The sequence below is a fragment of the Paenibacillus terrae genome (assembly GCF_000943545.1).
Lineage (GTDB): Bacteria > Bacillota > Bacilli > Paenibacillales > Paenibacillaceae > Paenibacillus > Paenibacillus terrae_A.
Genome location: NZ_JTHP01000035.1, coordinates 1 through 57,671, shown reverse-complemented (window position 1 = coordinate 57,671; position 57,671 = coordinate 1). Strand labels below are relative to the sequence as shown.

Below are 57,671 nucleotides of genomic sequence, written 5' to 3'. Positions count from 1 at the left end.
CATAAGGAGATGAACAACATGGCAAAAGACGTTATGTGTGAAGTGAACTCATGTACACACTGGGCTCAAGAAAATAAATGTAGCGCAAGCTCCATTTATATCGTAAGCAACAGACCTACAGACACTCACAAGTCCGAAGAAACGGACTGCAAAACCTTTGAAGCAAAATAAGGTTGGTTATTTCTGTAAAGCATTAGTTTACCCTAAAGGAGCCCCTAGCCGGGTTCCTTTTCTTTTTATATTTTAGCAAGAATGATAATTATTATCAAGTCCTTTTTAACAACTTGGAATAAAATAATAACACAGAAGACAAAAAAAAGAAGCGTCGCTCTGAACGATTCGCTTCTTGTGCTTGACTCTTTGTAATTGTTCCTGCTTGGTTGGCTTCATTCGCACATGCTGCGATATCTCGCCATAATGACCATTTGTTTTGCGGCTCTGTGCAGAGCAGTAGTTTCCGGCGCGCTTCGCCTTGCTTAGCGCTTTTTGTGTTTGAGTACGTGCCATATGACTTTCACTCTCCTTGATTGGACTCCATTCATCATAGCATCTGGAATCCCCATCGTGAAGGGTACAAGTGTATGAGCTCACTGATTTCATTAAATGTCGGAAAACGGATTGTCGCCACTTGAGGCTGCTAAAACAAAAACAACGATTAAGAAAATGATGATCAGCGCATAAATCAGTGTCCCGATAATGCTGCATACCAATCCGGCAATAGCCATCCCCCTGCCTTGTTCGCCATGACGGTTAATTTCCTTCAGGGAAAGACTGGACAAAATGATACCAACGATTCCGATAATGAACCCCAGATAGGGAATGACGACAGCTAGAATACCGAGCACCATCGAAGCAACAGCTTTACTGTTTGTAGGCGGAAGCTGTGGGGGCGGATTAAATGGGGCGTTAAAACCATTCGTCTCCTGAAAAGGATCGGACGATTGGGGGTCTTTGTATAAATTACTCATTTGTCTGATTCAACTCCAATATGTAAAATAACAATATATACGTTCTAGGGTACCACAATCTTACAAATCAGGACAGTACTTATTTTAAAAAATGATGTTTATCTTTTAAAGTCGTATGCAACTATTCATTAAAATCCACAATACGTTTTACCGCAATACGCCTTTACTTTATTCAGCATTTTGCATCATTCGATTCCCAACGCTTAAAAGTACAATATATTGCTGATTTGAAATCTCTCTTGGGATTTATGCAAAATGCTCTATTATAAAAAAGAGCAAGGATGCGCTAACATCCTCACTCTTTGGCAGCAGCCGCTTTGAAGAGCGGTCAGCAGTAGGTTCAATCGGGGAAATAGATCGTTTACCTTTCGACGGGGCGATCTATTTCTTTTTGTTTTGGTTCAATGCAATAACAAGCGTGACGATTAATCCGATTAACGTAACTAGCAACGTACCGAACATCATCATCAATGTCAGAGCATCCTTAACCTCCACAGGCCTCACCTCCTTCTCAGGAGACTAGCCGACCGCCCACTAAGCCATTCTGTTGTTGAAATCAAAAGCCCGATGCTATACCTCTCTCTTCATCCTCTGCACGTTCAATGGCTTGAATTAGAGTCATCGAAGGTGTCTCACGCTTATACTGAATTGCCTTTGCATATGTACCTCCAGCCGCTTCCCATTCCCAAAACGTAATGATATCCAATAGCTCAAGGAAATATATAGATAGGGCGTTCACAGGATTTTCAATATACAGTTTCATAAAAAGTTCGTCTGAAAGCTGATCGTGTTCAAGATATTCATCCTTCATCATATGCAAGACAAGGACCATGCTTTTTCCATTCACATCTACAATCCGGTTACAGAATGTATTACGCCGTTCTACTGTATTTAATATAATTTGCATTTCATTGCGAATACGCCAAGCATCGGGAGAAATATTGAGCATGTTAATGAGATCATTAGCAGTGAGATCAGGGTTATATGGGGCTGGCTCAATAATACGTGTCCAGGTGTTATAGTTTCCGTTTTCAAATACTTGAATTGCGTCTGACACATGTATGCCGATCGTCTGCCATTTACGATTGAGGGCATCGGTAATATGATAATAGTGCAGTTCTGCTTCTTCGTCGCCTTCTTCTTGCTCCCAGACCATTCCCATCCGAACAATGTTTTTAATGGTTTGCTCATTGGCTTTGATTTTATTAGTCATAAAAGTATCATCCTCTCTTTTTCGAGTTTCATAAAATGGTATTTTTTTATAACTTCTGAGGTTATGTATTTATAATAAATCACAGGTTATATATTGTCAATGTATTTTATAACTCCAATAGTTATAAAATACATAAATTATTGTCGGCAATAGAGTTATCAATTATAATGAGAGCAAGAAGTGAACGGGGGAATGGTTGATGTTCGAATTCAGGCTAGCCCAAGCCCTAGAGCAGGTAGATTTGAATATGAATAAACTGGCAGTATTAGCAGATGTACGCCCAAACACCATAAATGATTTGGTCAATGGAAAAGCAAAGCGTATTGAATTAGAGACATTAGACAAGATACTATACGCATTAAATCAGGCTTCTATAATGAAAAATGCAGGTAAATACTTTCTTGTTCAGGACATATTACAATTCACTACAGAAAATAAGGAATTTGCAACACTTCAAGAAGAACCATTAATGTCGGACGATGTTTTTTTGAAAGTAAGAGATATATTCATGAATGACTCTGTTGGTACGAATATCAGTGGATTTGAAAATCCAAGCATACTAGAATTTCTTCTTGTGTATGAAGATCATTTTAAAGCAGGAATTTATAGTCTTCCAAATGACAATGAATACGAAAGTCGTATTAGCACTGCTTTTCTAAATATCGAACCTATATTAAAAACATATGGTTTGATCGAGTACTCAAAGGTGAAGGGATCAGAGACATATGTATATCGCCCGAGTGAAAAAGGAAAATACTTTCTAAAACTCTTAAAGCAAAATAATATTAATACGAAAGAAAGAAGACCTTAGCAATTTTGGTCTTCTTTTTATTTTTAACATACCTTTAACTTTACAAAGATGCTAATTCTGAAAAACCGTAGCTAAAGTGCCCTTCCTCAGTCAACACAGAAGTTATATTTAAAGATGAGTCAAATGCCAGAGAGGTGGAGAAAAATCAATCAAATTGTACATAGAAAACGGAGTAGGCGGAATGATGCTGTACAAGCGAAGCGGTGGCGATGGGAAGCACCATCCGTCTGCGGAGTGGCACGATAGGTAACTTTTAACTTCAGTTTGTATTATAGAGACTCACCTCACGTACATGAGCACTTTTCGAGGTGATCGGGCATATAGTATTTTACCTATTACTGATAAAATTCGCTCCATGAGAGCATCCTGCCAAGGAGGTCGGAGCTATGGTATATCGTGCAACATCCCGCAGAAGGGGTTCGCCTCACAAACGCTTAAATGCTGACATGCTCAGGAAAATATCCGCTGCTATGCTGCCATTTTACAAGGCCATTGCCACCCGTCGTTCTTTCGCCGTCCAATGGTCACGTGCTGTAGTGCATGGCAATTTGGATCGGATGAAGGCCCTCCTCTGCTCGGTAGCGCCATTTGCTGCCAAGCAAGGACTGGGCACGAACGGTATCGGCTATTTTATCTCCTTTTTGGCCCATCCACCAATGCTGTATTATACGAACGGAACGACGATTCCACCCGGTACGGTGCAGTTTACATTTGAGCCGAGGGTTCACCGCGCCATCGCCAGAGCCGTTTTTCCGCTGTATCTCGAATTGGCACGCAATCGATGCTTTGCTTCTGCTTTAGCCAAAGCCATCAACCAGAAAGACCAGCGTGCGGTTACTCTGATGATCCGCAGCTTGATTCCATCCACTGCACTGAAATCCGTACAAATCGAGGATCATGGCTTTGCTTTGCTTTTTAAGTATCCTTACAGTAAATATCCATACCGAAATCTGCTCATTCAGGAGTTTTCTTAAAAAGGTCGCTACAGTCGTTACAGACGTTTTTGCTTGAGTTGATCGATCAGCTCTTTACCCAATTGTATAGCCATGTCCGTCAACATTCGGATTTCGTCCTTCGTTACATGGTCCATATGCGCCCCGCAGCAAATTGCAAAGTTACCCGCAAACTCTTTTCGCAAACAAACGGCAATTTCTTCGGTAATATAAAATTCCTTGTGGGCTTGCAATTGAACGGTTTGGATCGGCTCCAGTCTGGCGCCTGCTGTAATCGTTCCCAGATGGGGCTGATCGCCGCCGGAAATAAGTACGACTATGTCCTCTCCCATAAAATAGGCATCCAGCACAAGGCGGATACGCCCGCTTTCTTTTTGCAAATGAATCATACGATTCTCTCCCACCTTAAAAAAATAATATTGTGAATAGATTCACTTTATATGTTTCTATTCATTCTATCTCTTCCAGACCTGTTCCACAATTCAAAAATGACCCACAGCAGACCTCCGTAAATGGTGGCTTGCTGTGGGTCTTCTGTTGTTATTTTAAAAGAAACATTCCATGCACCTTATTAACGGATCGTGATGGTATGCGCAGCTTTTCCGCTTGCGCCATTATTATCTGTCACCGTCAACTCCACGGTATACGTTCCGGCTGTGGTAAATTTATGCTTTACCTTGGAACCGGACGCTGTATCGCCATCGCCGAAGTTCCAGCTATAGCTGACGATTTCGCCGTCTACATCACGTGAAGCTTTTCCGTTAAACTGAACGTTCTTGTTCTTCTTGGCTGAATCATTCGCCTGAATGATCGCAACTGGTTTCTCGTTAGAGGTCGGTGGATTCGGATCAGGGTCCTGTCCTCCACCCTTCGTTACATACAATCTTCCCGGTGCTTCCGTCTCCACTTCATTTCCTGCTGCATCCCTTACCCGGATCACGATGACTCCGCCTTCCAGGCTCAGAGAAGAGGAAGTGAAGTAAGTTCCTTCATAATGACCTGACGAAGTTTCGTTTAACGGAATTTCGTTTCGGGCCAAGGTGGTCAGATTGAAAGGCAATTCCACACGGAAGGATGCCTCCAATCCGGACGCACTGTCGAAGGATACCCGCACCGGCTGCCCTGGTGTGATACGCACATCCTCAGCAGGACGGATATTTTCCAGCTTCGGCAGAGCTGTATCGACATACACTGAACGGGTAACCGTAGTTACGTTCTCGGCAAGATCCTTGGCCGTTACCGTAATTTGATTTTCCCCTTCATTGATAAGCAGACGCTTGTTAAAGCTGCCGTCACTTCCAAATTCGGCTGGTTCACCGTTAATCGTCAAGTCGGTGAGGAACTCGTCGTACACCGTACCGGTTACACTGACGACACCCGCATTTGTACGGGCTCCTTCATCTGGCGAAGTCAAGATCAGACCCGGTTTAGTCTGGTCAAGTATGACGACCACAGGTTCGGAACGATCTGTTACTTTGCCGTATACCGCTGCCTGAACACTCAGTGGATTGGCACCCGGCTGAAGATCGACCGCCAGACTGAACTGGCGATCCTTCACCTTGGTTGTGCCAGCCAGTTCATTACCGTTAAAGAGCTGGATGTCCGCCCCGTCTGCCGGGGAAGTACCTGTAACTGTGATTGTCTCTTCCTTCGTATACGTTGCCTTGGTCGGTGTTGTAATCGTTGGCGCATTAACCGGATATCTGACGATCGCCCGGATCATGTAATTGCCCTCATCCTCCGGTGATTGGCTCCATGCGCCGCTTACACCTTGCCAGCTACGAAGCGCATTGGGTCCACTCTCGTCTGTAGCAAGACCCGGAGCTTGCGTGCCTGCGCTTGGCTGCGTATAGACGATATAGAAGTCGCCTTGAACCGTTACGGGTTCAGGGAATTGTACGGTCGTCCACTGTGTTTCATCCCGAACGGCTGTGCCGTCAAATGGACCAGCCAGCAGACGTCCCGGTGCGCCTGCCGCACCAGAGGCATCATAGACGGAGTATTTGAACGCCGTTCCTCCCGGATTCGGGAAGGCTGAATTCCAGAACAGAAGCGACGCTCCTGTCACTTGAGCCACCTCTGATTCAGGTGTCATTCTGACTGCCCAGGAGTTGCCTGCCGCGTTAAAGGCTCTGGCATTTTCTCCGGTACCGTCATCGTAAGCGATGCCCCCCTGGAAGCCGATAAATGGCTTCAATGTGACATTCGCTTCCACACTGCCGTTCGGAGGTGCTGTGACCGTGACACTGTCGCTGTAATAATTTTCTGCTGCAATGGATAATGTATATGTCCCTTCCAGCACATCCAGCGTAAATTCTCCAGCCTCATTGGTTTCTACCGGAGCAATGCGTGCATCCTCCAGCACAAGCACTTTCGCTTTTCGGATCGGTTCACCGGATTGCTTATCGGTAATGACTCCGTGAATCGTGCCATGAGGTACCGCTTGGAGACTAAAGTTCGCTCTCACCACTTTATTATTTTCAATGGTGACCTGTTTCGTTTGTGGTACATACCCATAGGCTTCAGCCTTCAGCGTATAATCGCCTGCTACGTGAATGAAGCTGTATTTACCTGTGGTCGGATCGGTTTTCACCGAACGTCCGGTTTCCAGTACGGTAACTGTGGCGCTGGCAGGAAGACTTTCGAGACCGACACGTCCACTGTCCACCGTTGTTTCCTTCGGCTTCACTTTTTCCTGGAATTCACTCTTTTCGGTGCTTGTAATTTTGTACAGCGGGAATTGTTCTTCCGCTTTTTCCAGTTTGATATTCGACTCAGGTACTACATCCTTGGTCACTGTCGAAGCTGGAATGCCCAGCACACGGAAATCGTCAATGTACCAACCGTTTTTGTTCACACTGTTATCCGATTTCAAGCGGAAGCGAATTTGAATCTCATTGCCGGTATAGCTATCCAGATTGTAGTAAACTGGAGTCCATTTTTTCCCATTGGTGTTATGAGAGAATTTGCCCAGCTCGGTCCAGGTGTCGCCATTATTTTTGGACACTTCCACATAACCGAAGTCATAGCCGGACTCAATTTCAAACCAGTGGTTGAAGGTAAGTGTTGCGTTCCGCACACCATTCAAATTCATTTTTGGAGAAACCAGCGAAAAGTCAGCTCCGCTCTCATAGTTACTATCGAGATCGGTTGCCCATACGTTTGGTCTGGATACTGCACTTTCTGGTCCCACTTCTTTGGGGATGCCACGTTCCCATTCATCCTTGGTACCAGAATGAGTCCAGCCGTTATCCGAGTTGCCGTCAAATGAATCGCTATACAGCGTATCCGGCACTTCTACTCTCAGTGAAGCCTCATTCGACTTAGCTCCCTCGTTACCACTGTAATCCTCGGCCGCCACTGCATAATGATAGGTCGAGCCGCTGACCGTGATCGTATCGGTGAAGGTCAGTCCAGAGGTTGTACCCAACGAAGTATAATTTTTGCCCGATTGGGTGGAGCGATACACCTTATACTGCTTCACGTCTTCATCGGATGAAGCATTCCAGGCCAGCGAGACGTTGCCGACTGTATCCGCTTCGGCAGTCAGATTACTTGGCGCGGCAGGTGCAACGGTATCCGGCTCCTGAATCGACAGATCGTCGATATACCAGCCATCTTTTACAACCGTATTATCACTTGTAAAGTTGAACAGAAGGTATACCTTCTGACCTGCAAATGCTCGCAGATCGAGATATTGTGTTTTCCAGCCATTGCTGGTGCCTGTAAATGATAATACCTGCTCAAATGCATTCTGATTATTTTGGGTTGCCACATACACTTTGCCGAAATCAGAATTGTTTTCAAGATCGTACCAATGCTTGAAGCTAAGCAACGCCCCTTTGGGACTATTGGTCAGATCAATCGGAGGAGCGAGGAAATAACTGTTGGAATTGGTCTGGTATTGGCCTTCGAGATTGGTCGCCAGGACCTTCGTTCCCGAGTGTGCACTACCAGGGCCGCTTACCGGGGTTCCCCATTTCCAGACACTACCCTGTCCACCGACATTGATACCGGCAATATCCTTTTCAAAATCCTGTGTGTAGCCAGGTTTGACGCCTTTGGAGACATTAACCTTGTACACTTCGGTTTCAAAACCATTATTGCCGTAATCATTCACGCGAATATAGTATTCCAGACCGGCGCTATCCACCAAGAAAGTCGGGATGGACGCTTGATATGTACCGTCTTTGCTGTCGCCGGAGGTCCGTTCCAGCGGAATATATACATAGTTTGACGTACCCGCTGTTTTGGCAAAGGCCTCAACCGCTGTCACCCCGACATTATCCGTTACATGAGCAGTCAGAGGTATATCAATGCCCTCGAATGCCACAGCAGACGGTGTATGCTCCAGAACAGGTGCTTCCAGATCATCTCCACCTGTTACGACTTTACCAGATACGGAGCCCAAGCCCTGGACGACAGAGCCGACTGCATCCAATGCATTAATGACACCATGTCCGTAGCCATTGTTCGGAGAGGTCGGATATGTGCTATCCGTGCGTGGTGTAGCTGTATTTTCCAGAATTTCTTCCAGTTGATCCACGGTAAGCGAATGATTCGCTTGCAGCAACAGAGCCGCAAGTCCCGCTACATGAGGGCCCGCCATGGAAGTTCCGTTATATCCGCCTTTATAAGCACCGCCAGCAACGGATGATCGAATATTTACACCCGGTGCAGAAACCTCGGGCTTCACTTCGCCATATGGCGACGGTCCCAGCAGTGAGAAGCTGGCCAGTTTGTCATTAAGATCGGTTGCTCCAGTGGCAAAGGATTCCGGGTAGTTAGCCGGATTCGCTACCGATCCAGGACCGCCCGGATTCGAAAGAGATGTATTACCTGCGGAGAACTCGGGGAATATCTGTGCATCCCGCCATGCTTGAACCACAGGTCGGAACCATTCATCGAGGCCGGGTCCGCCGCCCCACGAATTGTTCACCACGTCCGGTGCAAGCTCGGGATGAAGATTGCCTTGGGCATCCCTTGGCGCAAGCAGCCATTGGCCGCCGTCGAGTATAATTGCATCCGTCGTTTCCGGATTAAAAATCCGAACCGCAATCCACTTCGCGCCAGGCGCAACGCCGACCCGGTTCGTTCCATTTTCCTCGGAGCCGACCATCGTTCCCATCGTATGCGTACCGTGGGAATCCGCTTCCTGATCGACCGGAAGGGTCGCATGACTATGCGGATCGTACCAGCTCAGCTCGGGATTCACGACATTGCCTGCCGCGTCCAGACCGCGCCATTTACGATGCAGGGCCGGATGAGTATAGTCTACGCCTGTATCGAGATTGGCCACGACGATTCCGGTTCCGTCGATTCCTTGTTCCCATACTTGGGGTGCATTAATATGTGATATATTCCATTCCACGGTAGATGGGTCTACAGCGTTCTTACCTGCATTGCCTGGCTTCGCCGATGCTTTACTATCGTCCTTTTCCAGCTCTACCGCTTTCTCTGCCGTTGCAGATTTTGCCGTGTCTGCTGTCGCTGTTTCAGCAGTTTTGGCGGCTGTTCCCTCTGCCTGCTTGTCAACTGTCACCTTTTGTAGATAACGTGTTTCGTTCGGCAAAATTTTGTCTACCTCTGGCAGCTGTGAAATATGGTCCAGCACCTCCTTGGTGCTTGTGACTGCCAGGGCATTGACAATAAAGTAGCTTTTATATTCCTTCACTCCGCCGCTCTCTGATTGTTTATCCAAATAATTTTCAAGCCCGTATTGGGTTCTTGAAGCGGTTTCACGCAGAGAGCTGATCACATTGCTGCGGACAGCCATTTTGGCGGCAGAGGGTGTTATTTTCTCAAGCGAGGCCTTTTGGAGAGCATTTTTGGAAACCTTGTTCGTGTCTACCTGTTCTTTTAATTTGACCAGATAGGTTACATAGTTGTTCTCCTCAAACTGTTTGGTCAGTTTAGGGGATACCTTCGCGGTCGTTACCTTGTGCGCAGCTGATTTCAACTCCAGCTTGGAGCCATCCGGTGTGTTATTCGCCAAAGCGGGTTGAACAAAAGAAAAGGCCATAAGCAAAGATAGTCCGATAGATAGTGGTTTCTTAAATCGTTTAGGTTTAATCAATTACTTCTCCACTCCTTTTACTGGGTTTAATATTTCTGGTATAACCTGTACGAGAGTACGACCTCATGCCTTCTTGCCTTCACATCAAATCTACGGGCTGCACAACATGATATGGTTGGCAACCACCTCCTTCATAGAATATAGAGGTCATCATTTTGCATCATTCGATCCCCAACGCTCGAAAGTACAATTTGAAATCGCTCTTGGGATTGTTGCAAATGCTCAGGTATAAAACGATTTGAATTTTCTTAGGTGAGTTTATTTCATAGGTGAATGTATTTCATAGGTGAGTTTGCGAATCCAAAAATAGAAAGCGATGAAATTCAGCAGATACCAAGGAGAACAAGCAGGAGAATGTCGAAGAGAGAACATGCTATAACACGACATGTTATATCGTTACATTTTATATTAAAAATTGATATAAAAACATATATTATGGATAGTATAAAGTTATCAAAACAGATATACAAGTGATTTTTTTGCAATTTCCTTGAAATTTATAATTTTTGTATTTTCTATGTACGAAAACCCCTTTGTAACGGCTGCGTTAATGTTGCATTACACGGTTAGCAGGTGTATGCAAATCTCTGGACGAGCCGCTTCAAGGGATTTCCGAAGTCTTTCTAAAACACGATCAGACCATTCTAGTTAAGTACCGAATTGACCGCAGCCAACGCGTCGATCAGGCCATATCCATAGCCGTTATTCGGTGAAGTTTTATATTGGCTGTCTGTCAGCGGCGTCGCTGTTTTCGAAATAACATCCTCCAGTTGATCCACTGTCAAGGATGGCTTGGCCTGGAGCAGCAATGCCGCTAATCCGGCCGTATGCGGGCCTGCCATGGATGTACCGTTCCAGCCACCCTCATAAACTCCGCCAGGAACAGAGGAACGGATGTTTACGCCAGGGGCCGATATCTCAGGCTTCACTTCTCCATATGGCGAAGGACCACGCAGCGAGAAGCTGGCCAGCTTATTGTTAACATCAGTCGCTCCTGTGGCATAGGCTTCCGGCAGGTTCGCCGGATTCGCTACCGATCCAGGACCGCCCGGATTTGATAGTGTCGTGTTGCCTGCGGAGAACTCAGGGAAAATCTGAGCCGCTCTCCACGCTTTGGTGACAGGACGATACCATTCATCCAGCCCAGGTCCGCCACCCCATGAGTTATTCACCACATCCGGTGCAAGCTCAGGATGCTTCTTACCATTTTTGTCTACTGGAGCCAGCAACCATTGGCCTCCGTCCAGCAGGATGGAGTCTGTCGTTGACGGGTTGAATACCCGTACGGCAATCCATTTGGCACCGGGAGCAACCCCGATTTCATTCGTACCGTTACTGTCCGAGCCAACACTCGTCCCCATCGTATGTGTACCATGTCCATTTGAATCTGTTGGCAGTGATGCTCCGTTAACCGCATCATACCAGCTCAGCTCTGGATTCACGACTTGACCGGAAGCATTCAAGCCGCGCCATTTTCTTTTCAGCGCCGGATGAGTGTACTCTACGCCTGTATCGAGATTGGCAACGACAACCCCTTTGCCGTCAATGCCTTTGGCCCAAACCTGTGGTGCTTTGATTTTGGAAATATTCCATTCGGCTCGGCTCGGCGTTACAGCATCCTTATATACGGATTCCTCCACGGATTTTTGTGCATTCTCTTCCGTTACAGCCGTGTCTACAGCAGCTTGTTCGGCTGTCGCTTCCTCGACTGCTGGCTGGGCATCCTTATCTATTTCAACCTTTTGCAGCTCCCGCGTTTCATCCGGTAAAATTTTGTCTACCTCAGGAAGTGTGGCCAGATTGTCCAGTACCTCCTTGGTACTCGTTACCGCAAGTGCGTTCACAATAAAGTAGCTCTTGTACTTTTTGACACCTCCGTTATTGACTTCCTTCTTTAAGTATTCTTCCACAGGCTGTTGAGATTTTTCAGCAGTTTCAATGAGAGAGTTCACAACCGTTGTACGTACAGAAAGCTTAGCGGCAGCCGGAGAAATCTGGTCTGCGGAAGCCTTTTGGAAAGCATGCTTGGCAACCGACTCTGTATCAACCTGATCTTTTAATTTGACAAGATAGGTGACGTACTCGCTGTCACTGAATTGCTGGTTCAGTTTGGCTGAAACCTTGGCGGAAATGGTCGAAGCTCCTGCCGCGGTGGTTGTGCTCGCATCTCCGTACACCGGAGAAATCAGAGAAAAAGCAAGAATAGCAGTAAAACTAGCCGATAGCGTCTTTTTGATATTTTTCGACTTAATCAATACTTTCCATCTCCCTTTACTTGGTTTTGTGGTTCTCAAGAACAACCTGCCGACAGCCGCGTGAAAAGCTCACAAAATAGCCTTTGGCCCTCACCTCCTTCAAAAATATAGATTCTAGCATGGAATCCATAGGTCATGATTCTGTGGTGAACAACCAAGGGTGCAGGACCGAGAGAAACAGTACACTGTTGGGACAAAGGCATCGCTGGCACTTGTACAGCACCCATCTACCTACTATGTCCGTCCCCATGTAAATTTTCAAAATTCAGCTTATATCGCTTTGGAAAAAGTAAGAGAAAAACGTGAAGAAAAAAGTAGGGTAGGAAGCCAGAAGTTATCGAGGAGTTTAATATCTGTGCATTAAAAGCCAAATTAAAACAAAAGAATGATACAAATGGTATCTTTTGAATCTAGTATAATGTCATAAAAACAGATATACAAGCATTTTTTTGAATTTTTTCCCTTTTTCTTCGAAAACAAAAAACCTCTTCCGTTTTTACGAGCAGGTGCTATTCTTGATAGTGCCCTGCTAATCGTAAAAATAAAAGAGATTTTTCGGCAGTCGTTCTGCACTCCAATAGAAGAGTTCAGAGAGAGCTATCTGCCGCTATTTACAGGCATGGGAACCGGAACCGCTCCATCCGAAATGGATGGTTTTGATAGTGCTTGCGATCTGCCACATAGGGCGGTACATTCCCGAAAAGCCATCTGCCTGCACCCGCGACATGTATCCCGATCCACCAGTGCTATGGCTGCCGTGAGGGCTTCTCCTGTATGCTCGAAAAAATGCTCGTGTCCGATCATGTCGTAGCATCCGGTTTTGTGAAGTAATGTCTGCGGCTGCGGCTGTAGGCCAGAAACAAGCACCGTTCCACCGGATTTACGATATTTCTGAATCAATGCGGTAAAGTTAGACTCTCCTGTTATATCCATAAAGGGAACCTTACCCATACGCAACAATAAAATCCCTTGCTTATGACCAGCCTGACCTCCCATCCCCGAATTTTCCAATGCCGAAGCGGCACCAAAAAATAGAGGGCCTTCCACACTATAAATCGCCACCTGTGGGCAATCATGCTGCTCTGTAACCATATGGGCACCGACTTTTTCATGCTTAACGGAAGGATCGGGTAGTACCTTATCCACTGAAAGTGCACTGCTCATACGCTTGACGAACAGCACAACGGCCAGAATCAGACCTACTTCAACAGCCGTGGTCAGCGTCGTAAATACTGTCAGTAAAAAGGTGACAACCAGTACGATAGAGTCCGCTGTCCGCGTCTTGAGAATGTGTGCAAAATGTTTGCGCTCGCTCATATTCCAGGCGACCACCATCAACACCGGAGCCATACTCGCCAACGGAATATTGGATGCATACGGAGCAAAAACCACCAGAATAAGCAGCACAACCAAGCCGTGTACAATACCCGACATGGGAGACACGGCACCACTGCGGATATTTGTGGCTGTGCGCGCAATCGCCCCCGTCGCAGGAATGCCGCCAAATAGCGGTGTAAGCAAGTTGGCAATACCCTGTCCAACCAGCTCACGATTGCTGTTATGCCGGGCTCCCGTCATGCCGTCCGCAACCACCGCCGAAAGCAGGGATTCGATAGCTCCCAGCATTGCGATGACAAGTGCGGGCGGCAGCAGCTTCACAATTAGGTCCCAGGTCACGCCTGGAACATGCAGCTCAGGCAGAGATGCCGGAATTGCGCCGTATGCGGAGCCGATCGTTGCCACCTGACCTGGAAAAAGCCAGACTGCCACCAGCGTGGATAAGAGCAGGCCCACGAGTGAACCGGGTACCTTGGGCCATTTTTTAGGCACCAGAATGAGGGCGGCAAGACAGATACCCGCCGTCAGAATACTGTACACATTCAGTGAAGGCAGGCGATGGATCAGCTCTGCCATAGAAGGCAGAAACGTTTCATGCCGCTCTACTCCGCGCAAGCCGAGAAAGTTAGCAATCTGACCGCTGAAAATCGTCACGGCAATGCCCGCCGTAAAGCCAATCGTTACTGGCTTGGGGATGAACTTAATTAACGCGCCTAGCCTCAGCACGCCCATTAAGATGAGCATAATCCCCGCCATAAAACCGGCTATGAGCAAATTCTCATAACCGTACTGCATGACAATAGCCAGCAAAATCGGAATAAAAGCGCCCGTAGGTCCGCCAATCTGAAATTTGGACCCTCCTAACAGTGAAACCAAAACTCCTGCCACAATGGTCGTGTACAGCCCGTATTCCGGCTTTACTCCTGATGCAATGGCAAACGCCATACCCAGCGGAATGGCCACAATTGCCACGATACTTCCGGAAATCAGGTCCTTTCGCAAAGCTCCTGCGTTATATCCCTCGAACCTTCCCATCCACTTCATCCTCTGTAACCCTTCTTTTCTGTAGTAGCATTACTTCTCGTTCCGTATACCCTCCAGCAACGAGATCGCTTCGACCAGATGATTGTCAAAAATTTGCCGCGCCACCGCAAGCAGTTCCGTCAAGAGCGGGTCCCGCAACGAGTAAACGACCGTCGTGCCTTCCTTGATGCTGCTCACCAAATTTTTGGCGCGCAACACGGCCAACTGCTGCGATACGGCAGAGCCTTCGGAACCGAGCGCAGTCTGTAGCTCATTTACGTTCCGCTCCCCTTCACTCAACACCTCCAGAATGCGGATGCGCAGAGGGTGAGCCAATGCTTTGAAAAAGTCGGCCTTAAACTTCTGGAGATCCCCTTCCATGCTTGCTCCGTCCCCCTCACAAAAATTGTCCTGTAAACCATCAACAATCTCTGAATATTTGAATATTTAGACAATAACAGGTTTGGGTCATTTGAACTATGATCTAGCTCACACTTCACTATGATTAAAGTCACATCTTTCCATTCTCCCTGTTTTCAGGGTTGACAGCTTCCACAGGTTTCCATTAACATAGCAATTAACTTTAGGAAAAGGGGGCCGACAGACATGACTGAGCTTTACATGATGGTGACAGACAGGCAGCATGACAAAACCATATATATGAATTTTCGTCTCATCGGCCCCGTTCGGGCGACATGATGGGTGACATCGCGCTGTCTGACGGCGTGATTAACCAGGCTTTTTTCTGTATTTAATGCTATTGGAAGAACAGGTTATTTTACGTATTAATGATGTATAGATCATGACGTGTAATGACACTTTCGGTGCAGGAAGCCGTAGACGACAAGTCTGCGGCTTTTTTTATTTTCTTTTTTAAAGCTTAATTTGTAAGTAATTTTAGATTTCAGGATTTTGCAAAATCCTTATTTACATGAAGAAGGGAACTATCCAACCATATGAATATACAACACACAACAGACTCGTTCTTAGAAAAGGGACCTTACAGCCATCTTATGAAGCTTCCGGCTGGCGATTTGACCGTATATGCTTCTCAGCAGCTTTTCTCCTCGCTGGATTACAAGGTGTTCGAGATGGCTAATAACAATTTACAAATTCCCGGTATCCGCTATATGGGCTATACTCCGGATGTGCATGTAGGCGTCGGAACCTGCATCGGCACGACAGCGGTATGGGGAATGGAGGACGGCTATGTATCTCCCTCCATCGTCGGCAGCGATATCGGCTGCGGCATGCGCGTACACCTGACGAATTTGCACAAGGATGCCTTGAAGGAAACCAAGCTGCGCCGCAAGCTGGTCAAGACCATTGATAAATATTTGCCGATGGAAGCCCACCAGCGCGGACATTATTCAGATATCCGGCTGGAGCATATTGTACGTAAGGGTCTGCATGGATTACCTAATAAATATATTCCGGACAGCTACACGCCTAAAAAATCCACCTCACTCACCCATGTAGAACACAGTAAGTTCTCATTTGATGAAGAGGTACTCAATCTTGTCGAAGATCGCACGTGGCACCGGGCTCACCGACAGCTCGGCACGCTGGGTGGAGGCAATCATTTCGTTGAAATTCAGGCGATTGAGATTGCCGAGCACAACCGTGAAATAGCCGAAGCCTGGGGGATGTTCGACGGTCAGGTTGCCGTTATGGTCCACTCCGGATCACGTGCCTGGGGTGGAGCGGTCAGCCAAACCAGCTCGTCTGCCATTGCCAAAGCAATGGGTCGCCTTGGGCTTGGAACCTCTGATCCAAGGTTGGTATTTGCCCCCCTGGAGCATCCCGAAGCTGCACATTACATCAATATGATGTACTCGGCGCTGAACTATGCGGTGGTGAACCGACATTTGATCGCTTTTTCCGTGCGTGAAGCCTTCCGTGATGTCTTTGGTACAAAGTGCGAGTTGCGCACCTTGTACGATCTGATGCACAATTATGGTTGGGAGGAATCCCACCCGGATCACGGTAACGTGTTTGTGCATCGTAAAGGGGCTACCCGCGCCCTTCCAGCCGAACATCCCGACAATCCAAAACCTTACCGGGAAACAGGACATCCGGCCTTGATTCCCGGCTCTATGGGGATGTCCTCCTATATTATGGTCGGTCTGCCGGGCGGGCAGGATAACTTCCACTCCATTTGCCATGGAGCGGGCCGTATCCGTTCACGCTCTGCGACCAAACGGCTCGTAAGTGTGGACGATTTTGCCGGAGCACTTGGTGTAGGGACAGACGACGAGATTGTGGTCAATCAGTCATCGCTGGAAAGCATTCTCGACGAATCTCCCCAAGCCTACAAAAATGTAGATGATATTATTGAAAGTGTCACCGGGGCAGGACTCGCAGCCGTTGTAGCCAAATGTAAGCCGCTAGCCGCCCTGAAAGGAGCCAAATAATTTGAGTATAGATACACCGGCTATTTATAAATTTGATGAACATACGGATGGGCGCATTACGGGCTATGCCGCTTATGCCCGTCTGATCGACGGCATCAGTGAAGCCCTATATAATCGCTATGGCGTAAAATATGAGCTGTATGCCAGCGACGATCCCAATATTGAGTATTGGGACTTGCTGGAGGAGGACATTCGTTCAGGCAGCCCGGATCTGGAGCATGTGGCACGGGTCTTTGATCGCCTGGAGGAACGCACCATCCAATATGACGATGACGGGCCGACTCCAGAGTACGGCGTGCACCTGTCGATGCGTAATAATGTATTCGCCTATCCCAAGTGGGGCATCGCGCTGGCGCGGGTTCCCTTTTTTCGTGAGAATGGCGTATACAATGAAGATTACGTATTTGCGACAGGCGATCAGGAACTGCAAGGCTTCCTCGCGGGGGTACGTGGGCGTGAACGCAAGCAGAACATGAAGCGGGTCACCGTCTTTACGGACACAAGCCGCGGATTATCCCGGCAGGCGGAGCCGATTACCCGTGCCATTACGCGGGATGACGTTATTTTGAAAGCGGAAATCAAGCGCGATATTTTCCGTTCACTCGATCAGTTTTTTGAAGCAGATCGTACCTTCTATCAGACTTATAATATTCCATACAAACGCGGTATTCTGCTGTATGGCCATCCGGGCAACGGGAAAACGACGCTTGTTAAATCTATTGCGAGCAGCGTACCGGGCCCGGCCGCCTACTGGCAAATTACGGAGTATACAACCAGTGAATCGGTCAAAGAGGTGTTCGAAGCGGCTACCCGTCTGGCTCCTATGGTACTGGTCATTGAGGATATTGATTCCATGCCGCAGGAGGTTCGTTCCTTTTTCCTGAATACGCTGGATGGCGCTACTTCCAAGGAGGGTATCTTCCTGATCGGAACGACCAACTATCCCGAAAAAATTGACCCGGGTCTGATGAACCGGGCAGGTCGTTTCGATCGCGCCTATGAAATCAGTTTGCCTGACGAAGCGCTGCGATTAGCGTATCTCAAGCTGCGCAACTTCCTTGTTTTTGCAGGAGAGACAGGTACACAGAATGCGGCAGCGATGACTGACGGCTTCTCCCTGGCTCAGCTCGGCGAGCTGTATGTCAGCACTGCTCTGGAATGGCATGAGAGTGGAAAAACAGATATTGAGTTGATTATTAAAGGTATGCGAGGCGAGCTGGATAAGAGCCGTAAGCAGGACTGGTTAAAAAATGTGGCCGAAGGACGCGTTGGATTCTTCTGACTTATCCATTCATTGCCTTATCAAGACATTAATGTTACGATAATAATCAATAAAGTATCGAAAGGGTGACCTTAAGCTAATGATCTACTAATCCTATTCCACCAAAGAAAAAATCGTAATCTTACGAATTTTCTGGATAGGATTAGTGTAGGCTTTTGGGATTAACGATAAGAGCAGTGCTTCTTTGACAGGAGCAGTGTATCTTCTTGTTTTCGTACGTCTGCCTCCTATCCAGAAACCAATGGATAAGGAGGTTTTTTGTATTAAAAAAATACTCGCAATTATGATGATTAATATATTCATTGTTATGATAGGCGTTGGTTTAATTACTCCTATCCTGCCGAAACTCATCATCGAATTTGGAGCCAGTGGGCAGTCGATAGGGTTATTAGTAGCAGCTTATGGTATGACACAGTTCCTGCTATCTCCAATGACTGGACAACTGTCTGATCGGTATGGAAGAAAAGCATTCATCATCGTAGGTGTCATTGTTTTTGCTGTAGCTAAATTGATCTTTGCTATTGGAGATGAGCTATGGATGCTCTATACCTCAAGACTTCTGGAAGGAGTGGCAGCAGCCTTGATTGTTCCGCCAATGATGGCATATGTAGCTGATATTACAACAACCGAAGAACGCGCCAAAGGAAATAGTCTGCTTGCCGCAGCCATGTCATTCGGATTTGTCATTGGACCTGGACTTGGTGGTTTTCTTGCAGGGTATGGAACGAGGGTGCCGTTGTATACAGCGACGGGTGCCGCTATTGTTGCAGTTATTTTTCCAATGATTTGTTTACCTGAAAGTTTATCGAAAGAACAAATGAAAGCAGCGCGGGCAAGGGTGATTCAGAGGGAATCTATTTTCAAACAATATGTGAGATCGTTGAAATCAAAATATGCGATGCTCTTTGTACTTGTTCTGGTGATGACCTTTGGACTCGCTAATTTTGAATCTGTTCTTGGATTATATGTAACGAATCGCTTCCAATTCTCACCGGAACATATTTCAATCATACTGACCGTAGGTGCTGTGATCGGAGTCAGTATGCAGGCATTATTGGTTGCTAAAGTCATCCATATATTTGGTGAAAAAAGGGTGATCAAAGGATCGCTTCTTTTTACTTCATTTGCGTATATTTTATTTCTATTTGCTAAAGATTTTTGGAGTATCCTCCTTGTAACCTCCGGTATTTTCTTTGCCACTGCAATGCTTCGTCCAGCCCTTAATACACAATTATCGAAGATGGCAGGGAGTGAACAAGGTTATGTTGCTGGTATGAATAATGCCTATATGAGTATTGGGAATATCCTGGGTCCCACTCTAGCTGGATTTTTATTTGATGCAAATATATTCGCTCCATTCATAGCAGGCTGTTGTATTCTCTGGATTACTTTTTTGATTACGTTAAAATTGAAATAAAAGAGGATAACTGATGAATAAAAGGCAGCTACTAGGGCGTGTCTTCAAAGTGTTTAAGTAGGAATATATTGGTTAAAACCATTAAATGAGCACACGATATGAAATTCAAGATCAACAATGGCGGCAGATTCAAGATCTTTTTCCACCTGAACGAAAACCACAAGGAGGACGTCCTGCAGTGGACAATCGAATCATGTTGAATGCCATGTATGGGTGGCCCGTTCAGGCGCCCCTTGGCGTGATTTGCCCGATTTCTTTCCCAATTGGAAATCTGTCTACACCCGCTTTCGACGCTGGCAGAAAGCAGGGATTTGGGATGAAGTGTTAAAACACGTTTCGCTGGATTCCGATGAGGAAAGCGTGATGATTGATGCCACGATTGTGCGAGTTCATCAGCATGGATCGGGCGCAAAAGGGGGCAAAGCATCGAGTTTATCTTCAATATCTGCGCAAAATAACCATCAATATCGGCGTTTAATCGCTAGCCAACAGTTGAAGAAGTTCAAACTTATAGCCTCCGTATTAGCGAATGTTACATGACCAAATACAATAAGCTTTATTTTTAGGCACGTTCTCATACCATTAAGTTTAGGCAATATCTAATCGGGATTAGACGCATGTTCGTGTCCCTCGACACCACGGTTCAGCAAATTCCAAAATTGTTCAACCATGACTGATGCCGGATATGGCATCGAACGGGTAATCCACCATTCCAATACTCCCACTGCCGCTGAAATTAAAAATTGCACCGTAATGTCCCTGTTCATTTCCTGATCAAGGTTGATCGAATCCAGATGCTCGCTCAGACTTTGCCGGAACATTGTCTCCATTTGGTTCCGAAAAACCCTACTTCCCTTGCTCGTCAGCATTATGGAATAGAAAGAAGCATGTTGCTCCAAATATTCAAACGTGCGCAGTAGTGCGATTTTGGAAGGGAGATGAAACAAGTCATTTTCAGACATACAATTGCGTAGTAACTCGTTAATTTGAGCTTCCATGCATTGATCGCGCAGATCGTACTTGTCAGCGAAATGCAAATACACCGTTCCGCGATTGACATTCGCTTCCTCCGCAATTTGATTGATCGTTATGCTCTCGAATTCCTTTTCTGACATCAGCCTCATAAAAGCATCAATAATTGCTTGCCTCGATTTTTGAATACGCCTGTCCATATCCTTCCCCCCTTTATACCATCCAAAAAAAATGATCACTTCGAAGCCCTCTGTTGAAAAATCAACAACCGAGCTTGTTTTAACCATTGAACACCATTTATTGCTCTGATACATTCACTATATAAAATTTATGTTGATAATTCAACATATGTTCAATTATAGAGGAGGTATAATCATAAAATCTATTTTTTACAATATTTGAAATAATTTAATTTACATTAAATCAGGAGGGTTTAAAAATTGAAACTTACAGGAAACACGATTTTTATTACAGGCGGCGGTTCGGGAATTGGACGTGCGTTAGCAGAAGCTCTCCACAATCTTGGAAACAAAGTTATTATCTCTGGTCGACGTAAAGAGCGTCTGGAGGAGACGATCAAAGCGAATCTCGGCATGTCCGCAGTGGAATTGAATGTACAAGATCCTGCCAGCATAGAGGCGGCCGCCAAACAGTTAATCGAAGAATACCCGGATTTAAATGTCTTGATTAACAACGCCGGCATCATACAGTCCGATGACGCGGCGGGCGTGATTGATGAGGATGTTTTGGTTTCGACTGTCACCACAAACTTGCTAGGTCCAATTCGGTTGACTTCTGCATTCATTGAGCATTTGAAGTCCAAAGAAGAAGCGGTTGTCATCAACACGACTTCGATACTTGGATTTGTACCGTTAGCGACAACTGCTGTATACTCCGCGACGAAGGCAGCACTTCATACCTATACGCTGTCCCAAAGGTACATGCTTAAAGACACATCGGTAAAAGTAATAGAAATTGTGCCACCATGGGTTCAAAGCAACAACGATGAACCGCGTGCGATGCCACTTGCGTCATTCATTGATGCAACGATAAAGGTACTTGGCACGGATACAGACGAAGTTCTGGTGGAAGAAGCGAAAATGTTTCGAAATAACTCTGGGCCGAACGAAGGTGTTTTTGTGACCCAGCTTAACGATATGATGAATTCTGAACCTCCAAAGATTCATTGATCCACCTGTAATTAAATTTTCCAAAATTTAGTCGAACATGAATTAGACACTTAGGTCTGTCTAATTCATGTTCATTTTATTGTAACTTGCTCGTGGAGTAAGAAAAAGCGCCAAGCGGTCACGCCCAAGAGCTTAGCGAATATTTTCGTTAGTTTGAAGACACGCCCTAGTACGGGACTTTTTTTTCAGTACCCGGCTGTAGCTGCCTTTTCTTTATTCTGTTTCCCCGCTCAACCGATTTAAAAACTGAATAGCTCGTGAACTGGTGGGCTGCTCCAGAACCTCATGTGGCGTCCCCTGTTCAACGATCACACCCTGATCCATCAAAATCACATGGTCCGCCACCTCAGCGGCAAACTTCATTTCATGGGTGACAATGACCATGGTCATGCCTTCGGCAGCCAGTTGCTTCATGACCTTGAGCACCTCGCCTACCAACTCGGGATCAAGAGCGGAGGTCGGCTCATCGAATAACAGCACCTCAGGCTCCACCGCCATTGCCCGGGCAATACCGACACGTTGCTGCTGTCCGCCCGACAACTGATGGGGATAGGATTCCGCTTTGTCCGCCAGTCCCACCTTTTTAAGCAGCTCCAATGCGCGTTTGCGTGCCTCGTCCTTGTTTTTCTTTTGAACGGTGACTTGGCCCTCCATTACGTTTTGAACTGCCGTCATATGCGGGAACAGGTTGTAGGATTGAAACACCATACCCGTTCGCTTGCGCAGCGCCAAGATGCTTTCCTGCCGCAGCTTCGTTCCTTTGGCAAAATTCAGTGCAATATCCCCCACCTGAATCTCACCCTGATCGGGAACCTCCAGCAAATTCAGACAGCGCAAAAGCGTTGTTTTACCAGAGCCGGACGGGCCGATGATCACCAGCACCTTCCCTTTATCCAACGTCACATTAACACCCTTCAGCACTTCCAGCGAGCCGAACGATTTGTGTATATTCCGAGTTTGGATCACCGGTACAATCTCCTTTATCTGACGGAAAAACGGCTCAGCCGCTTCTCCAGGTAATTTTGCAGCACGGTCAATACGGTGCTAAACAGCAGATAAATAACCCCCGCCTCGGTATACACCAATAACGGCTCATACGTGGTGGCTACAATCTGGTTAGCTGTTCTGAACATTTCCACATAGGTGATCGTCGCAGCCAGCGAAGTATCCTTTACCAAACTGATGAAAGAATTCGCTAACGGCGGTACGGACACACGGGCTGCTTGCGGAAGCACGATACGCCGCAGCACTTGCCAGCGTGTCATCCCCAAGGAATATCCCGCCTCCCACTGTCCTTCCTGAATGGATATGATAGCCGCACGCATAATTTCGGAGCCATAAGCCCCCACGCTGAGCGTAAAGCCGATCACTGAAGCAATGAAAGGGTCCAGCGTAATGCCAACTGAAGGCAAGCCGTAGAAAATAATATACAATTGCACCAGCAACGGTGTTCCCCGAATCACCCACACATAGAAGCCGGAAATCAGCTTGAGTATTTTCCATTTGGACAATCGAGCCAACGCCGTAACCAGCGCCAGTATCAAGCCCAGAGCAAAGGAGATGAGTGTGAGCGGAATCGTAAAAGAAACCCCTGCTTTCAGCAGAGGCAGTAATGAATCGATAATAATTTGTATCTGGCGATCATCCATTGTGCAGACATCCTTTAAAAAGATAAGTTTGCGAAAGTCCGGTTCGACATGGCGAGACTCCGGTTATTCGTGTGTTATTTGGATACGTCGGCTCCAAAATATTTCTCGGAAATTTTCAGGTACGTACCGTCAGCCTTCATGTCAGCCAGCGCTTTGTTGACTTCCTTGATCAAGTCTTCACTGCCTTTGTTAAAAACAGCCGCGCTGTGTGAAGCATCTGGAGATTCATCTACCTTTTTAATGGGAGCGTCAGGCTTTTGCTTCTTCAAATCAAGATAGGACAAGCCATCATTGACGGTCGCATCCACTCGTTTGGATGTCAGGAGATCAATCGCCTGATTGAATCCGTCCGTTGCCACAATTTCCGCGCCATTGCTCTTCGCAATTTGAGTCAGGTTGCTGGTCAGGGATTGCCCGGCCTTTTTACCTTTCAGATCAGCAAATTTTTTGATGTCATTATTATCTTCGCTTACGATCAGCACTGCCTTGGAGACAATGTACGGATCGGAGAAATCGTATTTTTGCTTGCGCTCATCGGTAATGGACACTTCATTGAACACCGTGTCGAACCGTTTGGAGTTCAATCCCGCGAATATACCATCCCATTGCGTCTCGATAAACTCCGGCTGTACGCCCAGACGCTTACTTACTTCAGTTGCAATATCGACGTCGAAGCCTGTCAGCTTACCAGCAGCATCATGGTAGGTAAATGGAGCATAGGTACCTTCCGTACCGATTCGCAGCTTGCCGCTCGCTTTTACAGATTCCAAACTAGCTGTGGCGGTTGTATCTGCTTTTCCATTAGTAGACCCGGCATCCCCGGTAGAAGCATTATTTGAATTAGCACCTTTGTCGTTGTTGCCGCAGGCCGAAACCAGCAAAGCCATTACGATCAGTACGACTGGTAAAAATCTAAATCTTTTCATGTTAACCACACTCTTTTCCTTTTTCTTGATAACCTAGCACGTAGCTGGCTCATTGAATAGTACATCATTCATTTTTACACGTCAATGCTTTTATCCAATAATCCCTATGCAAAAGGTAAGCTATAGCATTTCTGGGCTCAAAGTTATCCTAGGTTGACTCATTCATAGACAGACTATTCATTGTATCTATCCTCACAGTAACTTTTTTCTGTACCTTTATGTCAGAGATCTCGTATAATAGTTTTCTATATGAAGATTAGTAATATTTACCTCGTCTTTGAATGAAAGGAAGGCATTATGGAAACCCAAAATTCAACCCTATCCTCTGCTTCACCCGAAGGAAGACGTTCAGCTTGGGCCACCTTCACTTCGCCTTTAAGGCAATCCAAAGCGTTCACTCTACTGTGGCTTGGACATTGGATCGCTATGCTGGGAACCTCGGTTACCACCGTCATTTTGCCACTGGTTATCTATTCCCTGACCGGCTCGACTACAATCATGGGTCTGGCGATGACTGTCTATATGCTGCCTAACGTGCTTATTCTGCCCTTTGCGGGGATGATTGTAGATCGGATCGACCGAATCCGTCTGCTTCTGTTCACCAACATTGCCCGCTTTGGGCTGATGTTCGCTGCGGCGGTGCTTATGTTTACCGATGGGATGAAACTGCCGTATCTGTTCGTTGGCCTTGCCTTATACGGATTGATGGACGGGATCTTTAATCCGGCTTATTCTGCCCTGCGCGCACAGGTGTTTACGCCGGACATTCGCAATGCGGCTAACGCGCTCAGTCAGATTAGTATTCAAGCCGTCCGTCTGCTCGGCCCTCCACTGGGCGGCTTCATTGTATCCTTTACTTCAGCAGGAGTCGGCTTTGGGCTGGATTCTATCGCCTATCTGATATCTTTTGCCTGCTTCTGGATGCTGAGCAGTCATTTGGCCTCGCTCATCGGTAAGCGCCAGGCAAATGCAGAACAACAGGATCAGGAAGGTCAGCATTTTCTCAAAGATTTTATTGCGGGCTTTACGATTCTTAAAAGTCATCCGTGGCTGTGGATTACGATTCTGGCTTTTTCCTTCATTAATATTTGTTACTCAGGCATTATTGCAGTACTCATTCCGTGGCTGTTCAAGGTTCATCATAGCTACAGTCCAGTCGTGTATGGCGTTGCGATGGCAAGTAGCGGCGTCGGCGCTATGCTGGGTGCCTTTGTATACGGGTCGCGCAAGCACTGGAAGCATCGCGGTCTGCTCGCTTACCTCGGGGCTTTTGTCAGCGGGCTTGCTTTACTATTGTTGGCTGTAGTCACCTGGATGCCAGGGCTGATTATGAGTATGATGCTTGAAGGGTTTGGCATTATGATATTTGCGATCATTTGGGAAACAAGCCTTCAGGAAATGGTGCCCGCTGAATCCTTTGGCCGTGTAGCCAGTCTGGATCTGATGTTTTCTTTTGCCCTGCTGCCTGTAGGCTATCTGGCTGTGGGTGCGATGGCGGACAAGCTTGGCGGCATCTTCACCATCGGCCTGTTTTCAACCATTGGCATGTGCATCGTGTTGGGCGTTTTATATGTGCCTCATATCAGGCGGTTTCAATAAAAAAAGCTGCTCCTGCAGGTTCATTTGTGAACCTTGCTGAAGCAGCTTCTTTTCATTTGATACCCTTATGCCCTATAAGGGCTAGTGGAATCGATGTTTTATGTGTTAACCCCTGCTCCGTCCAACGGAACGGAAGATCAAGCTTACGATAACAACCAGCACAATCGCACCAATTAATGCAGGTACAATGTAGAACGATCCGATTTCAGGACCCCAGTTCCCCAGAATCAAGCTTCCCAACCATGCACCGATAAAACCAGCGATGATGTTACCAATCACGCCACCCGGAACATCACGACCTGCGATAATTCCTGCCAACCAACCAATAATACCTCCAACAATCAATGCCCATAACCAACTCATTTTACTTCACCTCGTTTAAGTTTTTTATCGTTGTGTTCTATTATTAACCACTCGAACTCCTTTTGAACACACTGAGCACAAATGGTTAATATTACCTAATGAACAGAACAATGACTTAGGAGCTTGATACCATCCTACGTGCCTACCTCCCTATTTATAACCCTTGTGTGCAAAGTGTGTATAAAATACAGTTATCCTTGTGTTCCTGCTTTTTTTGTGCCATCCTCACATTATGGCTTCATTGAAGTCGCTTCATGCATACATTTCAAAAATAACAGATGTTAAGGAGTGACCCCAACTGGAGTGTCGTGTCGGATGCGCTGCGTGCTGTATTGCTATTACGATTTCATCCCCTATTCCCGGCATGCCTGATGGAAAACCGGCTGGTGTCCCTTGCCCACAGCTCACTTCGGATAACCGTTGCCGATTATTTGGCAAGCCTGAGCGGCCAGCCGTATGCAGTGGATTTCATGCTGATGAAGATACGTGCGGAAGCACAAACGAAGAAGCATTTGAGCTGCTTAGAGAACTTGAAGAGTCTACTCTACCGGGTAAAGCTTGAGTAGATACTCGTTCTATATATGAAGGAGGATTTTTTCACTATGAATATCATTGAAAAAAGAATTGCCGAATTGAAGCAGTATCAACCGGATCTGACTGCCCCGAAGGACATCGAGCTGTTCTGGGACAAAACACTGGAAGATGTACAGGCTAAGCCCGTGCGTGCGTTCAAAACACCAGTGGAAACGCCGTATCCTCATATTCATGCCTCACGGATTACCTTTGAAGGTGTAGACGATACGCCGCTGCATGCATGGTATATACGCCCCCAATTTTCCGGAAATCAAAAGCTGCCGTGTATTGTCCTTTTCCATGGCTACACAGGTGGTAAGGGCTATCCTGAGGATTACTCGTCCTGGCTGATGCTTGGCTTTGCTGTATTTGCCGTAGATGTACGCGGTCAGGGTGGTGAAACAGGAGATCGTCTGGATGATCCTTATGGTACGGTTAAAGGCTGGGTAACGAAAGGAATCCTGGATAAGGATACCTGCTACTACAAAACGATAACGACAGATGCCCTCAGAGCTGTAGATTGGGTGGCAGAGCAGCCGGATGTGGATGCGAGCAAAATTGCAATTTCTGGGGCTAGCCAGGGTGGTGGACTTGCATTAATGGTAGCTGCACTCAGTGATAAAGCTGCTGTTACGGTGGCTGACATTCCCAATATGTGCCATATGGATTTTGGTGTGATGAATTCTACCAGCTCGCTGACAGAAGCTGCCGAATTCGCAAACCGATTTCCAGAGCATTTGGAGCAGGTGCTACATACATTAAGTTATTTTGACATGATGAATCTTGCTCATCGCATTCATATTCCTGTCATGGTATCGGTGGGACTCAAGGATACCGTATGTATGCCAGAAACGATTTTTGCCGCATATAATCGCATTGAATCGCCCAAAACGATTGAAATTTATCCATTTACCGGTCATTGGGTGGAAGGCTTTCAAAGACGTAAAACTGCTGAGTTTTTAATGAACGCATTCAATTAAATTAGCTTCCGGTGCACAAAAAAAGAACACCACGCGTCAAACTGCGCAATGCTCTCTTCTCTGCTGCACCAGGGCTAGTCCCGCTTGTGGGGTTTAAGGAGCAAATCCTCGAAATCACACTCGACCTATACTAAAATATTACGATGCGGCTCGCTGTTCTGCTGCCGAATCTCCTGTCCATTTTTTCACCCAAATCCAATCCATAATGATCAGACCAAAAGGAATGAAGGACGCAAACATAATGAATAAAGGCCGCCGGAGGGACCAATTCAGTGCTGTTTTGCCATAGATCAAAGCGACAAGGAGCAGCAAAAAGCTGATCCGGTATATGTTACCGATCACCATGACTGTCTGGGTCATGCCCGCAGCTTGCAGCGGCTGATGGGCGAATAGTATTGCCAAATACGCTATACCTTGAATCCAGAGCATGAGTCGGACACGCCCCAAAGGTGTTCTTAACACAAATTCGTTCCCCTTTCCAAAAGCAAGGATGTTCTCTCATCCTGCACTTCCTTCATTATAACGAAAAGGTTCCTAAACTCCAACCGATTCAACTTTAACACCAAATAATCCAAATTCAAGTTTTGACCAAATGAGTTGTGTCTGATACAGTTGTGTAAGAGGTGATTGCAAAATGCTTAAACTGGGTATACTGGACCAGTCTCATATTCCTGAAGGCGGTACTGCTCAGGATGCCTTATCCCATACAACTGCGTTAGCGCGTGAAGCCGACAAGCTGGGGTATAGCCGTTATTGGGTGTCCGAGCATCATGCGTCCAAAATGCTTGCACACTCCAGCCCTGAGGTGCTGATCGCACATTTGGCTGCGAATACATCACGTATTCGCGTCGGCTCAGGCGGTATTATGCTGCCCCACTACAGCGCATATAAAGTCGCTGAGAATTTCCGGCTGCTGGAGGCGCTTCATCCAGGCCGAATTGATCTGGGGCTGGGACGTGCTCCCGGCGGTTTGCCGCTGGCTACACGTGCCTTGCAGGAAGGTAAGTACCAATCCGTCGAGCAATATCCACAACAGATTCTCGATTTAATTGATTATTTCCATGATTCCGTGCCTGCCGACCATCGGTTTGCTGGACTTCATGCGGCACCGACGATTTCGACCATTCCTGAGCTGTGGCTGCTCGGTTCCAGTGGAGAAAGCGCGAGATTAGCCGCGATGATGGGTGCATCCTATGCTTTTGCCCAATTTTTCGGCACACCGGGCGGGGTAGAAGCTACCGCACGTTACCACGATCAGTATCAGCCTTCCATTCTTGGGGATAAGCCCCGCTCCATGGCGGCAGTTACTGTATCATGCGCTGAGACTACAGAAGAAGCCGAACAGTTGGCTTCCAGCGCCAGCCTGTTTTTCCTGTTGCTTATGCAAGGCAAAGAAATGACTTCACTGCCATCAGTGAAAACAGCGCTATCCTATCCGTACACGGAGTTTGATCGTGAGCGGCTGCGTCAGTCAGCATCATGGCGCGTTGTCGGTACACCCGATCAGTGTAAGGAGCAATTGCTACGCTTGGCTGAACAGTATCGTACCGATGAGCTGCTGGTTGTTTCCTCCATTCATGACTTTGATAAGCGTGTTCAGTCCTATCGTCTGCTGGCCAAAGCTTTTGATTTGGCTTAAACACGATTGAACCTAGAAACACCGATATTTGAAAACGCAAAGAACCCCCGCCTGCCTGTAATGGCAAACACGGGGGTTCTTTGTTAAGGGGCGGTCCATTAGGACCAAGCCCTCTGTGCTATGGAAGTAGTTCAAGCACCACTAAAGTCGAATATAATATGGTACTTTAGTAGTATGAACACCGGAACCAAAGTTCTGAAATCGCCCTCCTAAAGTTCCAGTACCCATATACCAAAGGCGCATACTCTATAATCCAATATTGAAAAGTATGGACCCAAAAGTCCCATGTTCTTTACTCATTCCGGGCATGATCCCTGTTGTGCCTTAAGGCTCTATACCCCATACCAGCTTGCCCTGTTGATAAACGGTTGCACGGTCCCAGTTTGCGAAAGCAGTTTGGCTGGCACCATACGAATAATCGTTGGTTTCATCAAAATTGCTCCAGTTCCCAGCATGGATACGGGGTTGAATTTCTCCGCTTTCCCCGCCGGGCTGAATAGTACCTGTTCCATCATTAAATGAAATTTCCACATATTTATCAGCCTTGGCCTTCGGCTCTGGCAATGTTACAAAAGTCGCTTTTACCTTTTCATTTCCAACCTTGGCCCAGTCTACAAAAAATTGCTGACCCTGTTTGCTTTCATCTGTGTAATAGTAGCGAATTTTCAAATCACTCAGCTTGACAGCTGTTTTCCCTGTGTTTTTGATATTAAATTCAGGACGGATTGCGTTATCCTTGGTATTCGTGTCTCCGGTGCGATATTGAAGCACAATCCCTTGATCGTCTCCGCCTGGTGTGCTTCCTCCGTTGCCGTTATCGCCGCCGTTGTTTCCACCACTGTTATTCCCACCATTGTTACCATCTTCGCCACTGTCACCACCATTGTTTCCGCCTCCATTATTGTTGTTGGAGCCTTCCAGAATGGCTTGTTTTACGAATTTACCAGAAGCTGACAATTGTGAATCAGGCCATCCCCCTTTACGGTTAGCGCCAGGTAAAAGCGCAGCAGAGGTTTCATTTTTATCGGCCAACGACCAGTTTGCCCAACTGATTCCACGACTAGCCAGGAAATCTGTCCATACCTTAGACTCATTCAGGAACGGCCCCCCGTTACCCGAAGCATCACTGGTTCCCCATTCCGTAGCAAATATGCCCACGCCCTTGTTCAGCGCGTAATCGACGCGATCCCGCAGGTATTGTCCGTGCGTACCCGCATAGAAATGCACGGTGTACAGCGTATTTTTGTCTGGAAGTGGGTTATCTGCTGCATCGTGTACATCCTGACTCCACATGCCTGTACCTGCAATAATAATATTGTCCGGGTCCTTGGCTCGAATAACCTGGGATACCTCCAACGCATAAGGACGAATTTGGTTGTTCCAGTTCACGTTCCCGTTCGGTTCGTTGGCAAGCTCGTAGATCACGTTTGGCAAATTCCCATACTGAGTTGCAAATTCATTAAAGAAAGCCTTGGCTTCATTTTTATGAATGTTCGGATCACCATCCGAGAGAATGTGCCAGTCAATAATAACGTATAATCCCAGCTTCTGTGCTGCTTCAATGGCTTCCTTCACTTTATTTTTTAATGAAGGATTGGCAATATAACCATCTTCCTCGGTGTATAGCGCAACCCGGAACACGGAAATGCCCCAGTCGTCCCGCAGCCATTTCATCGAGTCCTCATTCACCAGATCCCCAAACCATTGGACACCATGAGAGCTGATCCCTTTGAGCTGCACAGGCTTCCCGGTTTTATCCACCAGCTTACCATTCTTCACTGAAAGTTGTCCGTAACGCTCCACGGGAGTTGTCCCGGCAGCCTCTGCGGTCTGCGCATTCCAGTTAAATCCGTTCGTTAACGTCAACAGTAATACCGCCGTTAACATCACCGCTACTCTTTTTGCGATCCTTGGCAGGACCCATTGCCCATTCATCATTTACACATTCCTTCCTTTTAATAAAGTGGATAAGCTTATCAGTACGTTGTTCTCCGCCTTTTTGCTCCCCTCCTTTATACAGCAAGAGGATCAGGTCCAACATTAGGTGTCACTTACCTGTATATGGATGTTACTACTATTATAGTTAGTTCCATGTTATATTTCGACTTTATGGTGGAAAATGAACAGGAAGTCACGGTTTCGGGACAAAAGACCCACCTGAAAATTGCGAAATTTGACGAATTTTGCCACTACGAAAAAGGATCCTAAAACTTCTAAAAAGCCTAAAAAAAAGACTGCTCCCCCATGCCCTTCGGCCCGGTATAGCAGTCTTATACATGATCATGTATGTGAATCGGATCGTGTTAAAAATATCGTATTAACGTATGATCTGCCTATTCCCCCTGAGCGGTTGCCTGAGGTTTTTTGATCGTCTGATCTTCCTTCGTATCGCCGCCATCCGTCACTTGACCTGTCAGTATAGTCTCAGATGAGTTGCCCATTACCTTGTCGATCAGTTGCAGCCAAGGCTCTTCACTTCCACCACAGCTCTCAATATCACCGAGCAGGGAGTCCAGCGTGGTTCCTTCTTCCGGCAAATCAATAACTAAACTGTCTTCGTCTACCTGGATGGTGCAGCAGGTTTTCATTGTAAATCCCTCGCTTAATTCTTATTTGAGCATGCACACGCAAGCTCAGATAGGATGAATTCCCATGGATTCCGGGATAAGCCCCTTTGAATCCGTTTGAAATTATAAACCTATTGTTTTGAAATTGCAATGAACAAACCTTGAATTATTGCAGAATTAGCGAGGGATTGCATAAAATTTTCAATAAAGGCTAGATCCGAGTAACGATTTGATCCACCAAGCCATATGCTACCGCTTCCTCAGCCGTAAGGAAGTGATCTCTATCGGTATCTTTTTCCACACGCTTCAGCGGTTGCCCGGTATGATCTGCCAAAATACGGTTCAACTGTTTCCGGCTCTTGATCAGACGCTCGGCGTAAATCAGCACATCCGATGCTTGGCCCTTGGCTCCGCCCAACGGCTGGTGAATCATAATCTCACTGTTGGGCAGCGCCATCCGCTTGCCCTTCGTGCCTCCGGTCAGCAAAATCGTACCAAAGCTCGCTGCCATGCCTGTGCATATGGTAGATATATCATTTTTCACAAATTGCATCGTATCATAAATGGCAAACCCCGCTGAAATGGACCCGCCCGGACTGTTAATATACATCTGTATGTCCTTCTCGGAGTCCTCGGCGGTAAGATGCAGCAGTTGCGCTACAATGACATTTGCCATATGATCCTCAATCTCGCCCGATACCATAATGATGCGATCCTTTAATAGCCGGGAATAAATATCATAGCTTCGCTCTCCGCGACTCGTTTGCTCAATTACATAAGGAATGGTGCTCATTTGCCAAAACTCCCCTCTTGTTAAGCGGCCATCCTAGCCTGCATGTCATGGGAAGGATTAGAGTTCATTTGAGCGCCGGAAGAATAAAAGCTCTGATACAGCACAGATCCGGCAATCGCTATTGGCTCAGCCATATCGTTCAAGCCAAGCGCAATCCAGCGTTGTGCGTCTCCTGCACGAAAGGCCGCCAAATAAGCCTTAAGCCATTCCCGCTCCTTTTCATGCTCAGGTAGGGTTACAGACTCCAGCCCATTTCCCTCTTTGTGCTTCTGGGCAAGCAAAGCGCGGGCCCGGCTTAAGGCCGCTTTTACCGCACCCTCCGTCGTATTCAGCATCTCTGCCGTTTCTGACGCCGTATAGCCCCATACATCCCGCAGCACCAAGATGGTCCGCTGCCATGTTGATACATGTGTCATTAAATATTGAAGCGCCAGTTCCAAATCTGGTGTGTAATTTTCTTCATAACAATGAGAAGGCTCATCATACTTTCGCGTATAATCTCCTTCACCAGGCGCAGGCAGACGCTTTTGAGCATTTTGCCTGCGAATATCATCAATCCAACGATTCCGCGCGGAACGGATTAAATACGCCTCGCCATTTTCCAGATCATGCAGTTTTTTCTCAGATTGCAGCATATGCAGCAAAGTCGCCTGCGCCAAATCCTCCGCATCACATGTGGAGCCTGTCAACGAAAGACAGTAGCGATACAACGCAGGAAGTACTTTTTGGAATGGTTCATTTCCCTTAGAGTGGGAAGATTCATTTTTCATCCGTTCGGATATCACAAAGGCCATATATGGGGCCCCCCTTTGTTCAGTCCATTTGAGTTTGAGTGTTTCATTGAGGTAGACGGAATTACATATCAAAAGGATACGGTCGTTTAATGGTTTTATTGTAACAAGTAAAATAAACAAAAAACAGCTGATTCACGGGGCCTAGTTCGTTGATACGGCAACTCCATTTACTTATAACTCCCTTCAACACATCTACCTCTGTCAAAATGAATGTCGATTTTTCGCAAATAAAGGAAGTTTCAATTCATCAAACGAGTGTCTATAGTCTCAGTGACTTTATTCCTAATTTTGGACATATGTAAATTTTTGTTTAAAATAATACATTAAAGCATCCTACTTCCATATTGGGGGCTTGTCGAATTTTGAGACTAATCCACAATCATCCGTCCGGCTCCGCCGCCTTGCCAGCGACCTGCTGTACGTTTCCCTCGTCCAGCGCCTTCTAGAATAAGAACTAACTGTCTGTGTAGCTGTACCTGGGAATAGTCTCTGTATTCCGCACCGCTTCGGTTTGCAATGTAATGCTGGATAGATTCTCTGTCCACAGCTTCCAGGTTCAGGCACATGAGCGCAAACATACAATCCATCGGATCGGTTGCGCCACTTTTAAGCAGCTCGGATGCAAAATACCGCATCGTTTCCGGGCGCAATGTACTTTGATGCAAGCCTGCAAAGGGAGCATGGATATCGCTCCATGTATTGAATTCGGTAGCCATATCAGCAAAATCCTGATAATCCGAGCGAAGCACGGCTCCATCTTTGAGCTTAAACCTGCCCAGCTCCAGCTCATCCAGACCCATCTCTGGCTCATCCTCCAGCACAATATCCGCATGATGAACAGTGAAATCCGGTCGATCCGTTTGTTCCATAAATAGCAGCTTCAACACCGACAGCCGCCCCATAGCCTTATATGGCACTTCCTCCTCTTGCTCCAGCAGGTACAGCCTGCCCTTGTGCTTTACAATGCCTCTGCCAATGGTCAGCGTATGCTCCCCGACAGTGACGTTCATCCCGGTAATAATGCCATCCGAATAATCCTGATACCGGATATCCAGAAAACTGCGAGGATAATCTCGCAGATTTTCCAGCATCTCGGTTTTAAGAATACGGCCTTTCTCAAACTTCGGAACGATATGGGTTAACATGGTTTCCCTCCTTTCACAATTCTTCTTTATTCAGGGGAACAGACAGCCGATTCACACCGGGCGCAGGAGGCGGAACAGTAACTCCATCATCGGTGGGCTGAGCTTTACTTCCTCCGAGTAATCCAGTAAACAGGCGAAAATTCTTTTCTAAAAATCTGCGTATATCCATCGTGCTCCCCCTGATTGAAAACTGCGATTCATTAGGATTTTAAGATCTATTTATCTACCTTTACATCCCGGCTCCCCGCTCGGCCTGCTCACGCAGGATATGATTCAACTCGCGTTTATCCACGACGTAGGTACGAGCGATCAGATCGTGAAGGGCTTGTTTTCTAGCTGTAAAGGCTGTCATGATAAAGCCGATGCACAGAATGATAGCGGATATAAACTTACTCCAATGGCGGGCACTGGCACGTCCAAAGCTGAGCCTCTGGTTAAACTCATCTACCACGACGATCCCGAGAGCCAGTTTGCCCACGGAGGCTTTGCATTTGGAAGATTCCATAATCGCGTGATACAGCCACATCGCACCCCAATTAAGCAAAGTCTGTCCAACCATCTTCATGGTAAAAATAGGGGACGATCCGTCTGTGAGTAAAGAGTTTTCCACCAAAGAAGACCCCCAGTCCCCAATGGCTTGAATCACAAACCAGATCAGACCCAGAATCATAAATACGAACCATAACAGCAGATTGTCGATAATACTCGCCAAAACCCGTTTCCAAAAACCTGCGTATAACATACTACATCCTCCATATATTGTATTTTTATTCCACGGTGTCTCCTGGTATTTCGCACTTCATAGTGTCTTCGTATCGCGCTGTGTGCTGTCTCTGTTGGCCTGTCCTACTTCGTGCCGTCAAAGAAATCCAGCTCGGAGAGATCGTTTTCGAAGGCAAAAAAGCGTTTGGGTCCCAGATGCAGCAATTCATCCCGGCGGGTAATCGGCACCACATAAAAGCCCCAACGGCTGTCGCCTGCAAAAACAAAATATTTCGTCTCACCGTTGCGAATAGAGTCGGTATCATCCTGCGGAATATCCCGCCCGTACAGCACGGCGATTTCCTCATACGGCATCGGCTCAAAGGCTTCTGGCCGACTGCGGTACACATGGCGCTGACGCAGCTTGCCACCGTTCGCCGTCAGGAAAAATTCCACCTCGGCCGCATGGGACGGCCTGGAAATAGAGCCGCGCACGCGGTTGCTTTCCAAGCTCGCAATCAGTTCCTTCTCGCGCCCCGTATGCGTCCATGCGCTGACGGTATACGGAATGGCCGGAATATGATTGGTAATGACAGGCTCAATCGTGCCCATTTTTTTGGCGTTCAGATAACGGATAGCGCCGCGCAGACAGGCCATTTTCAGCTCGGGCACCCGGCTCAGGTCTTCCGCCTTCTGGCGGAACTCAATGCTGCGCCCCGGTACAAATTCCTTGAGCGCCTCGCGAAATACGTCAATTCGGCAGGACTGCCCGGTCAGCTTGATAATCGAATAATCCTGCAAGCGCCCCTCCTGATAAAAATCATCCAGAAACTTTCGTACAATATTATAGATATCCCCCTTGAGAAGCTGCTGTATTTCACGGATATTGAACACCACATCAGGCAAACCGTATTCGTCACGAAAACGTCCATTTTCGATGACTGAAACCAGCCAACGATCCATCACCGCAATGTTCAGGTCACTTTCGGCTGAAAATACCTGCTCCGATTCGAAGCGGCTGCGCAGGATACCTGTACGTAAGAAAAATTCCTTTTTCATATTTTCCGCCGCGCTCCACAATAGATGAAAATTGCTCAGCACCCGCTGATATTCATCTCGTGTGGCATGCTCATACTGTTTGAACGCCGTAGGCAAGATGGCCTCTGCCTCTCGATAACGTTCCTCCAGTCCCGCATACACAGCATCTACGCCAAACTCATCCACATGGCGGTACAAATCCCCTGAAGGAATGCCAATCAAGGCATCAATATCGGTGTCAGGCAATCGCGTTTCCGCTGCATAATAGCCTGCAAACACAATTTTCATGAACTGCATAATCCGATACGTCAGATTGTTTCCGCCAAAATTGGTATCCCCATTTTCATATGTGGTGTGAATATCAAGCTTATAGGCAATGCGTCCATCCTCAATACGGAATCGACAGGATGACAAATCCGTTGTACCTCCACCGCAATCAATAACAAGGGCCTGATATTCCTCACCGTCCGCAAACGTCCCTCGTTCCATCTGGTCTGCCAGCGTGTTGTACAGCACAGCCAGCCCTTCATCCAGCGCGTCCTCTGCTTCAATCCGGTAATCCGGTAAAATATCGCTAAACATCTCGATAAACTGCGGCTGTAGCTTGACGGGTGCCGAAAAATGCAGGTTACGAAACCGGCACTTGAATTGCTGTTCGGCTGTCGCAATCACATAGCGGATAAAAGCCGCCAAAATTTCGCTGCGGGAAGCGGTCGCCGTATTCCCCTCGGCATCCATTAATTCCTCAGTTCGCTTATAGTCATTGACCCAGCGCTTGATGCCCCGCAGTACCGTCGCCCGGCTGCCCGCTACGTCCGTTCCACGCAGTGCTTCCTCTCCGAATACGTATACGATATGCTCCGGGTTAGAGCAGTCCGCGACACGAATGGCGGTCGGCAACACTTCGATCCAATCCCCCTCTGCTCCCTCCGGGCCGGGGAAGGACACATAATTAATCGCATTCAGCCGTACCGTACTGCTCATGCCCGCATCCGGGGCAGTAACATAGGAACTATCCAGATATGCGCCTGCCGTGGTGTTCGAGGTGCCAAAATCAACCGCCAATACTGCATCTGTCGTTTCAGTACCGCGAATGATCAGCTCTGCCACCGGAATACGTTGGCCTTGAAGCTTCAATGGCAGCATCGGCTTATCTCCATAGTAGAGGTTATAAAAATATTCCGATTCCTGTCTTCGCAAAAACAGCAGACTGTAATTATGGTTGGCCGTCTCCCGCAGTTCAGCGTCGAGATGGCGGGAAAGGTAATATACGCCTGTCCGTCCCTCGTCCTTCACCAAATTCAAAATACCGCACAGGTCGCCTACCGCATTCACCAGTAGCACATTAGACGCATTCAGCCAGGGCAAGTCGGATTCAATCCGGTAATTGTCCATTCGACCTGTACGCACACCCTGATACAGCGTGATTTTGGCGGGAACCCGGATACCGCCGCTCTCCTGCCGTCGATCATTCCAATTTCGCCGCAGTGCCGATTCAATGCGCTCGAAGCCGCCGGGGTTGGGCCGTGTGATGAGCAGATGCTCCTCTGCACTCCGAAACCGCAGAATCACGCGGATCAGTTCCTCACGTGCCAGACGATTAGCAAAGCCCTCGACCAGCCGCTCCTTATCGCATATTCCGCGCAACTGAAAGGTCGTCATTTGCTCTAGCTCCGCCCGCGTGTATTTCGCCGTGAAGCGAATGCCTTTTCGATCGGTGAGCGGGTCAAGCAGCCTGTATGTATAGGGTCCGTTCATCGTTCACATGTCCTTTCTCTGCCATTTGGCCTTAATAGAGAGCAATAGCGTCTATTTTCATCGTCGGGTCTGCCTCCAAAATACCGAAATGACGTGTCCAATACAGCTCAATCGTAAAACGCGCCGGAAGAAACAGATCCAGAATTAAATCCGCTTTGATCCGTGATAACTGCGTTTCCTCCTGACCGATATAGATGAGCAATTCGTCCTTTTCCTCACAATTGGTATAAATGATCGAGCGGTGAAAAACGCGGCGCATCGTTTCTTTTAGCAGATGTACAGCTTCCCCCGTCTCATACAGCCGAAGCAATCCTTCGGCAATCGCATCCTGCTCATCACGGTTTAACTGTGCAAAGCTTTCGCTCACCTTCGGGCCAAAAATGCCGTTCTCGATATCACGCTGAACAAACCGGATATGGTACTCCCGCCGATTCATGCCTTGATACAAATCAGTTTCTGCCAGAAAATGTATCATAATATCGAACAGCGATTCTCTCAGCTCTAGGTACTCCTCAGCATCCGGCGGAAACAGGTCCCGAAAAATAGAATAAAAGCGGTAGTATGGATTGATTTCCACCACCTGCTCCAGCTCGGATGTATTCAGCTCGGTCAGACTCAGCTCCATATACGGGGAGTAGCTAACAGCGGGTACAAACCGGAAACTATTCACATCTAACTCCTGTTCCCTCGCGCGCATAAGCAAATCCCAGACGTAATTCACAGCCATTCTCCTTCACATTTGTATTCCGGGAAATACATCTGCACTTCCGACACCAGAAAGCTCATCAAGTCGGATAAAATATAAGCGGGAAATGTTGGCGAAGCATCCGCAGAACCGTGTCTGAACCCCAATCGCATGATCTGCTTGCCTTCCTCCGTCCGCACGTTGTCACTGACAAACGGATTTAACGGATACGTCTGAGTTTTGGATAAAAGCTTGCTCACATCATTTCTGCCTGTGCCTCCCCAAATGTCCACACGCTCCAATTCCAATCCCTGTGCAGCTTCAAAAGAATGTACAATGCGTGTAATTTCGGCTTTGGCCCGGACGATCACAGCCTGTTTACCTGTATAGCGGCCCAAAAAGCTGTCCTGCCGCCGATTGGACAACACCGGATAGGTCTGACGACTAAGCCGCGTTGGGACGGGCTTCGTAACCTTCAACACATTCCATTCGCCGGACTTATCACGTGGCGTGACAATTGTCAGTTCCTCTTCTGTGCGCTTGATATACCGGATATCGCCTTCCACTCCGTCAATCAGGTAGCCGTGCTCAGGTCCTGTTTTACTTAAAGGAAGCACATGCTCATAGTTCACATGATCTATAGCCGGTATTGGGAAACCACTGTTTTTCAGAGACAGTCGTTCAATGTTCCAAAGTGGAAAAACATCCACCTTCTTAAAAACGTCGAATTCCTCCAATGAGATCGTAATTTCGTGAATTTCCTCATCAGCGTCAGGCTCGCCTTCTCCTCCAACCAGTACACAATCGACGAATTTATAAGCATACGGATGATTAATGGTCTTCCACGGCATGCCATTTTGCATGAACATAAGATATAGCTTCTCAATCTCTAAAATATAAGAACGGTTGTGCTCCAGACGAAAACGAATCGGATAGCTTCCGGTTTCCGTTACCAATGTTCCTCCGAAAACCCGTTTGCTGCGTACAAGCGCGGTGATCTGCTCGGTCTCCATCTCCAGAAAAAGGGTGAAAAGCGGCAACGCTCCGCCTTCCCGAACGACCTCTGCCACACGGCTGATATCCATCACCTTGTCCTTGGTATCTGACGGCAACACCGGATATAAAAATTCATGAATCGGATCATAATCCTCACGTGATGTCAATGACACGTACACGTCAAACTTCTCTTCCGTATTCTCAATTTCCTCAAATACCCGCCGTTCCAGCTGGCGGGTCATTTCTTCCTGATATTCGACGAGGTTCATAAACACCCCCGCCATCATATTTTTAAGCAAACGTCTCTGCTCCAAATCGTCCATCTTGCTCAAACGGTCCTGCACCAGCTCTTTCACGACGTCTCACTCCTTCCCGGCTCCAGCATTCATTGAACATGAAAACCTTAACTTCCGTTCGCAGCCGCCTGATTCTGACTGCCTGAATCAGACGCACCCGCTTCTTTGGAAGCGGAATCAGCAGTTCCTTGCTCCTTGCTGGCGGGTGCCTTCGTCGAAGAGGCATTCCCATCACTCGTACTGCCGCTCTTGGCAGTTGAAGAAGCTTCCTTCTTCGCGGCTGCTGTATCCGCTGATTTCATTGTTGCAGCATTACCCGTAGCTGCCGCAGCCTTGGTTTGCGATGCTGTAGCAGGGGGCACAGCAGTAGCAGCTTCGTCCGCTACGTCCCCGGTGCCTGTATCGTTCAGCGCTCCGTCAGATAGTCCCGCTCCAGCAGCAAGCTGACCATTTTTCTGCTGATCCGCGCTCTGTTTCTCCTCTGCCTTCGCAATACTCCGCTCCAATGCCAGTACGCTTTCAAGCTTACCGATTTCCTGATAAATCTCCTGTGCTCCGCTATAAGCGTCAATGGCTCCTTCATAATCGAGATCCTTCGTCAGCCGATCCCCTCTGGCCTGTAGCTTGCCAGCCTGAATTTCCTTGAGCTGCTGCTGGATGGCCGTCATTTTATCATTGGTCTCGGTAATCTTTTTCTCCAGCTCTTTTTGCGCAGATGTATAGCCGGATTCCATCGCAGCTTTATTCGCCTTCGTATACAGCTTGAGCGCACTCGTGTAATCGCCGCCCTGAAATTTCAGATCCCCATCCTTCATCCAGCTAGCCGTTTCGGCATAGCTGTCCAGCTGGTCGATTTTTTTCTCAATATCCTTCACATTAAACGGCGGGTACAGACCGGCACTTTTCCGCGCTTTATCGTAGCTGGCTTCGGCTTTGGTAAAGTCTGCTTTTTCCACATATCCGTCCCCGTCAACCATGAGTTGAGATACTTTCTGCTCTGCCGTATACAGTCGCTTGTGAATCTTATCGTTAATTTTAACTGCCGCGTTTTTCGCTTCACTGTAGGACTTGAGCGCCTTCGCATAATCTCCTGCCCTGGCGTAATCATCCGCGGCCTGAGCCGATTCGACCATCGTTTCCAGCGCAGCAGCCTTGTTCGCAGCCATACGGGCCAGGGTAATCCACGCTCCTCCACCTACGATCACAAAGGCGAGCAACGCTATCAAAATCCGTTTGATCAGCTTGCGACGGTTTTTAGGTTTTTCCTGAAAAATTTTGTTCACATAGATGGCGGCAGCCGTATAATTGTTCACCGCCCGGCGCTGCTTGCTCAGCAGAACCTCTTCCAGCGTATCCGTCAGCATGACCGGGTCCTTTGCTTCCTCCAGCGCACCGAGCATTTCCGCCAGCTCAACATCTTCCCACATCCCGGATGTGGCAAGCAGCATTACATCTCCATCTGCAAGCTGCGTCTTTTTGGCAACATGGGCATGAACTCCATTCGGATTTCCCAGGTATTCCAGCAGATTGCCCCGTTCCTCGTGCGTGCTGGTCGCTTCGTCGGGAATACGTCCGTCATCCGCCAATGACTGAGCCAGGCTATGATCCTTACTGCGAAAATTAAGCCGTCCATTGCGAAAATGATACAGCCGCACATTACCGCACGAAACGTATACCATTTTGTTGTAGTTGGTCACCACCATCAGCAGACTGGCCTTGAGCCGCACACGGCGGCTTTCGAATTGCAGCCATTCCTGCGCTTCACGCAGGTCTCTCATCAGGCGACGCTTGGACATGGAAGGCTTCTCCATGAAGTTTTCCAGCACCGTTTTGACAACCATTTCTGCGCTGCGCAGCTCTTGATCTGAATCCAGACCGTCTGCGAGGACATAACAGGCCATGTCGTCCGTCTCCATGAATGCAAAATAGTCCCGGTTGTCTATGTAAGAGCCCGCTTCCGACACAAAGGCGGTACTAAAATCGCTGTTGTCCTTGCGCATCGCTACCCCCGTCTTTCTGGTTTCATCCTATCGCCAACATAACCACTGTCGCGTTATCCTGACTTTTAAAGCCTTTATCATTAATCGTATCGATCATCGCTTCCGCCATTTCCTGCGGTGTTCCACCCTTGCGCATGATCTCTTCCAGCTCAATCTCCGTCAGTGCCTCCTGAATTCCATCGCTGCACAACAGAACATGATCGCCTGCGTACAGGCGAATCGGCGCCGCACCAAGCTCCATGCTCTCAAAGCCCTCATAGCCCAAATAATTGACCAATTGATTGCGAACCGGACTCGTTTTGGCCTCTTCCGAGGTCATTTGCCCAGCCAGCACCCGTTCCTCCAGCAAGGTTTCCGCCGTATGCTTGGAATTGACGCTCTGAAAATGACCGTTACGGTAAATCGTAATCAGGCTATCGCCCACCGCTCCGTAATACAACTGATAGCCGCAAATGATAACCGATGCCAGCGTCGTTCCTCCACCCTGCCCATTCAAATTTTGCAAAATACCGCGATTGCTCTGAGTTGCCGTTTCTGCAAAATATCCGTTCAGGTTCGACGCATCCTCCAGCTTGGCGAACGCCTTCGTAAAGGTCGTCACCGCCAATGTACTGGACATGCGTCCATTAGCCAGCCCGCTGATGCCGTCTGCGACAACCGCCAGCGTACCGACAGGTGTTGTCATACTTGCAAAATAATCGTCCTGCTCGCTTCGGCTCCCGATCGTTTGACCATTTCCGATCTCAATTCCACTCACGGTACGGCTGCCGGGACTTCGCGTCAGCCGCATGCGGATCATGAGAAGAACAGCGAATAGCACCGCAGCTCCGCATACAACAAAATAAGGCTGCATTTCGTTACCTCCCTGCACCATGCCACTTCCGTCCTAGTTTTCGTTATCCCACTCAAAATGGGCGCCGCACAGCGGGATAAAGATAAATTTGCTATGTCCCAGCTGAATCACGTCATAAGCAGCCAGCTCCGCTGGTGAATATACCGCCTCGTTATTGTGGTACGCCAAACCTGACGAATCCCCCGGCAGCAAGTAGAAATTACGCTTCTTCGGATCATACACAATGACCGCATGATTTCTGCGGGAAATCGTGTTATCACCAATAATACGGACATGCATTTCCTCGGCGCGTCCAATAAAGTTTTTCTCAGCCATAATGCGGTAGTCCTGACCCACCTGCGCACCTTCGATGCATACCAGCCATCCGGTTACCGGGTGAATCCCCGTGGTTTCGCCCAAATACGGCATCGTTCTGTCATCGTCTCCCGCACCGTTAGTTTTTGCCGTTGGTTCAACACTTTTGGGTGCGGCTACATTTACCACCGTATTACAATAAGGACACGTATTTCCGTGCTTTCGTGTACTGAACATGTGTCCGTTCGGGCATCTTGTCAAACTCATAATCGGTTCCTTCCCCCATTGTCATGATTGTCTTTTCAGCTATTTCACGAGCAGTCTCGTATTGGCGATATATAATAAATCACCTGTGTAAATCCGGTATGGCTCACCGCTTTCCAGCTTCTTGGTTACACTTTCATTTGCAGGTCGCAGCCCGGTACCGTTACCGGAATCCACATCCTCCACAAACCAGTCGCTGTTCACCCGGTTGAGCACCGCATGCTCCACGCTTACAAGAGATGCATAATCTGTGCCTGCCAAATCAATATCCGCCTCGGAGCGACCCGTTGTTTTGCCGATCAGGAGCGAAGTTTCGCCTTCGATATACCATTCTTTAATGGACTCACCCTCTTCATCCATCAGTATCAGCTTGGCAATCCGATTGCGCTGTGTCTTTGGCTTCACCACACGTTCAACTGACACCAGATTACGCAATATGTATACAAGCACGCCGATTCCGATACCTATCACGACCACGGTTTTCAAACCGCTATAGCCTGTACGACTAAACATATAAAAGGCGATCGCCAGCATCAGCCCGAACATGGCAACATCTATGATGAAAACCCATCTGTTCTGCGCCGTTTTCACTGCTTGCTTCCCCCGTTTCTATCCTGAAATCATCACTTTTTACGAATACCGAAAAACTGATTAAACATCGCCGAGGTATCCGTCGGATCACCGGATTTTTTCGTTTTTTTCCCCGGTGAGCCTTCCTTCGTTTTCGGATGAAAACCGAAAAATTGCTCAAAATCAGTTCCTATATCAGCCGGATTAAACCCTTTGGCTGCCGTGCGCGCACCGCTGGAAGACGCTGACCCTCTTCCTCTCTCTTGCTGCGGTCCGCCAGCTCCCTCTGTTTTTCGGATGAGCTCGGCATCGTATGCCTGCCGCAATGCTTCGTCACGCAAGGTATTGTAAGCCTCGTGAATCAGCTTGAACTTGCGCGTTGCCTCCTCGCTTCCCTGGTTGGTATCCGGATGATACTTTTTGGCCAGTTTGCGGTAAGCCTGCTTAATCTCTGTTTCCGAAGCATCCCGGCTGACACCGAGCAGCTCATAATAGTTGGTCATTGTGTGATGTTCCCCTCTCCGAAAAAAACAAATATTAAGAGACCCGGGGGCCTCTTAATATTGATCCACCCTACGCTTGCACGTGGAGTGAGTGTGTGTTCAAGCTGCGCTTAACGTCAGGACGTCAAGCTTAAACCGGATATCCGCCGTCGATGGTAGCCAGCTCGGTTTTGTCTTTCTTTTGTTTGATGTAGAGTGTAAATGCACCTACACCTTCTGTGTCACCGAAATGCTCGTTGTAATCTACAACGAATGCGTTCGGGAAGTGGATTTTACGCACAACTTGGTCAGCTGCGATAACTTCCAGTGTTACTTTACGGTAGCTGTCTGCTTTTTCAGCAGGAACCAGGGACCACAAAGCCAGTTTCAGCGTGTCATCCGCGCTGTCGCCGTCTACGGCTGTGATAATTTTACCGCTGATGCGCAGCGTGGAGCCTACGTCAGTGGAACGTGCATTGGAGTCGTCCGGTGTATCGGTGTCATAAATAACCGTTTGGATGTTATCCAAGCCCAGCTCGATTGTTTCTTGTCCTTCAACTTTCAGTCTGAATCCCATGTGTGTTGCCTCCTTGAAATTAGGTAATATGATGGCGGGAGAAGCAGGGCTTCTCCGCAATTTATGTATAAAAGCGGTTCTGGATAGAATCGCCTCTAACATCTTTCGTAGCGCTCGGATCATGATTTGACCGAGCTGGTTCCTTTAGTAATCATGACTTCCAGGTTCTTCACATTGCCGTTGAAGACCAGATCGATATGGCACATATTGCTTTTCTCATCAATAATGAAGCTCATATCGTCTCCGTCCTGAATGATCGAGTTCACAGATCCTCTGCTGCCCAGCCACTTACTCTTTTGGCTGCTCGGATTGTTACTGAAGAAGCGGACGATATTTTCGTGCTTGAAGTCTCCTGTCTGGTAGCGCAAAATACGTTCAATGTACGTGCTGACCAGCGTCTTGTAGATGGAGTCAAAGCCGTCCTCAGACATCGCCATGCTTCTCGCCTTGTAGACGGTAATCCGGCGGATATCCTTATCCTGAATCTGAGCATTCTCGGACGAGAATACAAAGCCGAAGTTTTTACGGTTGATGGCATCCTTGATCGTGTTGGTGAACCCGGTGATTTCCTTGGCCATCGTCGTCACCGTGCGCAGACTGTTGTCTCCCGCTTCAATGTCAAAGCGTACGCCAGGGAAGTTTTTGTTGACCGTTTTGAACGTCTCACGCAGGTATTCAGGACACTGATAAGAAGCGACCAAACCAGCGGCAACGTAGGCTGCACCCACATAAACGCCTTCGATCCACAGCTTGAGAATATCCTCTTTCTCCTTGGAGAGCTGCACACCGCTTTCGGTCTGTAGCATTTTGCTGTCGATAATGACACCCGATTTGTCCTTCGGAATAATCGTGAAGTTCGGTACGCAAGGAATCGCAAATTCGCTGTAGTCTCTGCGAACGAGACTGGCGCATTTGTCGACATATTTGTCGATACCTGCAGTCGCCATACTGTTGAAAGTCGTTTCTTCACCGGATTCAAAATTAAAGAACATTTGAATTTTGTAATCCTTCACAACTTGCAGCAGCATCGAGAGCGATTCCATAGAATTTCCGCCCTGCTTAACGACCTTCTCGTTGCCCTTAAAGCGTTCACGTGAAACCTTCACCTTACCGGCTGCTTCCAGCTCGACAGATGGAACGATACCGAACCAGATCGTGTCGCTGAATTCATTTTTGGCATTCACGGTGTTCAGGTATGTTTCCAGACGCGGGATATTGCTGCTTTTCACCAGCATGTCCAGCTTGTTATTGGCCACCAGCATGGTCGGCAGCATACCCTTGCTCTTCGTTGCATATTGATCGAAGAACATTTTTACACCGAGGATTTTTTCCACAAGCGGCTTAACCGCCTTTACGAAATCATCCTTGGCATTTTTATAGAACTCCAGATACGTGTTGTAGTTCTGAACTTCAACTGCTGTATCAACCTTGGTCTGAACAGCCGGCAGCGGCACAAATGTGCGAACCACCAAATCCTTCACATAGTCGGAAGGCGTATCGGTAATCGAGTTGTAATCTTCCTCGAACACCTGTGACAAATCGCCCGTGCTGTTCTCGTCCAGCAGCATCAGCTCGGTGCTGTCACTCTTCGGTGCTTCAATAATTTTCAGCTCGCCGCTTTCCCCAATAGAAAGCATACCCACCTGGATCAGCTCACCGGAGTTTTCCTCCTGGGCACCACCGAGCAAAAGGCGGGTTTTGATATCCTCAATCGCCAATGGCAGCATCGCCATAACGTTGTTATAGTTCTGGCTTGCTTCCTCGAACATGCCATTCAGCTTGTCGCCCATGTCGAGTTTCTTCGGATCGCCATCATCCAGCTTGTCATATTCACCATACATATAGTGAATTTCTTTGCGGACTTGGCGAATATCGTCCATAACCTTTTTCGGAGAAATCATGTCCAGCAGATTTTCAAACTTGAAATCTACGTTTGTGATTCCTTGACTACGCTTGGTGTCAATGAGCGTAAACAACATTTTCAGAAAATCATTACTTTGGTTCACACGAATTTCAGAAATGCTGTCCTCATCAATCCCTTCCGGCTTTTTGAGGGTATAGACCACTTTTTGATTAGCCGCGTTAAAAAACGAATACACAGTCGGCGAAAATTTATCCAAAAATTCGTCGAAGCTGCGCACCAGAAGGTGCTGGTTAATTTCCTTGATTTTCTCATCACTCAAGCTGTCAATGCCCTTCACATCACCTACAATTGTGATCAGGTCCAGCTTTTCCGGGTTGATTTCTTCAAAAAGCATTGTCCGGTTTGTTTGATAAATGATTTCCATCGCTGTCGGCAAACGAATTTAAAGTATGGATATACGTCGAAAGCCCCATACGCGGACACCGTATGTCCAATTTAGAGCAATCGGGTTTCCACGCTTAGTTCTTTTGCCTCCTCCCCCCTACATAACATTCAAATTGGCCAAAGGATTCGGCTCATACTGCTATACGCAGTACAGGCATGTAACCTCGAAAATCAGTCCGAAGCGTTCGTTTAACTTTTAATGGCAAAATTAACAAACGGAGATATATCGTTCAGGTAACAAGGAAAATTGCGATTCTGTTATTCCGTGATCCTACTGCTATCCCATTTTTTGCCGTTGATACGAGAGCTATCATACAAAGTACCCGTTAGTTTTGTCAATTTCTGTAGCCCCAGATTGAAACAGGGCAATTCGACTCATTTTATGCGTAAATACGTAATTTTCATGATATGTTAGACCTGTTTATTCAGGGAATTATTCACAAATGGAACTCAATTGCCGATAGAAATCCATTGGATATTTCTGTTAAGCGTAAAAGTATCAAATTCATGGCTAATGTGAGGGTTAACAGTCTGTTTTTATCCTTTATCCCTTATATACCAAGGATTAGGAGAGTGGGCGCGCCCGCATTGGCCTCGTCGATGGAGGGGCTTATGTTCAGAATGAGGAAATTGGGAATCATTGCTTTTATGACTTTTGTACTATTTTTTCAAATTGGCTCAAACGGGGTCATTTGGACTGTAAATCAGGCCAATGCCGCATCTTTGGGAACTGTTCCGGTCGAGGGTTATGATGCCGTTTTTGTATTGGATACCAGCTATTCCATGAGGGATACCGATCCCGAGGGCATTGCGGCCGAAGTTATCAATATGTTTATGGATTTGAGTGATGCAGACCGTACACGCGTCGGATTCGTCGCTTACAACCATCATGTAGTCGCCTCGAAGTCGCTGACTTCTATTGCGGTAGCAGCGCAAAAATCACAAATTCAGCAGGAAATCAGAACGCTGAACCGTTCCGGTTATACAGATTTGGGACTTGGATTGCGTAAAGGCTCGGAACTGCTTGCCGCAGGGACTTCCAAAGGACGTCAGCCTTTTATGATCCTGTTATCCGATGGAGAGACTGATTTTGGAGCCTCTTCCGGTTACCGATCCAAAGGGGACTCAAGTAATGACGTGTCCTCCGTCATTAAATCTGCACAGACCAAAGGATACCCTGTGTATACGATTGGTCTGAATCATGACGGCACGGTGAACCGTCAGGAACTGGAGCGAATCGCTTCGCAAACGGGGGGAGCTTCTTTTATAACGAGCAGCGCCGAGGATCTGCCGGAAATTTTGAACCGTATTTTTGCCAGCCAGATTCGTTCCAAGCTCGTTCCAGTCGCGGCGATTACGACCACCGGCGAAATGCAGGAATTAACCGTGGATATACCGGACTCCAGTATGGAAGAAGCCAATCTGGTGCTTTTATCGGAGCATCCTCTTCAGGAAACACAGCTCTACTCCAATTCAGAAAATGTCCGCAGGTACAAATCGAGTCGATATGCGATTTTAAAAATTGAGCATCCACAGGCAGGCAAAGTCAAGCTGAAACTGAGGGGCATACGCGGAGATTTGGTCAAAATCAATTTGCTTGGCAGCTATCGACTGGAAGCCGAGGCCACCATGACAGGAAATAAGGAAACACAAACCAATGGAAACAAACCCGTGCAGCTACTTAAAGGACAAGCCATACCGTTCAAAGCTCAGTTGTTGCTGCCAGATGGTCAAAGGCTTACAGACGAAGCCGTATACAAATCGCTTCAAGCCAATATCATGGTTACACCCGTAAAGGGTGGTACAAGCAAAAAGGTACCTATGACCTACAAGTTGGGATTCTTTCAGGCCGAATACGCGTTCCCTCTAACGGGAGATTATACGTGGCAGTTGTCTTTGGACAGCCCGCAATGGTATCGCAAGGGAGCAGTCCATACCGTCCATGCGGCGAATGCAGCACCGCAGGCTTTAAAGGACCTGACGATTCGTCTGGTGAAGGAAGACGGGAATGCCCGCCGGAGTTTAAGCGAATTTTTTGCTGATCCGAATCATGACAAGCTCACCTATAAGTTGGATTCAGGAGCCTCCGGGGATGCGGCGAATGCTGAGATTAACGACACAGATCTGCTGTTATCCGGGCTTCACACGGGCGACTCCGAGCTGAAAATTACCGCTACCGATTCGGAAGGAGCATCCAGTAGCGCTACGCTGACCGTTTCCGTACAGTCCCGGTATACAGCCATCAAATGGACGGTAGCTGTTAGTGTCGTAGTAGCGGCACTTCTGTACTGGTTCTTGCGGCCAAAACCACAGTTTGCGGGAAGAATCGAAGGATATTTCCTCGCGACAGCAAGTGGACAGGAGATTCCGGTAAAATCCTGGCCGCTTACCTCCTTTCCAGGACGGAAAGTCAGCTTGCAGGAGTTGTTCCGTACGCTTGACGTTCACGAACCGCTGCCGGAAGCGGAGCGGATTGTCTTTTCCGCGGGTAAAAAAGGGACTCTGGTGGTCAAACATGATACACGCTGCGCCTTGCAGCACGGGAAAGTTAGAATTGGCCGCAATAAAAAGGCTGTGCTGGAGTACAGCGACAAGCTCTACATTACGTTCGAGGACGGTGTAACTGAAATCGAGCTGCGGTACAAGGCGATCAAGCCCAATACCTCCGTGTACACCGATCATATTCAAGCGCCGACAGGATAACGTCCGTCGGAAACAAAAAAGGGAAGCGCCGTCTCTTACGATTAACGAACCGTAAGAGTTGGGCGCTTCCCTTTTTTTATCCAATATTCCGCACGCAGTGCGGCTTTAAACCATCTGAGCGAGCGGCAACGCTTGTTAGCCTGTACCTCCAGACCACGCCGAATCACATACGGCAGCAGGGAAAGACCTGCATTTTCGATCTGAATCCGGTCAGCCTGATCTGCAAACAATCTGCCCGGCACATCCGGTGGAGGTGATCCTTTTCGGCAATAATACAGCGTGGCGGCCAGACTGTAGATATCCGACACGGGTCCTTGCTGCGAGCGGTTAGAGTAGAACTCCAGCGGAGAGTAGCCCGCTGTGGTGAAGATCGGATGCTCTTTGCCTTCAAAATGCACAGCCGATCCAAAATCAAGCAGCTTGATGTTGCCATTCTCCCCGATCATAATGTTGCCTGGCTTTATATCCCGATGAATAATGCCTTTGTCGTGAATATACTCCATGGCATCAATTAAAGGCAGCAGTGAATGATATAAAAAAGCAGGATCGGACGTTGGAGCATCCTCTTCCTTCAACACCAGGTCCAGCGTCTTGCCGGCACAGTATTCCATGACCAGATAAGCGGTTCCATTTTCTTCAAAGTGATCTATATAACCGACAATACCCGGATGGCTTAATTCCTTGAGCATCTGCCCTTCACGCAAGAAATAATGCATAAACTCCACATATTTGAATTGCATAGATGCACTGCAAGTCACCGTTTTTCGATCCGATCCCCGTAAAGCGAGCGCATTCGGAAAAAACTCCTTAACAATGACCTTTTCTCGATTATCCAACAGCCTTGCCGTATACACGATGGCCAGCTCACTGCGGGACAAGGCGCTTCGAATTTGATATGTATTTCGCAGCTTCGTATTGCGGGCAAGCAGGCTCCCGCTTGTATCCACGATCATGACTCGTCCTCCTGTCAGGTTCTTAGCTTATGTCTTTTGTATATATCGGCTTATTACATATCTTTTCATTATACCGTATAATCGAATAATGGAAAAACAAATAACCTGCCATAATCTCCCTCAGAGAAATGATGACAGGTCTTTTGGCATTCATCTGGTACTTTGTTCCTAATCCCTTTTAACCCAGTTTCGTTTCAGGCTTCATGCTGCGCATGCTGTTGGTATTTTTCTTCCGTTGGCTGCGCAAATTGCCTTGATCCGGGGTACGGATGGTGAGTGCAATCAGGAACGATACGACACACAGCACAGCAATCGTGGTAAAGGTAGGGATGAATCCGCCGAGCAAGGCTGCGATAAAGGATCCCGCCAGCGCACCAAGGCCAAAGCCCTGATACACGATACCGTAGTTTTTGCTTTGATTTTTCAGACCGAAGAAATCCGCCATGATGGCAGGAAAGACCGTGATATTACCGCCGAAGCAAAAGGCAATCCCTGCTACACAGGCAAAGAACAAACTGTAATTCAGCGGTACCAGACTCAGCACTGTAACTGCGAACGCTGTTGTTAGCAGCGCACCTGCTACTACTTTCAGACGGCCGACTTTATCCGACAGCGCACCTAATATGATCCGACCCGCCGTGTTGAAAATAGCGACCATAGCAACCGCATTGGCGGCTGTAGCTACATCCAGCCCCGCCATCCGTACGCCGATATCCTTTACAACTCCAATCAGATACAAGCCACTCATACAAGCCGTAAAGAACATGACGAATAACAGATAAGCCTGCTTGGTGCGCAGCATTTCTTTTACAGTGTAATCACGCTGCACAACTCCATTTTGTACCGAAGGCTTGTTCACGACTGCTGCTTCCCGTACCAGGAAGGAACCGCCCACAATCATGATCAGCACGATCATTCCCCAATACAGAAACGCCTGCGATACGCCAACGGACTGAATTAACGAACCATTGATATACTTAAATATAAGACTGCCTGTTCCGTATGCCCCAACCGAGATACCGGAAATGAGTCCTTTTCTCTCGGGGAACCATTTGATCAGATTCGACAGTGATGTAATATAAGCCGTACCATCCGCAAATCCTACAACAATACCCGCCAAAATGTACAACAGGGACAGGGAAGTTACCTGTGAGCTGAGCATAAGTCCTGCGCCCAACACAACGCCCGCGCACAAAATCAGACGACGTAATCCCCATTTATCCTGTAGCTTACCTGCGAACAATGTAGCAAACGCCAGCGCAAAGCTGGTAATTGAAAATGTAATGGCAACCGAGCTGAGATTCCAGCCAAAGCGGTCCACCAGCGGTTGATTGAATAAACTCCATGTGTAAATCGTTCCTAATCCCATTTGGACGATGATCGTTCCAAGCACGACCAGCCAACGGTTTCCGCTGTTTGTTTTCATATGAATCTCCTCTTTTCATTCCGGCTCTATAGCTTCAATTCGTTATCATGATGACCGGGAATCCAGTACGCTTTGCGCCTCGGGAGAAGCAAGTCTGTAAGGATTCTCTCTACATGGATCATTATAACGCTGCATGTTAGCCAGAAATCGTTTGAGGAATGAAATGCACCTATAGCGGAATGAAATGCCTTTATAGCCGCATAATTTGCCGAAATTCCTTGGCCTTGCTGCGGCTTACCGGAATTTCCGCGTCCAGACCGCGCAAGCGCAGGAGGTACGTATGATTGAACCAAGGTACAATTTCACGGATCTGCGACAGATTAACCGTGTAGGATCGGTGACAGCGGAAAAAGTCCTGCTGCGGCAGTCGGGCATGAAATTCCGAAATGCTCATCGGCATCGTGTATTCCTCATGTCTTGTAAAGACAAGGGTGACCTTTTCCTGTGCGCACGCATAATAAATATCGTTGGCATCCGTTACAATGATTTTGTCGTTTTTCAGCAGATTGATACGGCCCGGGGCGCTAACGATGCTGGTTTCAGCAGGTCGGGGCTGCGCAGGCTGGGCATTCTCCTGTACCTGAACGTTCCGCTGCTCGTATGCATTTTCCAGCTTGCGCAGCATGGCGGCGATCCGTTTTTCATCATACGGCTTGAGGATGTAATCAAATGCCTCCAGTTCGAAAGCCTGCGCGGCATGCTCTTTATAGGCGGTCGTAAAAATAATATAAGGCTTTTTGGCAAATTTGCTAATGTTCTGCGCCAGCAGCATCCCGTCCAGAGAAGGAATGTTAATATCGAGAAAAATAGCGTCCGTCTCATGGTCCTGCAAAAAACGGAACACGTCCAGCCCGTCCTCAAAGCTGTCCGTCACTTCAATATGGCTGTGGGTCTGAATAAGATACTCCAGCTCTTCACGCGCCGGAATTTCATCTTCTACAATGATGGCCTTCATGACTGCTCCTTTGGTATGTCAAAATAAACTTCGGTGCCTTGCTCATGCTTGAGAATAATAACCCCTTCTCCATACATGAGCTTGAGTCGTCTATGCACATTATACAAGCCAATTTGTTTGGCTGGAACCCGATCATGATACAGGTTATCCACGACATCATCCCGTATGCCTACTCCTGTATCTGCCACAGAAATCCGCACCTTTTCTCCTCGATCCTTTACAGAAATGGTCACTGTACCCGGTCCCTTTTTCTTGAGGATCCCATGATTAATCGCATTCTCAACCAGCGGCTGAATGATAAGGCTTGGAATGCGCACGGATACCTCGTCCATCACATACACCACCTGAAGCCGGTTGCCGAAGCGGGCTTTTTCAATTTCCACGTAATCAGACACCTGCTGAAGCTCCTTATGAATTTCGATCAAATCATCATTCAGCTCCAAATTATAACGCAGATATCCCGACAAATTAATGATCAGCTCTCGTGCCTTATCCGGCTTGGTGCGCGTCGTAGAGGCAATGGCGTTCAGCGCGTTGAACAGAAAATGCGGATTGATTTTAGTCTGGAGCGCCTTCAACTCGGCTTTATTCGCCGCTTCCTTAATTTGTTCCACCCGCGATACTTCCATTAATGTGGAAATAATTTGGGACAAGCCAATCGCCATTGTTTGCAACGGATACGTGATTTTATAAGCTTTGCGGTAGTAAATTTTCAGGGTTCCGGTCACCTCTCCCCGTTCCTCCAGTGGGATAATGAGCAGAGACTGGATTTGGGGTGTTTTATCGTCGGCAATATGGTTGCGAATCGTGATTTTACCGCTGCGGATCGTCGATTTGGTCACATCGCTAATGATCTCGTCGCCGATATGATAACGCTCCTCGCCAAAACCAACGTAGGCCAGTACATCTCTAGTATCCGTAATCGCCACCGCGTCCGCCTTGATATCCTCCTTAATGATCGAGCAAATCGTATGCAACGACTCAGCATTAATGGAGCGAAAATAAGGCAACGTCTTGTTGGCAATATCTAGAGCCAGCTTGGCCTGTCTGGCCGCGATATTTTCCTTTTCCCCCTCGACACTCTGAATCAGCAGAACGATCAGACCGACGCTGACTTGCCCGATAATCATGGGCAGACCGATCTTTGAAACGATGTCCAAACCAAGCTCATACGGTTGTGCCATCACCAGAATGAGCAGCATCGTCAATGTTTCGCAGATCATCCCGGCGGCAATACCGACCAGCCACCTCTTGGAGCGGTCGACCCGGCGCCCGATATATCCCGATACCACACCTGCCAGAATACTCGTAATCAGACACGGAATCGAGGTCACTCCCCCGATATCAATCAGATAACGGTGAATACCCGATACAATGCCCGTAATAATCCCGACCCACGGTCCAAATAAGATGCCTCCCGCCATAATCGCAATAATCCGGACATTGACGAGCGATCCTTCCACTTCGATCCCGGTATACGTGCCAAACAGCGCAAACATGCAAAAAATCATCGTTAATAGCGTCAGCTCTGCCGGGGAATGGCTGTTCTTTTGCAAGGTTTCCTTAAAACGGGGAATGCGGGTAATAAAAAATAGACAAATTAGCAACAACGCTGCGCGTTCAAATAGCTGCATCAGCGTTTCCAAAAAGCCGTTCACATGCGTTCCTCCCAAATATAAACCCATTCATCAAGCCTTGTACCACTCTCACTATTCACATATTTCAAGATCAATCATGTCATTTCGGGCACGAATACTCGCCTTCCCGCCAATCGGATATGTAAATTGCGGTGTGGTGTGTCCGAAATCCGCATCTGCGATCACCGGAATAGAAGCCAGTTCCTTTTTCGAGCTAATGATTTGCCGCAGCAACTTTTCCGTCATATGAGAAGCCTGCTGAAAACGTCCGATGATGATTCCTCTCACCTGATCGAACCCCGGCTGGTGCAGCAATGATTGCAAATCTCGATCAAACGTAGCAGGAGAGCTTTCATAATCATCCTCAACGAATAGAATCGTTCCCTCCAGACTCGGCATATATGGCGTTCCCTGCAACAAATTCAGGGTACACAGGTTTCCACCCACAATCGTACCGTGTGCTTCTCCTTCGAGAATCGCATAAGGCCCGACATTGCGGTGAAAGATTCGTTGATCCTGATCCAAATACCATGTATCGTCACTCCACTCTGGCGAAGACTGGATTTTAATACTACCCTCTTCCAACATCATCCTTTGAAAATATGCTGTCGTGTATTCATTCCCTTGCTGCATGCCAAATGTCAAAAAATGGGGACCTGCATACGTGATAAGCCCTGTTTTCGCATATATGGCATGACTTAAAGCAGTGATATCCGAAAAACCGCATAACCGTTTAGGATGAGAACCAATCAGTTCATAGTCAAGGTGGGCAAGGAGCTGATTAGCATTATACCCGCCAATGGCAGTCAAAATGCCCTTCACCTTTGGATCGGCAAAAGCTTCGTGCAAATCTGCTACTCTGGACTCTATTGAAGAAGATGTAAAATCATCGCTTTCCAGCACATGTTGCGAAAAGCTCACCGCAAACCCGAGTTGCTCCAGCTTTTGCTGGGCGATCAGGCGATTTTTCTCGGAAACGATAGACAAACTTCTGGACGGCGAAAGAATGCGTATCTCGTCTCCAGCCTTTAGTTTGGGCGCTTGCTTTCCTATGATCATGGTCATTCCCCCCTATATACGAAGCATTTAAACTGCCACAAATTATACCATCAACTTCCATCAAATTATAGCTTTTAGAAATACGCTCTCCATTTCCCCTCTCCTTCATACAGCAGTAAAAAACCGGGGATTACCGCTTGATAGCGATATTCCCCGGCTCATTAGCCTGATGATGAAGCTTTTAATATTCAAAATCGTCATAACTGCTGCAACGACAAAACCTACTCCATTAGACACACACATCGAGGGATTAGATAGTGCCGGGACATATTTAAACGCAAAAAATCGCCCCCCTGATCAGGGAGCGATTTTAGATTTATCTTTAAATAGCCGTCTCCAGCAGGAAGGCACTCATCTATTCGATGACCTCCAGCATCAGGATTCCTTGTTTTCGGAAGCCACAGTACCTTCTGTTGCAGCTGCATCGCCTGCTATAGCAGCATTTTCCACCTCAACCGCACGCGGAACGATAATGGAAGCAAGCAACTCTTCCTCAGGAACGTGCAACGTTACTCCTTTAGGAAGTTTCAGGTCGCTCGCGCTCAGCTTGTCACCGACATCCAGTGCGGATACATCCACCTCAATGGTAGATGGCAGGTCAGCAGGAAGACCCTCAACTTCGACTTCGGTTTCCTGAATTTGCAGAATACCGCCCGTTTTTGTACCTACAGGTGTACCCTGATAATCAATAGAAACACGCACGCGAAGCGGCTTGTTTTTGGAAATTTTCAAAAAATCGGCATGCAACCACTGGTTGTCACGCTGCTGATAATCCTTAATGATGACCGGAATGGCTTCTCCACCCTCTACTGTGAGGTTGAACACCTCGGAACGTCCGGTTCTGACTACTTTATTAAATTCTTTGGCATCGACATGTACAGGGGTTCCTTCAAGCTCAGAGCCGTAAACCACAGCTGGAATCCGTCCTTTTAACCTCAATCCACGAAGTGCCGAACCCTTCTTCTCTGTTCTCGGCTGGGCGGTCAGTTGAATACTTCCTCCATTAGAACTCATGATATACAACCTCCTTCAGGTTACCTTACAAATGATTATTCCTCAAGAATCTTGCCTGTTCACCAGTCGCACTACAAGGTATAAGCCAGCAAGCTGGCAAAATCAAACAAGTCCATAATTCTATATTACCCCTTTTTTCTGAAAATGACACACGTTTGCAT

General features: G+C 47.5%; 51 protein-coding genes and 1 pseudogene. 13 read left to right on the top strand and 39 right to left on the bottom strand.

Features of this window, described 5'->3' with window-relative positions:
- Window positions 1-18 precede the first annotated feature (18 nt).
- Entirely contained in the window at window positions 19-171 is a 153-nt protein-coding gene (locus QD47_RS30875; RefSeq protein WP_081473770.1) for a DUF1540 domain-containing protein, read from the top strand.
- A gap of 105 nt (window positions 172-276) precedes the next feature.
- On the opposite strand, the gene QD47_RS17135 is transcribed toward QD47_RS30875, so the two are convergent.
- The 4 genes from QD47_RS17135 to QD47_RS30870 form a co-directional block, all read right to left on the bottom strand.
- Entirely contained in the window at window positions 277-507 is a 231-nt protein-coding gene (locus QD47_RS17135) for a hypothetical protein (protein WP_044647261.1), read from the bottom strand.
- Window positions 508-599: 92 nt separating this feature from the next.
- Window positions 600-968 carry a DUF4190 domain-containing protein gene (locus tag QD47_RS17130; RefSeq protein ID WP_044647260.1) on the bottom strand — a complete coding sequence of 123 codons (369 nt, stop codon included), beginning with the start codon at window positions 966-968 and terminating at the stop codon, window positions 600-602.
- A 381-nt stretch (window positions 969-1,349) separates the two neighbouring features.
- A complete protein-coding gene (locus QD47_RS33245) occupies window positions 1,350-1,463 on the bottom strand; it encodes a putative holin-like toxin (RefSeq protein ID WP_235332289.1) in 114 nt (37 codons plus the stop codon).
- A gap of 61 nt (window positions 1,464-1,524) precedes the next feature.
- The gene (locus tag QD47_RS30870; protein ID WP_082067211.1) at window positions 1,525-2,181 is read right to left on the bottom strand and encodes a hypothetical protein; all 657 of its coding nucleotides are present in this window, start codon (window positions 2,179-2,181) and stop codon (window positions 1,525-1,527) included.
- Window positions 2,182-2,380: 199 nt separating this feature from the next.
- On the opposite strand from QD47_RS30870, the gene QD47_RS30070 reads away from it, so the two are divergent.
- Together QD47_RS30070 and QD47_RS17115 are read left to right on the top strand one after the other, a co-directional pair.
- Window positions 2,381-2,992, top strand: coding sequence for a helix-turn-helix domain-containing protein (locus QD47_RS30070; RefSeq protein ID WP_052646786.1), 612 nt, complete (start codon window positions 2,381-2,383; stop codon window positions 2,990-2,992).
- A gap of 386 nt (window positions 2,993-3,378) precedes the next feature.
- Complete coding sequence (locus QD47_RS17115; RefSeq protein ID WP_044647259.1) at window positions 3,379-3,966, top strand: hypothetical protein; 588 nt, start codon at window positions 3,379-3,381, stop codon at window positions 3,964-3,966.
- A 17-nt stretch (window positions 3,967-3,983) separates the two neighbouring features.
- Here QD47_RS17115 and lpdD read toward each other — a convergent pair whose 3' ends face one another.
- The 5 genes from lpdD to QD47_RS17090 form a co-directional block, all read right to left on the bottom strand.
- Window positions 3,984-4,334, bottom strand: coding sequence for a prenylated flavin chaperone LpdD (gene lpdD, locus QD47_RS17110; protein WP_044647258.1), 351 nt, complete (start codon window positions 4,332-4,334; stop codon window positions 3,984-3,986).
- A gap of 182 nt (window positions 4,335-4,516) precedes the next feature.
- The gene (locus QD47_RS17105) at window positions 4,517-10,021 is read right to left on the bottom strand and encodes a S8 family serine peptidase (RefSeq protein WP_044647257.1); all 5,505 of its coding nucleotides are present in this window, start codon (window positions 10,019-10,021) and stop codon (window positions 4,517-4,519) included.
- 644 nt (window positions 10,022-10,665) lie between these two features.
- Window positions 10,666-12,276, bottom strand: a complete 1,611-nt coding sequence (locus tag QD47_RS17100) for a S8 family serine peptidase (protein WP_044647256.1) — start codon at window positions 12,274-12,276, stop codon at window positions 10,666-10,668.
- Window positions 12,277-12,873: 597 nt separating this feature from the next.
- Window positions 12,874-14,658, bottom strand: a complete 1,785-nt coding sequence (locus QD47_RS17095) for a SulP family inorganic anion transporter (RefSeq protein WP_044647255.1) — start codon at window positions 14,656-14,658, stop codon at window positions 12,874-12,876.
- Between the two features lie 30 nt (window positions 14,659-14,688).
- A complete protein-coding gene (locus QD47_RS17090) occupies window positions 14,689-15,018 on the bottom strand; it encodes an ArsR/SmtB family transcription factor (protein WP_014282840.1) in 330 nt (109 codons plus the stop codon).
- Between the two features lie 575 nt (window positions 15,019-15,593).
- Here QD47_RS17090 and QD47_RS17085 point away from each other — a divergent pair.
- The 4 genes and pseudogenes from QD47_RS17085 to QD47_RS34170 form a co-directional block, all read left to right on the top strand.
- Window positions 15,594-17,051 carry an RtcB family protein gene (locus tag QD47_RS17085; protein ID WP_044647254.1) on the top strand — a complete coding sequence of 486 codons (1,458 nt, stop codon included), beginning with the start codon at window positions 15,594-15,596 and terminating at the stop codon, window positions 17,049-17,051.
- A 1-nt stretch (window position 17,052) separates the two neighbouring features.
- Window positions 17,053-18,333, top strand: a complete 1,281-nt coding sequence (locus tag QD47_RS17080; RefSeq protein ID WP_044647253.1) for an ATP-binding protein — start codon at window positions 17,053-17,055, stop codon at window positions 18,331-18,333.
- Between the two features lie 262 nt (window positions 18,334-18,595).
- Window positions 18,596-19,750: an MFS transporter gene (locus tag QD47_RS17075; protein WP_082067212.1), complete on the top strand. Its 1,155-nt coding sequence runs from the start codon at window positions 18,596-18,598 to the stop codon at window positions 19,748-19,750.
- 207 nt (window positions 19,751-19,957) lie between these two features.
- Window positions 19,958-20,290, top strand: a pseudogene (locus tag QD47_RS34170) (transposase); the annotation flags it as partial.
- Window positions 20,291-20,349: 59 nt separating this feature from the next.
- Here the strand turns inward: QD47_RS34170 and QD47_RS17065 are convergent.
- Entirely contained in the window at window positions 20,350-20,922 is a 573-nt protein-coding gene (locus tag QD47_RS17065; RefSeq protein WP_044647265.1) for a TetR/AcrR family transcriptional regulator, read from the bottom strand.
- 240 nt (window positions 20,923-21,162) lie between these two features.
- Between QD47_RS17065 and QD47_RS17060 the strand changes: the two genes are divergently transcribed.
- Complete coding sequence (locus QD47_RS17060) at window positions 21,163-21,912, top strand: SDR family oxidoreductase (protein ID WP_044647252.1); 750 nt, start codon at window positions 21,163-21,165, stop codon at window positions 21,910-21,912.
- A 213-nt stretch (window positions 21,913-22,125) separates the two neighbouring features.
- On the opposite strand, the gene QD47_RS17055 is transcribed toward QD47_RS17060, so the two are convergent.
- From QD47_RS17055 to QD47_RS17045, 3 genes are all read right to left on the bottom strand, one after another.
- Window positions 22,126-22,878 (bottom strand): amino acid ABC transporter ATP-binding protein, encoded by a 753-nt coding sequence (locus QD47_RS17055; protein ID WP_044647251.1) that lies wholly within the window; start codon window positions 22,876-22,878, stop codon window positions 22,126-22,128.
- 14 nt (window positions 22,879-22,892) lie between these two features.
- Window positions 22,893-23,561, bottom strand: a complete 669-nt coding sequence (locus QD47_RS17050) for an amino acid ABC transporter permease (RefSeq protein ID WP_044647250.1) — start codon at window positions 23,559-23,561, stop codon at window positions 22,893-22,895.
- 74 nt (window positions 23,562-23,635) lie between these two features.
- Entirely contained in the window at window positions 23,636-24,487 is an 852-nt protein-coding gene (locus QD47_RS17045; RefSeq protein WP_044647249.1) for an amino acid ABC transporter substrate-binding protein, read from the bottom strand.
- 297 nt (window positions 24,488-24,784) lie between these two features.
- Between QD47_RS17045 and QD47_RS17040 the strand changes: the two genes are divergently transcribed.
- Window positions 24,785-26,086 (top strand): MFS transporter, encoded by a 1,302-nt coding sequence (locus QD47_RS17040; RefSeq protein ID WP_044647248.1) that lies wholly within the window; start codon window positions 24,785-24,787, stop codon window positions 26,084-26,086.
- Window positions 26,087-26,191: 105 nt separating this feature from the next.
- On the opposite strand, the gene QD47_RS17035 is transcribed toward QD47_RS17040, so the two are convergent.
- Window positions 26,192-26,449: a GlsB/YeaQ/YmgE family stress response membrane protein gene (locus QD47_RS17035; protein ID WP_023989828.1), complete on the bottom strand. Its 258-nt coding sequence runs from the start codon at window positions 26,447-26,449 to the stop codon at window positions 26,192-26,194.
- Window positions 26,450-26,747: 298 nt separating this feature from the next.
- On the opposite strand from QD47_RS17035, the gene QD47_RS17030 reads away from it, so the two are divergent.
- Both QD47_RS17030 and QD47_RS17025 read left to right on the top strand, forming a co-directional pair.
- On the top strand, window positions 26,748-27,011 hold the full coding sequence (locus QD47_RS17030; RefSeq protein ID WP_082067208.1) for a YkgJ family cysteine cluster protein: 264 nt from the start codon (window positions 26,748-26,750) through the stop codon (window positions 27,009-27,011).
- A gap of 40 nt (window positions 27,012-27,051) precedes the next feature.
- The gene (locus QD47_RS17025; RefSeq protein ID WP_044647246.1) at window positions 27,052-28,002 is read left to right on the top strand and encodes an acetylxylan esterase; all 951 of its coding nucleotides are present in this window, start codon (window positions 27,052-27,054) and stop codon (window positions 28,000-28,002) included.
- A gap of 138 nt (window positions 28,003-28,140) precedes the next feature.
- On the opposite strand, the gene QD47_RS17020 is transcribed toward QD47_RS17025, so the two are convergent.
- The gene (locus QD47_RS17020) at window positions 28,141-28,464 is read right to left on the bottom strand and encodes a DUF3817 domain-containing protein (protein WP_044647245.1); all 324 of its coding nucleotides are present in this window, start codon (window positions 28,462-28,464) and stop codon (window positions 28,141-28,143) included.
- Window positions 28,465-28,636: 172 nt separating this feature from the next.
- Between QD47_RS17020 and QD47_RS17015 the strand changes: the two genes are divergently transcribed.
- Window positions 28,637-29,641 carry an LLM class flavin-dependent oxidoreductase gene (locus QD47_RS17015; protein ID WP_044647244.1) on the top strand — a complete coding sequence of 335 codons (1,005 nt, stop codon included), beginning with the start codon at window positions 28,637-28,639 and terminating at the stop codon, window positions 29,639-29,641.
- 324 nt (window positions 29,642-29,965) lie between these two features.
- On the opposite strand, the gene QD47_RS17010 is transcribed toward QD47_RS17015, so the two are convergent.
- The 18 genes from QD47_RS17010 to QD47_RS16935 all read right to left on the bottom strand — a co-directional run bounded on the left by QD47_RS17010 (window position 29,966) and on the right by QD47_RS16935 (window position 47,743).
- Window positions 29,966-31,579: a cellulase family glycosylhydrolase gene (locus tag QD47_RS17010; protein WP_044647243.1), complete on the bottom strand. Its 1,614-nt coding sequence runs from the start codon at window positions 31,577-31,579 to the stop codon at window positions 29,966-29,968.
- On the bottom strand, window positions 31,485-31,682 hold the full coding sequence (locus QD47_RS32570) for a hypothetical protein (protein ID WP_200893453.1): 198 nt from the start codon (window positions 31,680-31,682) through the stop codon (window positions 31,485-31,487). The genes QD47_RS17010 and QD47_RS32570 overlap by 95 nt, the downstream gene beginning before the upstream one ends.
- Before the next feature lie 292 nt (window positions 31,683-31,974).
- Window positions 31,975-32,229 carry a hypothetical protein gene (locus QD47_RS17005; RefSeq protein ID WP_044647242.1) on the bottom strand — a complete coding sequence of 85 codons (255 nt, stop codon included), beginning with the start codon at window positions 32,227-32,229 and terminating at the stop codon, window positions 31,975-31,977.
- A gap of 190 nt (window positions 32,230-32,419) precedes the next feature.
- Window positions 32,420-33,001 carry an ATP-dependent Clp endopeptidase proteolytic subunit ClpP gene (gene clpP / locus QD47_RS17000; RefSeq protein WP_044647241.1) on the bottom strand — a complete coding sequence of 194 codons (582 nt, stop codon included), beginning with the start codon at window positions 32,999-33,001 and terminating at the stop codon, window positions 32,420-32,422.
- Window positions 33,002-33,021: 20 nt separating this feature from the next.
- Window positions 33,022-33,795: an RNA polymerase sigma factor gene (locus QD47_RS16995; RefSeq protein WP_044647240.1), complete on the bottom strand. Its 774-nt coding sequence runs from the start codon at window positions 33,793-33,795 to the stop codon at window positions 33,022-33,024.
- 368 nt (window positions 33,796-34,163) lie between these two features.
- Entirely contained in the window at window positions 34,164-34,940 is a 777-nt protein-coding gene (locus QD47_RS16990; RefSeq protein ID WP_044647239.1) for a hypothetical protein, read from the bottom strand.
- Between the two features lie 13 nt (window positions 34,941-34,953).
- Window positions 34,954-35,109 (bottom strand): hypothetical protein, encoded by a 156-nt coding sequence (locus QD47_RS31680; RefSeq protein ID WP_170970890.1) that lies wholly within the window; start codon window positions 35,107-35,109, stop codon window positions 34,954-34,956.
- 60 nt (window positions 35,110-35,169) lie between these two features.
- Complete coding sequence (locus tag QD47_RS16985) at window positions 35,170-35,682, bottom strand: RDD family protein (protein ID WP_044647238.1); 513 nt, start codon at window positions 35,680-35,682, stop codon at window positions 35,170-35,172.
- Window positions 35,683-35,786: 104 nt separating this feature from the next.
- On the bottom strand, window positions 35,787-38,438 hold the full coding sequence (locus QD47_RS16980; RefSeq protein ID WP_044647237.1) for an Hsp70 family protein: 2,652 nt from the start codon (window positions 38,436-38,438) through the stop codon (window positions 35,787-35,789).
- A 31-nt stretch (window positions 38,439-38,469) separates the two neighbouring features.
- Window positions 38,470-39,159, bottom strand: coding sequence for an iron-dependent peroxidase (locus QD47_RS16975; protein WP_082067207.1), 690 nt, complete (start codon window positions 39,157-39,159; stop codon window positions 38,470-38,472).
- Window positions 39,156-40,475 carry a hypothetical protein gene (locus tag QD47_RS16970; RefSeq protein ID WP_044647235.1) on the bottom strand — a complete coding sequence of 440 codons (1,320 nt, stop codon included), beginning with the start codon at window positions 40,473-40,475 and terminating at the stop codon, window positions 39,156-39,158. Before QD47_RS16970 ends, QD47_RS16975 begins: the two co-directional genes overlap by 4 nt.
- Window positions 40,476-40,522: 47 nt before the next feature.
- Window positions 40,523-42,415, bottom strand: a complete 1,893-nt coding sequence (locus tag QD47_RS16965) for a PP2C family protein-serine/threonine phosphatase (RefSeq protein ID WP_044647234.1) — start codon at window positions 42,413-42,415, stop codon at window positions 40,523-40,525.
- Between the two features lie 22 nt (window positions 42,416-42,437).
- Window positions 42,438-43,268: a PP2C family protein-serine/threonine phosphatase gene (locus QD47_RS16960; RefSeq protein ID WP_044647233.1), complete on the bottom strand. Its 831-nt coding sequence runs from the start codon at window positions 43,266-43,268 to the stop codon at window positions 42,438-42,440.
- Window positions 43,269-43,301: 33 nt separating this feature from the next.
- Window positions 43,302-43,829 (bottom strand): FHA domain-containing protein, encoded by a 528-nt coding sequence (locus QD47_RS16955; protein ID WP_044647232.1) that lies wholly within the window; start codon window positions 43,827-43,829, stop codon window positions 43,302-43,304.
- A gap of 39 nt (window positions 43,830-43,868) precedes the next feature.
- Window positions 43,869-44,417 carry an FHA domain-containing protein gene (locus QD47_RS16950; RefSeq protein ID WP_044647231.1) on the bottom strand — a complete coding sequence of 183 codons (549 nt, stop codon included), beginning with the start codon at window positions 44,415-44,417 and terminating at the stop codon, window positions 43,869-43,871.
- Window positions 44,418-44,449: 32 nt separating this feature from the next.
- Complete coding sequence (locus QD47_RS16945) at window positions 44,450-44,899, bottom strand: J domain-containing protein (protein WP_044647230.1); 450 nt, start codon at window positions 44,897-44,899, stop codon at window positions 44,450-44,452.
- A gap of 130 nt (window positions 44,900-45,029) precedes the next feature.
- Window positions 45,030-45,455: a hypothetical protein gene (locus tag QD47_RS16940; protein ID WP_013311475.1), complete on the bottom strand. Its 426-nt coding sequence runs from the start codon at window positions 45,453-45,455 to the stop codon at window positions 45,030-45,032.
- 119 nt (window positions 45,456-45,574) lie between these two features.
- The gene (locus tag QD47_RS16935) at window positions 45,575-47,743 is read right to left on the bottom strand and encodes a hypothetical protein (RefSeq protein WP_044647264.1); all 2,169 of its coding nucleotides are present in this window, start codon (window positions 47,741-47,743) and stop codon (window positions 45,575-45,577) included.
- Window positions 47,744-48,375: 632 nt separating this feature from the next.
- On the opposite strand from QD47_RS16935, the gene QD47_RS16930 reads away from it, so the two are divergent.
- Complete coding sequence (locus tag QD47_RS16930) at window positions 48,376-50,466, top strand: VWA domain-containing protein (RefSeq protein ID WP_235332288.1); 2,091 nt, start codon at window positions 48,376-48,378, stop codon at window positions 50,464-50,466.
- Between the two features lie 41 nt (window positions 50,467-50,507).
- Here the strand turns inward: QD47_RS16930 and QD47_RS16925 are convergent, their stop codons facing one another.
- The 6 genes from QD47_RS16925 to QD47_RS16900 form a co-directional block, all read right to left on the bottom strand.
- On the bottom strand, window positions 50,508-51,419 hold the full coding sequence (locus QD47_RS16925) for a serine/threonine protein kinase (protein WP_044647228.1): 912 nt from the start codon (window positions 51,417-51,419) through the stop codon (window positions 50,508-50,510).
- A 178-nt stretch (window positions 51,420-51,597) separates the two neighbouring features.
- The gene (locus tag QD47_RS16920) at window positions 51,598-52,845 is read right to left on the bottom strand and encodes an L-lactate MFS transporter (protein ID WP_044647227.1); all 1,248 of its coding nucleotides are present in this window, start codon (window positions 52,843-52,845) and stop codon (window positions 51,598-51,600) included.
- A gap of 190 nt (window positions 52,846-53,035) precedes the next feature.
- Window positions 53,036-53,800, bottom strand: coding sequence for a LytR/AlgR family response regulator transcription factor (locus QD47_RS16915; RefSeq protein WP_044647226.1), 765 nt, complete (start codon window positions 53,798-53,800; stop codon window positions 53,036-53,038).
- Window positions 53,797-55,458: a LytS/YhcK type 5TM receptor domain-containing protein gene (locus QD47_RS16910; RefSeq protein WP_082067206.1), complete on the bottom strand. Its 1,662-nt coding sequence runs from the start codon at window positions 55,456-55,458 to the stop codon at window positions 53,797-53,799. The genes QD47_RS16915 and QD47_RS16910 overlap by 4 nt, the downstream gene beginning before the upstream one ends.
- 51 nt (window positions 55,459-55,509) lie before the next feature.
- Window positions 55,510-56,496, bottom strand: coding sequence for a S66 family peptidase (locus QD47_RS16905; protein WP_044647224.1), 987 nt, complete (start codon window positions 56,494-56,496; stop codon window positions 55,510-55,512).
- Between the two features lie 375 nt (window positions 56,497-56,871).
- Complete coding sequence (locus QD47_RS16900) at window positions 56,872-57,510, bottom strand: 50S ribosomal protein L25 (protein WP_044647223.1); 639 nt, start codon at window positions 57,508-57,510, stop codon at window positions 56,872-56,874.
- Between the last annotated feature and the right edge of the window lie 161 nt (window positions 57,511-57,671).

Excerpts from the sequence above, each read along its gene's own strand:
- QD47_RS30875 (WP_081473770.1), top strand. The coding sequence starts at position 19 with ATGGCAAAAGACGTTATGTGTGAAGTGAACTCATGTACACACTGGGCT.
- QD47_RS17135 (WP_044647261.1), bottom strand. The coding sequence starts at position 507 with ATGGCACGTACTCAAACACAAAAAGCGCTAAGCAAGGCGAAGCGCGCC.
- QD47_RS17130 (WP_044647260.1), bottom strand. The coding sequence starts at position 968 with ATGAGTAATTTATACAAAGACCCCCAATCGTCCGATCCTTTTCAGGAG.
- QD47_RS30870 (WP_082067211.1), bottom strand. The coding sequence starts at position 2,181 with ATGACTAATAAAATCAAAGCCAATGAGCAAACCATTAAAAACATTGTT.
- QD47_RS30070 (WP_052646786.1), top strand. The coding sequence starts at position 2,381 with ATGTTCGAATTCAGGCTAGCCCAAGCCCTAGAGCAGGTAGATTTGAAT.
- QD47_RS17115 (WP_044647259.1), top strand. The coding sequence starts at position 3,379 with ATGGTATATCGTGCAACATCCCGCAGAAGGGGTTCGCCTCACAAACGC.
- lpdD (WP_044647258.1), bottom strand. The coding sequence starts at position 4,334 with ATGATTCATTTGCAAAAAGAAAGCGGGCGTATCCGCCTTGTGCTGGAT.
- QD47_RS17095 (WP_044647255.1), bottom strand. The coding sequence starts at position 14,658 with ATGAAGTGGATGGGAAGGTTCGAGGGATATAACGCAGGAGCTTTGCGA.
- QD47_RS17090 (WP_014282840.1), bottom strand. The coding sequence starts at position 15,018 with ATGGAAGGGGATCTCCAGAAGTTTAAGGCCGACTTTTTCAAAGCATTG.
- QD47_RS17085 (WP_044647254.1), top strand. The coding sequence starts at position 15,594 with ATGAATATACAACACACAACAGACTCGTTCTTAGAAAAGGGACCTTAC.
- QD47_RS17065 (WP_044647265.1), bottom strand. The coding sequence starts at position 20,922 with ATGGACAGGCGTATTCAAAAATCGAGGCAAGCAATTATTGATGCTTTT.
- QD47_RS17050 (WP_044647250.1), bottom strand. The coding sequence starts at position 23,561 with ATGGATGATCGCCAGATACAAATTATTATCGATTCATTACTGCCTCTG.
- QD47_RS17045 (WP_044647249.1), bottom strand. The coding sequence starts at position 24,487 with ATGAAAAGATTTAGATTTTTACCAGTCGTACTGATCGTAATGGCTTTG.
- QD47_RS17040 (WP_044647248.1), top strand. The coding sequence starts at position 24,785 with ATGGAAACCCAAAATTCAACCCTATCCTCTGCTTCACCCGAAGGAAGA.
- QD47_RS17035 (WP_023989828.1), bottom strand. The coding sequence starts at position 26,449 with ATGAGTTGGTTATGGGCATTGATTGTTGGAGGTATTATTGGTTGGTTG.
- QD47_RS17025 (WP_044647246.1), top strand. The coding sequence starts at position 27,052 with ATGAATATCATTGAAAAAAGAATTGCCGAATTGAAGCAGTATCAACCG.
- QD47_RS17015 (WP_044647244.1), top strand. The coding sequence starts at position 28,637 with ATGCTTAAACTGGGTATACTGGACCAGTCTCATATTCCTGAAGGCGGT.
- QD47_RS17010 (WP_044647243.1), bottom strand. The coding sequence starts at position 31,579 with ATGATGAATGGGCAATGGGTCCTGCCAAGGATCGCAAAAAGAGTAGCG.
- QD47_RS32570 (WP_200893453.1), bottom strand. The coding sequence starts at position 31,682 with ATGTTGGACCTGATCCTCTTGCTGTATAAAGGAGGGGAGCAAAAAGGC.
- QD47_RS17005 (WP_044647242.1), bottom strand. The coding sequence starts at position 32,229 with ATGAAAACCTGCTGCACCATCCAGGTAGACGAAGACAGTTTAGTTATT.
- clpP (WP_044647241.1), bottom strand. The coding sequence starts at position 33,001 with ATGAGCACCATTCCTTATGTAATTGAGCAAACGAGTCGCGGAGAGCGA.
- QD47_RS16995 (WP_044647240.1), bottom strand. The coding sequence starts at position 33,795 with ATGGCCTTTGTGATATCCGAACGGATGAAAAATGAATCTTCCCACTCT.
- QD47_RS16990 (WP_044647239.1), bottom strand. The coding sequence starts at position 34,940 with ATGTTAACCCATATCGTTCCGAAGTTTGAGAAAGGCCGTATTCTTAAA.
- QD47_RS31680 (WP_170970890.1), bottom strand. The coding sequence starts at position 35,109 with ATGGATATACGCAGATTTTTAGAAAAGAATTTTCGCCTGTTTACTGGA.
- QD47_RS16985 (WP_044647238.1), bottom strand. The coding sequence starts at position 35,682 with ATGTTATACGCAGGTTTTTGGAAACGGGTTTTGGCGAGTATTATCGAC.
- QD47_RS16980 (WP_044647237.1), bottom strand. The coding sequence starts at position 38,438 with ATGAACGGACCCTATACATACAGGCTGCTTGACCCGCTCACCGATCGA.
- QD47_RS16965 (WP_044647234.1), bottom strand. The coding sequence starts at position 42,415 with ATGCGCAAGGACAACAGCGATTTTAGTACCGCCTTTGTGTCGGAAGCG.
- QD47_RS16960 (WP_044647233.1), bottom strand. The coding sequence starts at position 43,268 with ATGCAGCCTTATTTTGTTGTATGCGGAGCTGCGGTGCTATTCGCTGTT.
- QD47_RS16955 (WP_044647232.1), bottom strand. The coding sequence starts at position 43,829 with ATGAGTTTGACAAGATGCCCGAACGGACACATGTTCAGTACACGAAAG.
- QD47_RS16945 (WP_044647230.1), bottom strand. The coding sequence starts at position 44,899 with ATGACCAACTATTATGAGCTGCTCGGTGTCAGCCGGGATGCTTCGGAA.
- QD47_RS16940 (WP_013311475.1), bottom strand. The coding sequence starts at position 45,455 with ATGGGATTCAGACTGAAAGTTGAAGGACAAGAAACAATCGAGCTGGGC.
- QD47_RS16935 (WP_044647264.1), bottom strand. The coding sequence starts at position 47,743 with ATGGAAATCATTTATCAAACAAACCGGACAATGCTTTTTGAAGAAATC.
- QD47_RS16930 (WP_235332288.1), top strand. The coding sequence starts at position 48,376 with ATGTTCAGAATGAGGAAATTGGGAATCATTGCTTTTATGACTTTTGTA.
- QD47_RS16925 (WP_044647228.1), bottom strand. The coding sequence starts at position 51,419 with ATGATCGTGGATACAAGCGGGAGCCTGCTTGCCCGCAATACGAAGCTG.
- QD47_RS16920 (WP_044647227.1), bottom strand. The coding sequence starts at position 52,845 with ATGAAAACAAACAGCGGAAACCGTTGGCTGGTCGTGCTTGGAACGATC.
- QD47_RS16915 (WP_044647226.1), bottom strand. The coding sequence starts at position 53,800 with ATGAAGGCCATCATTGTAGAAGATGAAATTCCGGCGCGTGAAGAGCTG.
- QD47_RS16905 (WP_044647224.1), bottom strand. The coding sequence starts at position 56,496 with ATGATCATAGGAAAGCAAGCGCCCAAACTAAAGGCTGGAGACGAGATA.
- QD47_RS16900 (WP_044647223.1), bottom strand. The coding sequence starts at position 57,510 with ATGAGTTCTAATGGAGGAAGTATTCAACTGACCGCCCAGCCGAGAACA.